Below are 57671 nucleotides of genomic sequence, written 5' to 3' on the forward strand. Positions count from 1 at the left end.
GACTGGGTCGTCACAAACCTGTCCGGTATTAAGGACTGGTTGTGACTGCCTTCGAGTTTCTCATCTTAACTGACAACATCAATGTCAGTTTTTAAAATATCGTTAAAAAGTCACAAAAAGCGAAAAATTCTCAGAAAAAGGATCTCCAGCCTGATTGTTTTCTGTCAGAATCCTCACATTGCCTGCTGATTTGATGCGGTCTTGCAAGAAAAGACCGCTTTTTTAATTTTCCTGCAATTCTGGCTGTTACAATGATCAAGTATGCATAAGGAAAATCACAGTATACCTGCTTTTTTAGCCCAATCGTCTCTGGATTCTGCCTCTTCTGCTTTTCCAGACCATTCATCTTCTGCTGTTTTTCCATCCAAAAACAAAGCACCCGTTGTCGCTGCGATCAGCGGCGGCCCGGATTCGATGGCCCTGCTTGGCTGGCTGGAAGCGCATGAGATCGACTATGTCATTGCGCATGTCAATTACCACAAGCGCCAGAGCAGTGGTCGGGATGAGCAGATTGTCCGCAACTGGGCCAAACAACATTCCCGTCCTCTCTGGATTTTGCATCCTGTTTACTCCAAAGCCGCAGGCAATTTTCAGGGCTGGGCAAGGGTGGTCCGCTATGCCTTTTTCAAACAGATCGGACATCTTTATGGAACAAGACAGATTTATGTGGGTCATCAGCAGGATGATTCCCTCGAAACCTGGATGATGCAGAAAAAACGCGGCCTGGTTCCTGAACGCTATGGGCTGGAATTTTGCAGTCCATTTGGTTCGTTCGAACTCGTCCGTCCGCTTCTGGATCATTCCAAAGCCAGTCTTCAGGCGTGGTGCGATGAACATGGAATTGCCTATGGCCTGGATGAGAGCAACTTTTCCAATGCTTACCTTCGCAATCAGCTTCGTCATTCACTGATCGAAACTGCCACGTGTGCCAAACGCCAAAAATGGCTGGATGAGATGGATGCGGATAACCGGGAACTTGCCGCCATGCATGCCAAAGCTGAAAAGCTGGCTTTAGACAATGATTTTAAAGCTATGCAGAACAGTGAACTTGGCTGGCTTGCCCTGGAAAAACAGATTGCCCTGGCCACAGGGGTTCACCACTCCAAAGCCTTCATGTCCGACCTGCTCGAAAAGCTTGGCCATGGCTCGATGCAGACGCTTAAGAGTGAGCAGTATTTCGGATCTTCAGATTCTTTCCTGCCAATTTTTGGGCCTTCTGCTTTTTCAAATGGAAAAACTGTTTCATATATGAAAAAGGAAGAAAAAAATGGAGAACTCTCCCCTTGGCCGGCCGGTCTTCAGACCGATCGCAAAGAGGAGAACCAGAAAAAAACATCTGTGTGTGTGCAGACTGATCAAAAAGCGCCAATCCTTTCTTCTTTAGGCCGAGTGTCTTCTTTAGACCGCCTGGCCGGCCGCACCTGCTTTTTGGAAACGTGCTGGCAAAAAGGGCATTTGCAAAGCCTTCATTTCTTCGCTTTGAGCTTGGGACCTTCCTTAGCCATGCGAAGTGGAAGCGACAAGATCAATGTGCAGATCGTTGACAACAAAGTACGCATTGCGCCGGCTGGCTGGATCTGCTTTTATGTCGATTCTAAAGATCAGCTCGAAGCGCTGATTCAGGCCGGCTTTCAATGGGGTCCATGGCGATTTTCGAGCCAGGGGAGCAAAATCGACTCTTTTGTGGTGGATGAATCTGACTTTCCACTTTTCATCCGTTTTTCGAAACCAGATGATTCCATCAGGATGCGTTTTGGAACAAAAAAGCTCAACCGTCTTTGGATTGACCGGAAAATTCCGGCGATTGAGCGGGTGTTTAACCCGTTGATCGAGGGAAGAAAGGGCATTCTTTTTGTTACATTTGCGGGGGCGGACCCATCACACTTTATGGAAAACGCCTCAATGCATATGTTAAAATTGCACACATAACCAAATGGAATAACGAGAGGTAAACACATGTCAAAAATTATCAGTGACGATATCGATCATGTCCTTCTGAGCGAAGAACAGATCGAAACCCGCTGCAAAGAACTTGCTGCAGCAATCGAAAAAGACTATGAAGACCGGCATATTACACCAATTGTTGTCGGAATGCTTAAAGGCTCTGTCCCTTTCATGGCTGAGCTGATTAAATATTTCAGGCATCCAATCGAAATTGACTTCATTTCTGTATCAAGCTATCAGGGAACAGAGTCTGTTGGTGACGTCAAAATTGATAAGGATATGGATTTGTCATCAAAAGGCAAAAATGTCCTGATCGTCGAAGATATCGTCGATACAGGACGCACCCTGCGCGAAGTCAAGAAACTCTTTTATAACAAAGGCGCAGAAGATGTAAAAATTGTCGCTTTACTGGATAAACCGGAGCGTCGGGTCGTTGATATTCAGGCGGATTATATTGGCTTTACCATACCGAACGAGTTCGTTGTCGGCTATGGCCTCGACTACAACCAGCGTTACCGCAACCTGCCTTATATCGGCGTTCTGAAGCCGGAAGTCTACGCTTAAGCTGCCAATTTTTCTGGAAAGGGAATAAAACATGAAAAAATGGCTGAATTATTTGCCAACCCTGTTCATTATCGTCATTCTGATGTCCCTGATTCTGTTTTCGACTCAGGGTTCCGTCAATCGAATGAACTACACACAGTTCCAGAACATTGCGAACACGGCGCAGTTTGACAACTCGTCTTTAAACATCTCTGGAAACATTATCAAGGCCGAGGGTGACTATACACTCAATGGCAAAACTCAGTCTTACAGTGTCATCGTCCCCAACACGGACGCGAACATGGAATGGCTGACCGACACCCTGGAAAAGGGCGGCGGAAGCATTACTGTCACCGACCCATCGAGTGGAAACTTATGGATGAACATCCTGGCTCAGCTGCTGCCACTGCTGCTGATCGGACTGCTCTTCTATTTCATGCTCTCTAAAATGAGCGGTGGAACCGGGGCAAACAAAGCCTTCGAATTTTCCAAATCGCGTGCCCGCATCGAAAGCAATGTCAAAACCCGCTTTAAAGATGTCGCCGGCTGCGAGGAAGAAAAAGAAGAAGTCAAAGAAATTATCGACTACCTCAAAAACCCACAGAAATTCACCCAGATGGGCGCTCATATTCCGAAAGGAATTCTGATGGTCGGCCCTCCTGGAACCGGTAAAACCCTGCTTGCCAAAGCAGTTGCCGGTGAAGCCAACGTTCCATTCTTCTCGATTTCCGGTTCGGACTTCGTTGAAATGTTCGTTGGTACGGGGGCAAGCCGTGTGCGTGACATGTTTAAAAACGCCCAGAAAAACGCACCCTGTATTCTGTTTATCGATGAAATCGACGCCGTCGGCCGTCAGCGTGGTGCTGGTATGGGCGGCGGAAACGATGAACGTGAGCAGACCTTAAACCAGCTGCTCGTTGAAATGGATGGTATGACCGACAATGCCGGTATCGTTGTCATTGCGGCAACCAACCGTCCTGACGTTCTTGACCCTGCTTTACGTCGTTCGGGTCGTTTTGACCGGAACGTTACCGTAAACCTGCCAGATATTCGCGGCCGTGAAGAAATCCTGAAAGTTCATGCGGCCAACAAGCCTCTGGCGCCAACCATCTCGCTCAAAAACCTTGCCCAGCGTACCCCAGGCTTTTCTGGGGCGGATCTGGCTAACGTTTTAAACGAAGGCGCAATTCTGGCTGTCCGGAACCACGAACCAAAAATCACCCAGGAAGACCTGGATGAAGCCATCGACCGCGTTATGATGGGTCCGGCTAAGAAATCGAAGAAATACACTGAAAAAGACAAGTGGCTTGTTTCCTACCACGAAGCCGGCCATGCCGTCATCGGCCTGAAACTTGAAGATGCAGATATCGTCCAGAAAGTCACCATTATCCCGCGTGGAGAAGCTGGCGGCTATAACCTGATGACTCCGCGTGAAGAGAAATACTTCCACCGCAAATCCGAAATGGTCGCTCAGATTACCGGCCTTTTAGGCGGCCGTACAGCCGAAGAAATCGTCTTTGGCGAAATCTCGGCCGGGGCTGTCAACGATATTGAAAAACTGACCTCCATTGCCAAAAACATGGTCCGTGTTTATGGAATGTCCTCTTTAGGTCCAATCCAGTACGCTGATCCTGAAGGCAATGTCTTCTTAGGCCGCGACTACACCAAAGGATCTGACTATTCTGCCGGTGTTGCCTCTGAAATTGATAAGGAAGTCCGCTCCATCGTGGACTCCTGTCATGAAGACTGCAAACGCATCCTCACTGAAAACCGCGATCTGCTCGATCTGATCGCGCACAACCTGTTTGAACACGAAACACTGACAAACGAAGAAATCAACAACCTGATGCAGTATGGAACCATCACGGATCCAAACACTGCCGTCATTGATACCGAAATCGTCAGTGAATCCAGCAGTGAAGTGCCGCCTGTTCCTCAGGAAGCCAGACAGCCTGAAGAAAAGGAAATCGACAAACAGACCGTTGATGATGCACTGAACGAACTGACCAAAAAGAATTAGCAAGTTCTTTTTCGGTCCGTTTCAGCCTGGATCCTGGATCCAGACCCAAAGATTGAATCCCAAAACTCCGCGTCATGCGGAGTTTTTTCATGTTCGAATCCATTCGAGCGCCAACGAATGCTCAACACTGTCTGCAGACAAGAATGAGTCCATTTGTCCTTCAAAGACCAAACTTTACTCATTTATTGACGGGCAAATTTCACAAATCCGCCCAGACTACTGCCTGTTTGTGACGCATTCTGTTTTTGAGCTTTACCAGATGATTTACACACCATCATTTTATAATGATGGCATGACCACACCTGTCCAAAACAATCAGGCTCTGCCTGAAACGCAGGCGAAACGCGCCAGACAGATTGACCAGCTTTATGACCATCGAGGCCAACACTCGGCTGTCTGGTCTGAAATTTGCGGTCGGATTTGCGAGTCATTCGCAGGCTGTTGTCAGTGAGGCAGCCAACAATCTGGGCGATGCTTTAGGCTCCTTTGTGACAATCATCGGAACCCGACTGTCCCAGAAAAAAAATGGACCAGCGCCATCGTTGCAGCCCTTGTTCTCTATGTCGGCATTGAAACTTTGGCCAGATCCATCCAGAGTCTGCTTCACCCGCAAGAAGTCAACTTGACCAATCTGTCTTTGTGGATGCTGGCGGCTGCTCTGGCTTTGAAACTTTTGAACCTATATTGAAAGGAAGAGACATATGCTCACTCTCGCAAACATTTATACTTCCCTGCCCTGGAACAATTTCTATGGCTGGGGTGGCTTTCTGTGGTACCTGCTTCTGGCACTTGGCCTGTTTCAGGTTTTTTCCAAAGCGGGCGAACAGGGATGGAAAGCCATTATTCCGATTTACAACCTGTATATCTGCTTTAAAATTTCTCGCCGCGAAAGCTATTTCTGGTTATGGGGTGCCTGCACCATTATTGCTGCACTGCTTTCATGGATGAGCGGCTTCTGGCTGTTTTTCTGGGTCCAGATTGTCGCCTGGATTTTCTCGATTGGTTCGGTTTTTCTTCTGGCCGATATGTGGTTCAACCTGTCGGTTGCCTTTGGCCATGGATTCCCCTTTGCACTGGGGCTGACTTTCCTCAACCCAATTTTCATCATGATTCTGGGGTATGGCGGCGATCAGTATCGCTATGGATTCCGTCGCTACTAGATGGCGTTGCTATACTTAAACCTGCATCCCGAATCCTCAAATGCTCTGCCTTTGGAATGATCGAAGGTAGAGTATTTTCCTGTCTGATCCTTGCCAGGACTGGATCTTGGGTTTCATCAGGCGAGACAGACATGATGAAAGCGCCAGGATGCTTATAATGAATTGACTGCACGCAGGCTTTCTTTTCCCTTTTTTCATCTGGATCCATTTTTTGATCCCTCCTTTCTCAATTTTGGAAAGCAATGAGGTTAAACAGTTCATATTTGATTCAGGTACTGGATAGACCTGTGAAAGATCCCTGCTGCAAGATTCGATCATGGAATCGAAAGGAGAATTGTATGAAAGATCAACTTGTTAAAGCGATGGCTCTCGATGGCAGAGTCAGATTTTATATTGACCGGACAACCGACCTGGTTCAGGACGCGATGGACCGGTTTGATCTGCCCAATGGCAGTGCGGATGCGTTAGGCCGTGTCTTATCGATCGCCTCTATCATGGGCAGCATGCTCAAAAGCGAACAGGAAATGCTAACCATCAACATTTTAGGGACCGGACCTCTGGGTTCGATCGTTGTCGATGCTTACTCGAATGGCAATGTCCGCGGATTTGTCGCCAACCCAGAACTCACTCCAGAGGAAGCTCACCTGCCAGTCCGTGACCTGATTGGTCTGCCAGGAACCTTAATTGTCACCAAAGACTTACAGATGGAAGAAAACTGGTCCGGCACTGTCGAACTCCAGAACGGCGAAATCGGTCAGGACTTTGCTTACTATTTCACCTTAAGTGAACAGACCCCAACGGCTGTCAGCGTGGGTGTCAAAATCGATGAAAACGGCGTGGTGGAAGCTGCTGGCGCTCTCGTCCTACAGATGATGCCAGATGCTACGGATGCTGAAATCTCCATCTGTGAAAATGTGCTGTCCGGCCTCAAGCCAATGACAGAACTGATCGCCCACTACGATGACTCTTCTCTCGATCAGCTGGCTCTGGATCTGTTTGAAGATACAGAAGTTCTGGAAACCAACCCCATCGCCTTTAAATGCACCTGCTCCAAAGAAAAAACAGCCGGTCTGCTGCGTACTGTTTCCAAAGAACACCTCAAAGAAATGATTGAAGAAGACCATGGGGCTGATGTCACCTGCAACTTCTGCAACACAACGTATCATTTCGATGAAGAGGAACTGAAAGAAATTCTGGAAGAAAACGAAAAGAACCTGACAGAAAGTGAGGAACTCGAAAGCCATGTCTCTGAAGATCAGGGAGATCTCGCTGCCTAGTCCCGTTGTCATTGCACCGATGGCCGGTGTTTCGACAAGAGCCTTTCGCACGATCGCCCGCCAGTTTGGGGCTGGCCTTGTGTGCAATGAAATGGTTTCTGATAAAGCCCTCTACTATGACTCCACCAGAACCCGGCGGATGCTGAAATCCGACGAAAATGACCACCCCGTTTCCTTCCAGATCTTTGGCCATGATAAAGATACAATTTTAAATGCCGCCCGGATTCTGGATGAAGAAACGGATTGCGATATCATTGACTTCAATATGGGCTGCCCGGTCAATAAAGTCATCAAGGCCAAAGCCGGAAGCTACTTGATGAAGGATATCGACTATGCCTATGATCTAATCAAAGATCTGGTGGCCAGCGTCAAAAAGCCAGTTACCGTCAAAATGCGGCTGGGGTTTGATGCAGACCATATCAACTGCGTGGAAATGGCCAAAGCCATGGAAAAAGCCGGCGTCAGCGCGATTACCCTGCATGCCAGAACCAGAGCCCAGATGTATGAAGGCAAAGCGGACTGGAGCTGGATCAAGAAAGTCAAAGAAGCGGTTTCTATCCCTGTGATTGGCAATGGGGATGTAACCAGCGTGGAAGACATGGTCCGCATGATGGACGAAACCGGATGTGACGGCGTGATGATTGGCCGCGGCATTGTTGGCAATCCCTTTCTGATTCAGGAATGCGTCGACTACTTTACCGGCGAACATCATACATTTGAACTTGAGCAGCGTTTTGCTGCATGCAAACTCCATGCCCGGCTGCTTTGCGAAGATCTCGATGAACGAGTGGCCCTCTCCCAGATGCGCGGCCTGGCCAGCTGGTATTTAAAAGGTCTTCCGAAAAGCCATGAATACAAAGACCGCCTGTCCAAAATCCGGACCTATGAGGAACTGGTTACGATTCTGGATGAATACCAGAAACTGATTGAAGACTATCAGGCCAGCCATCCAGATAAAAAAGAAGATAAAGCCACCCTTCAGGCTGAAACTCGTGAAAAGTCTGTACTGGATGAGGCGAAGGAAGAAATTTCTTGTCTCCAGGACAGACAAGATGGATAAACATCCTGAAAAAGGCAATGAAAACCGGATTTTCGTCCGGTTTTTTTATGATCGATTTACAGTGATGTTTTTTGAATGATGATCGAAGTGTTTAAAATCAATCGTTCTTTGTTTTTGTCCTCGAAACCGTTTCTTCTTGTCTGTACTCCTTTGAAGCATCCATTCGAAACAGGTGTTCGCTCTTTCCTGTACATTTTCCGGTTTCCAGAGTGAACTCTTTGTTTTTTTTACTTTCTTCTTCTGGCCGGCCAAAGAATGAGGACCTTCCATTTTCCATGCCTTCTTCAGACTAAAATCAGACGGAAATCATGGGATGGAAGCGAGCAGAAAGAGGCCGGCCAAAGCATTCTTTCCAGCCTGGTTCAGATTCAGGAAATAAAATGAATCCGCTAAAAGAAGACAGCCGCAGACCGAATGCAAGAGCCTACAGACCGTATTTCGTCCCAATCCGATTCTTTCAGGCGCCCACTGTCCCTCTCAAAAGAGACCATGAGATAATTATTAATCTGCTTCGTTTTGTTCACCAATCCTGATCTCACGAATTGGAAATACAGACGAATGTAAGAACGTACAAAAAATTAAACCTGAACAATAGTCATTTTTTCTCTCTTGATTCTTTCCATCTGTTGCCTTTGATATACAATGATAGATGAATAATAAAAAACCTATCAGTCAGGAGGAAACCCATGAAAAAAATGGATCTTACCCCCTTTTTTCAAGGTCGGGAACTGAATGCTTACGAGTATTTTGGCGCTCACCCTGAAAAAGAAGGGGTCAGCTTTATTGTCTACGCACCCCATGCGCAGGCTATCTCAGTCGTTGGCGACTTTAACGAATGGGACACTACAAAAAACCCGATGGAAAAAGATGCCGAAGGCGTATGGAGTGTCGTTGTTCCCGAAGCAAAATGCGGCCAGGCTTATAAATACAGAATTACCCAGCAGAATGGGAACGTTGTGGACAAAATTGACCCCTATGGCTTCTCTGCCAAAGTTCGTCCCGAGCACGATTCGATCATTACAGATTTAAGTTTTGATGGCTGGACTGACCAGGAATGGATGGAAACTCGTACTAAAGGCTTTGATAAACCGATCTCGATCTACGAAATGAATGTTGGCTCATGGCGCGACCGCAACACCCGTGTTGAAGAAGTCCCCGGTGCCGGTGAACAGCACGAAGACGGCCTGTTCGTCCACTACTCCGATATCGTGGATGAACTGATCGTTCACTGCAAGAAGTACCACTTCTCTCATGTTGAAGTCATGCCGCTTTCTGAATTCCCATTTGATGGCTCCTGGGGCTACCAGGTTTCGGGATTCTTCTCCGTTACCAGCCGCTATGGAACACCACTCGAACTCAAGGAATTTGTAAACCGGCTGCATGATGCCGGCATCGGTGTCATCATGGACTTTGTTCCTGTCCATTTTGTCAAAGACGCTTATGCCCTGGCCTACTTTGACGGTACGCCGCTTTACGAATATCCCAAACACGAAGATGCAGACTCCGAATGGGGCACCAGCAACTTTGACTTATGGAAAGAAAGCGTCCGCTCTTTCTTAATGTCCGCTGCCAACTACTGGCTCAAAGAATACCATGTTGACGGCCTGCGCATGGATGCCATTTCCAATGCGATTTTCTGGAAGGGCAACAAGATGCTGGGCGAAAATAAAGGCGCAACCGACTTTATCAAGCGCATGAACTTCACCCTCAACCAGGAATACAAAGGCAAAATCATGCTGATTGCCGAAGACTCGACCGACTTCCCGAATGTCTGCAAATCAACACTCGATGGCGGTCTCGGTTATGACTACAAGTGGGATCTGGGCTGGATGAACGATACCCTCAAGTATCTCAAACTCGACCCAATCTACCGCAAATGGCACCACAATGACATCACCTTCTCGATGGCTTACTTCTATTCCGAACACTTCATCCTGCCTTTAAGTCATGATGAAGTTGTTCACGGTAAAGCAACAATCGTTGATAAGATGTGGGGAAGCTATGATGACAAGTTTGCCCAGGCCCGTGCTCTGTATACCTATATGTTCGGCCACCCAGGCAAGAAGTTAAACTTCATGGGCAACGAGCTGGGCATGCTTCGTGAATGGGACGAAATGAAAGGCTGCGACTGGTTCTTACGCAAGTATCCAATGCATGCTTCTTTCGAAAAATTCTTCGAAGATATGACTGGAATCTGCACGGAAAATGATGCCTTCTTCTATGGCTATGATCCAACCAACTTCCAGTGGATCAATGCGGATGATGCCGATCACAATACGTTCTCCTTCATGCGTAAAGGAAGCAAATACACCTACGTATTTATCCTGAACTTCTCAACCAACCCTTATCAGCTCCAGTTTGGTGTTCCTTACAGAGGCACCTATACCGAGCTGCTCAACACGCAGTGGGAAAAATACGGTGGACGGATTTCCAATGATGACATCCAGAATGTCCGTGCCTTCCACCTGCCACAGAACAACCAACCATGGCGCATCAATGTCAAAGTGCCAGCCTTAGGCGCGATGATCTTCCGTGTTGAAAACGGTAAAGAAGAAACAAAATAGTCCGGCCGGTACAATTGCTGGAGCATAGCCAGCTGGATCCCGATCTGAATCCCTCCTTTGAAATTCTCAGCTTTGAGTCTCAGGGCATTCAGGTTTTCATCCGCCGGTTCTGGATTCACAATATCAACAGAAACAACAAAGACAGGGATTTCCCTGTCTTTTTTCGAGGTAACTATGTCTCATTATTATCAAGCAGATCCCAATCTGGATACCACTGAATTTCCCATTTCCTTTGATGTCAACGGCCGCTCATTTACGGTCAGTTCTTCAGCGGGCGTTTTTTCTAAAGAAGGTTTGGATACTGGTTCCCGCATTCTTTGCGAAACGATTTTAAAAGAAGTAAAACCCGTCACTGAATTTCTCGATCTTGGCTGCGGAATCGGCGTGATCGGCGTGATTCTTGCCAGTTTCTGGAACAGCAGACTGGTCGCCATCGATCCCAACAGCCAGGCCTGCCATTTAGCCGAAGAGAACTATGCCAGATACAATATTGAAGCCACTGTTCTCAATCAGGACTCCGTCAATGATCAAAATTATCCGCTGATCGTTTTAAACCCACCCATCCGCACCGGCAAACAGGTCATCTATTCGTTATTTGAACAGTCTGCCGCTCATCTGCTTCCTGGGGGCAGTCTTTGGATTGTGATCCGCAAACAGCATGGGGCGCAAAGTGCGATGGATAAACTCAATGAACTGGGACTGACAACCCGTCGCGTCACCCGCGATAAAGGCTTCTGGGTCATCGAAGCGCGCAAGCCCGAGTAGAAAACGGTTTTCGGTTTTCGGTTTTCGGCTGCAAACCTTCATCCTTTCCAGGTTCTCGTTTTCCGATTTTCTTTTGCCCTTTTTGCAGGCAGCCCATAAAAACGTGCTGCCTGTTTTTGTCTGCTCAATCTTTCATTTGAGAAGATTGGTGGTACTTTCGATTGAATTTGGCTATCTTGAAATGAGTAAACAAAGATCCAGAAAAGCCCAACAAAAGTTCAGTCTTTTGATGCCCTGTTTTCTGGATCGATGCTCTGTTTTCTCTTTCTGAAAGGCCTGGTGATCCTCATGTCCGCTCCTGTCTATAAACCCGAAGAGTATTTCTTAACTGAAGAAGAACCCATTCGATATAAATATCTGACCTATCTCAAAGATCTGTTCGCCCAGAACTGGCTTTTATTGGCTGCATGGCTTGGCAGTGCTTTGTTGATGGCCATTCTTTGCTGGATCTATGCCGAGCCCGTTGAACTGGCCTTGTTGTATCTGGCCATTACTGCCTTTTTCATGTTCGTCTATCTTGGCTTCTATCTGCGAAGACTTCATACCATTAAGCATCTGTTAGCCGGGGATGTCTTTGATCCGGAAAAATATCCACGCTCGCTGCAGTCCTGTGCTGAAAAGATGGAAGAACTCAATCAGAAAATGATCTCGACTTCGTCAAGCGCCAAAAAGGAGCAGACCGATCTGGAAAATTACTTTTCCTTGTGGGCACACCAGATCAAACTGCCCTTAGCAGCCATGGAATTACAGCTGCAGCTGGAAAACCCAGACCGGGAAGAACTTATCCGCTGTGAAAAACGCATTGCCCGCGATGTCAGCCAGGCCATGATTTATGTGCGCCTGGATGGTTCGGACTACCGGATTCAAAACGTCAATCTGGAATCTGTCATCCGGCCGCTGATCCGCGAAAATGCTTCTTCGTTTATCCATCGCCACATCACAATCGACTGTGATTTCGATCAAGGCGTTGTCTGCACAGATCGCAAATGGATTGGCTATGTGATTGAGCAGCTGCTTTCTAACGCGCTCAAATACACCCCAGACTTCTCCACCCTTACCATCAAAACCACGGCGACCACGTTTTCGATTCTGGATGAGGGCTGTGGAATTGCCAAAGAAGACTTGCCCCGAATCTATGAAAAAGGGTTTACCGGCAAAAACGGCCATAACAACCTTACAGCGTCCAGCGGCTTTGGCCTGTATTTATCGGATGAAATCTGCCATCGGCTTGGCTGCACGCTCAAAATAGAAAACCGAAAGGATTTACCCGAAGGCAAAACAGGTGTCATTGCATCGATCGAATTTCCCCCGGCTCTGTATTTTAAAGACTGAAAACAAAACCGACTGTATGTTTCTTGCAAGACCATAAATCGCCAAAACAACCTATTAAGATTTATAAATCAGTCAAATCAGAAGTATGAATTCATGGATGGCGTTTTACCCTGGACATTCTGCTTTTTTAGAAGCTCTTAGAAATGCTGCTGAATCAAAATTAATTGATATATTTTTAATATAAAAAGATATAAATCTGAGTTGCTGCCAGATTGGATAAGAATTTGTTAAAATTAAAGCAGGAACCCTGGAACCAAACCTGATCTCAATAAAACTTTGGAGTTTGCTGTATTAGAATGTATAAAGAGTAATTTTATATAATGGACTGTAACAACTTCTAAAGGGGCTCAATTGAACTGCAAATCCAAAGGAGAATACCGGCCCAATAAAAACTCACTTTCCGAACCTGCAAAATATCTGGCTTTTCCAAAACCATGGATTGATAGATGGATTAAGCTGATTCTTCAATTCAAATTATTTCCGGCTTTTATCGCAAAGTTTGCCAATCCAGAAGAATGCGGAAGTCTTTCCATCGAAGAAATCATTCGCTCAATCAGTGATCCTTCTCGTCCATTCCTGTTCGATTCCGATGTTCTTCATCAGAAAATGGCCCATACTTCTGTTGAAGATACCGACAGTTCTGGAACAGTCCGATTTGATTACCTTAGTCATCTGCACAATGACCGCAAGGAAATCATGCTTTTGAATATTGAAATTCAGAATCATATTTCCATTCAAAAAATCGTGGATCGTACGATTTATTATGTGAGCCGTCTTTTCTCATCACAAAAGAACAGCGACGATGCAGGATTTGAAAACGATAATTATGAGCAAATGACGCCGGTTCGTTCCATCTGGATTTTCCCGTTTGCGGGAAAGAAGAGCCATTCCCTTCGAATCCGTCTTCATAGCGATGAATTTATGTTAAAAATCGATGGGCAGGATGCAAAAATGGTTCTTCTCGATGAACTTTCAGAAGATATGCTTCCGTACTCGATCGCTTTCCAACACGAATTGGAAATCACCATTGAGTTTTGAACTCATATTTGTTTACTCCCCCTGCCAAAGCTGGCGGCGGAACGATCTTCGGATTGTGCCAAAGCCTCAAGGCTGGTCCTGCGTCGGTAAGGGGGATGCGGGATGCCAGTACTGCGATACTGGGCTGTATCCCATAAAATTTGGATTTGGATTCCCTTCGGGGAGTTTTGGTCCTCAAAGCGGGGCTTAGATAAGGATCTTGTATCTTAACCCTTCTCCCGCCGGCTAATGCCGAACACTGTTCGCAGACAGGAATGCAACCGTTTTATCCTATCAGGGATAAAACAACCTCATTTAACGAAGGGCCTGAATGATGGCGATATTCAAGAAATCCTTAATTCCCAACATTTGGAAGAAAAAAGTGATTTGACCATTCCGGCAACGGTTGAAAAGCAGGAAATCTAAAGGTTAGACTGAAGTTTCTGACAAAGATTCTGTTTTACACGACTAGCATCAGGATCCAAAAAGAAGTGGTAAACCATTCTCGGTTCTTACGCAAAGTCTGTGGTTTTCTAAGGACATTCTGATCAGTCTATTTTTTAATTCTTCAAGTAAAGGAATGCTTATCAGTAATTCTTAGCGGACCACACAGATTGCGTAAGATCCCCATTCTCTTGGTTTTTTCACTTCTTTTTTCATTAGGAATCTCACTCTTGCGTGCTTGTAAGAGTCAGCGGTGTTTCGTTAGACAAGTCCATGGCTGGAAGGCTGTGGATTTTTTAAACTGGAAGCTGTAACTGGGATTCGTGCAAATCGATCCATCCAGTTGAGGTAAGGAGTGTAAATATGCCTATTCTTGAAGTCTGCAATTTACAGAAAATATACAAATCTCGTTTTTCCGCCGTGCAGGTGGAGGCACTGCACGATGTGTCCTTTTCGGTTGAGCCTGGCGAATTTGTCGCCATCATGGGCGAAAGCGGATCCGGAAAATCGACATTGCTGAACCTGCTGGCAGCCCTCGATAAACCAACAGACGGCAAAATCTATATCAATGACCAGGATTCCTCCACTATTCCTTCCAAAGCCATCAGTGATTTTCGCCGCAACCATTTAGGCTTCGTCTTCCAGGATTATTCCCTGCTGGACACCTTCAATCTGGCCGACAACATTCTGCTTCCTCTGGTCCTGAATAAAATGCGTTATCCAGAAATGAAAAAGCGCCTGGATCCACTGGCCAAACAGCTTGGTCTTACGCATCTGCTCAAAAAATATCCCTATGAAGTTTCCGGCGGCCAGAAACAACGCGCTGCCGTTGCCCGTTCGCTGATCACCAATCCCGAGCTCCTGCTGGCCGATGAACCAACCGGGGCCCTCGACTCCAAAAGTTCACAGGAGCTGCTTGAACTGTTTGACAAACTGAACAAAGAAGGCCAGACCATTGTGATGGTTACCCACTCCATCAGTGCTGCCAGCTATGCCACCCGCGTATTGTTTATCGCTGATGGCCAGATCTTCCATCAGCTGTACCGCAAAGACCAGAGCCGCGAACATTTCTATGAGCAGATTTCCAGAACCCTGACCTTAATGGCCAATCAGGAGCGCATCTGATGCAGCACGCCATTTATCTCAAGCTTGCTCTCCAGTCTTTGAAGAAAAACTATCGAATCTCCATCCCTTTTATCGGCGGTTCGATCATCATGACAGCCATGTTGTATGCGATTGTCTCCCTGGCTTACAATCCAGGCCTGGGCCAGTCGTTTGGGGGCGGCTACATTCAGATGATGATGGGGTTTGGCTATCGGATCATTCTTCTGTTTGTGTTGATCTTCATGTTTTATCTCAACAGTGTCTGGATCAAAAACCGGACTCAGGAAAATGGTCTGTTCGCGGTTCTTGGCTTGAACAAATCCCATCTGATCCGTATTCAGTTCTATCAGCTGGTCGTGATTTTCTTTTGTTCTTTAGTGGCAGGAATTCCGCTTGGAATCTGCCTGGATAAGCTGATTTATCTGCTGGTTTTAAAAATTGCTCACCTCGATCCGGTCTTTGGCTTCTATTTTTCCTGGTATGGCTTCCGGATTACCACACTCTGGATGGGCCTTTGTTTTGCAGCCTTATTTTTCTGGTCGATCTATGCCACCATCCGGACCAATCCCCTTGAAAAACTCCAGCAGGGAAAATCCGGCGAACGGGCCATTAAAAACCGCTGGATTCTGGCTCTTCTCGGCCTTGTCAGCCTGGTGATTGGCTACGGCATGGCCATCACCATCACCAATCCAATGGAAGCTTTACTGTTGTTTTTTGTGGCTGTGTTCTTCGTTGTTGTGGGAACTTACCTGTTATTCATGTATGGCACCACCGTTCTGGTCTCCCTGCTTCAGAAAAACAGGCGTCTTTATTACCCACCGGCTCACTTCATCTCGATTTCGACCCTGAAGTATCGCCTGAAACAAAATGCGGCTGCCCTGGCCAACATTGCGATTCTGTCGACCATGGTTCTGGTTTCCCTTTCGACAACCCTGGCGCTGGTGTTAACGCTTGATGAAACCAACAATCAGATTTATCCCCGCCAGTATGCAATGGAAGCAGTAATTGGCCTCACACCTGAAGACACCAGCAGTAAACAGTCGGTGATTAACGAAGTTCAGGCTGCCGTCAACAATGCCGGCACGACCATGACCAACCCGCTTTCCTATCTTCTTTCCACCTACAGCTACCAGTATGGAAACAGCGACCGTCCGCTCTATGTCGTAGATGTGGAATCCATCAATGAAATTGCCGGCACCAGTCTCAACCCTGGTCCTGGCCAGGTCATTGTGATTGGAAAAGCCACAGAACCCGAAACTTTAACGCTCACCGACAATACCGGCACAATTGAAATTGTAGATTCCATCGACAAACTGCCTGAAGAACTTCGTTTTCTCCAGCAATACCCAGCCGCCGGAACATTAGCTGCCGGTCATCTCGATACGCTGCCGCCAATGGCCCAGAACGTTCATCTGATGTTTGATACGCCAGATTCAGTCGATCATCAGGAAGTCATTCATAATGATCTGATGAACAATGGCTCCAATACGTCGATTCTTACCTTTGGAAATACAGAAAGCCTGAAGCAGGATGTCTTTGGCATGTATTCCGGTATGTTGTTTATCGGTGTCTATCTGTCCGCTCTCTTTATTCTGACGGTCATTCTGATCCTCTATTACAAGCAGATTTCCGAAGGAATTGAAGATAAAGGACGGTTTACGATCATGAAAAAAATCGGACTGGATTCCGGCCAGATCAAGAAAGTGATCAACGATCAGGTCATGCTCATGTTCTTCTTACCGCTTGGGGTCTCTTTGCTGCATATTCTGTTTGCATTCCCTATGCTCACACGCATTCTGTCCGGCATGAACATGGCCAATCAGAATCTGTTTCTGATCGTCATGCTGGCCTGCTTTGTGATCTTTGCGCTGATCTATCTGATTATTTACAAGATGACCTCCCGCACCTACTACAAGCTGGTCGCGTTTGCCCCTTCCTCAGGACGCAAATAAACTTGATCGGTTCTATCTTTCCCCCAGATTTCTGGGGGATTTTTTGTTTTAACTCCTCAGTTCCTATTTCTTTTCTGCTTTCCAGGTTTTTATCTTTCGCCCTCAGGCTTTTGGAATCTGGCTTTGAAGATCAAAAAGAAGTTGGGCGCAATTTTAAATCCACTTATCAACCAAATTGCCCTTTTGTTTCTGAAAGCGATTCCATAACCCGTATTTTGAATGCTATACTTCGATCATGACAACAAATACCTCTGCCCAAAAAAAGCGCCGGCGCATCTGGAAACGAAAACTTCGCATCGCCATGATCACTGTTTGTTTCGCATTGATCCTATCCAGTCTTGGCCTGATGGGCTTTGCGCTCTATAAAATCATTCGTCCTGCTCCCAAACAAGATCCAACGACTGCCGACAGCCCTTTGCATGAAGGAGCCATTGACCAGAATACAGCCTCCTTTACCTTTACCGGCGTTGGGGATAATCTGCTTCATGATACAATTTTTGTTTACTATGAACAGGATCACGGAAATCGAGACTTTTCTCCGATTTATGAAATCACAAAACCGTATACTTCTGGTTCCGACCTGAACTACATCAACTTTGAGACTGTCTGCGCCGGAGATGAATACGGGCTTTCCGGCTATCCGGCTTTCAACGGACCTTTAGAAATGATCGATACGATTGCCGCTGCCGGCTTTAACTGGATTTCTGTTGCCAGCAACCATTCTTTAGACGCCGGCAGTGAGGGCCTGATTACGGAACTGAACTACCTTCAGGACCATCATCCGCAAATCAGTGCAACCGGAGCCCACACCACCCCAGAACATGCCGACAATCCGCAAGTCAAAGAGATCAATGGGATTAAAGTCGGCCTTTGCACCTTCACCTATGGTCTGAATGGCTTATCTGAACCTTTTGGATCGGATTGGCTGGTCAATGATTATCGCAATAAAGACAACAGTGTGAATTATGAAATGATGAAAGCCAAGCTGGATGCGCTCAAAGAGGTGAGTGACGTCCAGATTGTCTCCATGCACTGGGGTGAAGAGTATAAAACGGCCATCCAGCCTGAGCAGAAGGCCATTGCCGAGTTTTTACATGACCAGGGCGTTGAAGTCATCATCGGCACCCATCCCCATGTCATTCAGCCCGTTGAATTTCTCGTCTCTGAGGATCAGAACACACTGGTCTATTATTCGTTAGGCAACTTTGTTTCTGCCCAGAACAGTGATGAAAGCATGGTTGGGGGCATGGCGCAGTTCCAGCTCGATTATGATTTTGAAACGAAAAAAGCTACCTTTGAAAACGTCAAATTTACTCCAACCGTCACCTATATCACACCTGATTTGCGGACCTATCGGACCACGACGATTCATGAATATAATGACGAAATGATCGCGAATCATTACATGACCTACTATGGTCTGGATCTGTCCAAAGAATGGATCCGCCAGTATGTCGATTCGGTTGTCGGCAACCCCTCCAACATTCAAATCGATTATGGCGTATAAATCCTGTACTTTTGACCATCGAAAAAACAGCCTGGAATTCTCCAAAGGGAAAATGGAGAATTCCAGGCTGTTTCTGTTTTCAGGACAAAATTCAGAATCTATCCTATTGATTCAAGGGATTGAAGCTGTCTTCTGACTTTCCTAGGCCAGGGCAACATCCAACACCATCATCAAGGTAAACCCAAGCGCAAAAGCCACAGTGGCCAGGTTGGAATGGTCCCCCTGCGAAGCTTCCGGAATCAGTTCTTCCACGACAACATAGATCATCGCCCCCGCTGCAAAACTGAGCAGGTAGGGCAAAAACGGCAGGAGCTGATTAGCCAGCAATAAAGTCACAACAGCAGCAATCGGCTCAACTACTCCCGATAAAAAGCCGTATCCAAAGGCTTTTGACTTTTTCAGTCCCTGGGTGCGCAAAGGCATGGAAATAATCGCTCCTTCCGGGAAGTTCTGAATGGCAATTCCGATGGCTAGAGCCATCGCCCCCGACAAGGTAATCATCGTCTGCCCGCTCAGCCAGCCCGCAATGACAATGCCTACCGTCATTCCTTCCGGAATATTATGGAGAGTCACAGCCAGCACCAGCAGAATACTGTCTTTTAAATCTGTATGGATGCCTTCTGGCTGATCACTGTTCTGATGCAGGTGCGGCACGACCATATCCAGGATCAGCAAAAAGAAGATCCCGCCTAAAAATCCAACTGCAGCTGGCACACAGGCAAACGGGCCCAGATCAGCTGCTTCGTCAATGGCCGGAATCAACAAAGACCAGACCGAAGCCGCAACCATGACTCCTCCCGCAAAACCAGTCAGTGCCTTTTGAAGTTTTATATTGAGATGACTGCCCATCAAAAATACACAGCCTGCTCCCAGTGTAGTCCCTAAAAAGGGAATCAGAATCATATAAAAAGCTGAAACGTTCATTTTTCCCTCCGCTTCCAGAACGTAGAACACATTAACTCATTGGTTAAGTCTTCTTTATTCTGCCAGAGCCAAAAAAAGTTTCTGCCGACAATGCCCTCTTTTGGGCGCAAGAAGACGTCTGGAAAAGCAAAGCATCTCATTCAAAGCCGGACTTATCCAAACAAGCATTCCATAATAATTTGTAATTCTTAAGGCAAAGCAATCAAAAACAAATAAGTTCTACGCCAACAAACATGCGACACATTTGTGGAAAGAGTACCAATTTTCATCGAGTCACTCGACAAAAATTTCGTCGAGTCGGCCTGTTTTGTCGAGTCAGGAACTTAAAAAGGCTGGAATTCATCCAGAATTCCAGCCAGGAAAGGGAACGAACCAAGTCGACAAGATTGAAAAAGGAGAAGGTTTTGATACTCGATCAGGTTCGTCAATCAGTAAGTTTAAACTTATGCTGCGGCTGCTACAGTTTCCTCTTCATCAGCTGCTGGGGCAGTTTTTGCTGCAATTTTCTTCTTGGAGAATCCAAGAATCAAAGCACCTGCGATTGTTCCGGCAATTAAAGCAACGATATACATCAGTGGGTTGCCAATGGTCAGGACAACGAAGATACCACCATGAGGAGCCATGAGGGTGCAGCCAAACAGTTCAGAAAGAGCACCAGCAAGGGCAGAACCAACGACGCACGCAGGTAAAACATGGAGTGGATCGCTGGCCGCAAACGGGATGGCGCCTTCGGTAATGAAGGCCAGACCCATGATGACGTTGGTTGGGCCAGTTTTTCTTTCATCTTCGGTAAATCTGTCTTTGAATAAATAAGTGGCTAAAGCAATAGCAAGAGGTGGAACCATACCGCCAATCATTACGGAAGCCATGATGGAGTAGTTTCCGGCAGCAAGAGAAGCCGTACCAAATACATAAGCAGCTTTGTTGAACGGACCGCCCATATCTAAAGCCATCATGCCGGCAAGCAGAGCGCCCAGCAGAACACCGGAAGAACCATTCAGAGATTCGAGCCAGAAGTTAAGCTGGGTATTGAGCCATCCTACTGGAGGTTCAACCAGGTAAACCATAATTGCACCGATTAAAGCAATACCAAGTAATGGATAAATCAGCATTGGTTTAATGCCTTCCAGGCTGGCTGGCAGTTTGGAGCACATTTTCTTGCACAGGTTTACTAAATAACCGGCTAAGAAACCAGCAAGCAAAGCACCTAAGAAGCCAGATTTTCCGTTGGCTGCAATCAGGCCGCCAATAAAGCCTGGCGCAAGACCCGGACGATCCGCAATGGCTTCAGAAATATAACCGGCAAGAACGGGGAGCATTAAGCCAAAAGCAAGGCCGCCGACATTTTTAAAGAAAGCAGCTGCCGGGTTGATCGTACCGAATAAAGCACGTTCTGCTTCTTCGAGACTGTTCATATCCACAAAGAAACCATCAATCAAGAAGGAAATCGCGATCATCAGACCACCGCCGATCACAAATGGCAGCATATGGCTGACACCATTCATCAGCGATGTATAGACAGCACGCCAGCCGGATTCTTTTTCGCCGCCGGCACTATCGGCTCCAGCCGCCCCATTGCCTTTAAATAACGGAGTACTGGGATCCAGTGATCTTGCGATCAGCTCTTCTGGCTTGTGAATCCCATCGGATACAGGAGCCTGAATCAGGCGTTTGCCATCAAAACGGTCAATTGGAACTTTTGCGTCGGCTGCAACAACGATACCGTCCGCTTCTGCAATTTCAGCAGCCGTCAAAACGTTTTTCGCACCGCCAGAACCACGGGTTTCAACTTTGACGCGATAGCCAAGTTCTTTGGCTTTCTTTTCAATGTTTTCAGCAGCCATATAAGTATGGGCAATTCCATTTGGGCAGCTGGTGACGGCCAGGATGAATGGTGCATTGGTGTTGACTGGAGCTTCTTCTTCAGCCGGTCCTTCCAGCGCTGTTTCCGCATCGGTCAGAATCTGTAAAAATTCATCTGCAGTTTTGGCGTTCTGCAAATTGGCATTGAGAGTTTCATCCATGAGCATGCGGCTCAGTTTAGCCAGGACTTCCAGGTGCACGCTGCCGCCTTCTGGTGCAGCAATCAAAAATAACAGATGAACGGGCTGGCCATCCAGGGAAGCATATTCAACGCCATCTGGAATGACCATGGCAGCCAGGCCGGCTTTGGTTACGGCAGCATCGCGGCCATGAGGAATGGCGATTCCCATGCCGACGCCAGTTGTGCTTTCTTCTTCACGCTCAAATACTTTTTTGGCATACGCCTCGCGGTTATTGATCTTGCCGGATTTTACCATCAGATCAATGGCTTTGTTAATGATTTCTTCCTTTGTGGAAGCTGATGCCTGAACATCAATCGCTTCATAAGCGAGCAGATCCTTAATCTTCATACGTACCTCGTTTTTTGTCAGATTTGTCAGTTTTTATTTTTCGAATCGTTGAAGCTTATGGTGCAGGACTCAATTCGAAGACATGATCCCCATCTGTCTTCAAAGTCCCAACTTGCCTGGCAGGATCCCCATCCCAATCAGGCAGGTCTTAGTTTGCTTGTTTTTGAGCTTTGTTTTTTGAAACAGACTGCGGATACAGTGGCTCTTATGCAAATAGCGTGTTTAGTCATTGTGACTATTATAAACGATAGTTATTACTACTAATGACAATAACCCAAAACGTGATAGCTAAACTCATCTCAGATTAGGTAATGTTATTTAATCAACAGCATGAATGATTCCAGCTTATTCATTCACCAGGATTATCAGTGTTAAAAACTACATTTGCGTAAGAGCCGATACAGTCCGTATCGGTTTCCAAAATTTCCTTTTTATTTTCTGATCCCATTTTGGATTTCTGATCTTATGCTTTGGATTTCCAGCGGATCCTGTTTTTAGATCGTGTTTTCATTTTCTGAATGAGTCATGCCCTGAATCCTTCCTGATCCGTTTTTTTCAATCGAACCAGAATGTTGATCAAAGCGTCCATTCAGAAAGGAGGCGCTTTACCTAAGCGGTGCGGCAAACTGTAATTGGCGAGGACGCTTTTAAGGCGTCGATATCTTCTTTCTGGGCAAGATCAGCGCAGAAGGCCGTTGCGCTTCCGCAATAGATTCCCTGAACGAACGCTTCTTCCAGGCTATGCGTGTCGATCCATCCAGCCACAAACCCTGCAACCATCGAATCACCACTTCCAACGGAGTTGACGAGTTTTCCCTGTGGGCATCCTGCTTCATAGATGGCGCCATCTTCACCAATTAACATGGCTCCTTTGGCTCCTCTTGAAATCAGAACGTTGGAGGCACCAGCCTCTTGCAGCTTGCGGCCGGCGGCAATCAGTTCGTCATCATCGTGAATCTTGATGCCAAGCAGTTCTTCAATTTCGGCCTGGTTTGGTTTGACCAGGAATGGATGACATGGCAGCGATTTAGCCAGCAGTTCACCACTGGCGTCAACGATAAACAAAACATCCTTGTCTTTCTGGCTGTCCAGAATGCGGGCATAGAAGTCTTTGTCTAAGCAGCCGGGAATGCTTCCGGAAAGAATCAGAACGTCACCATCCGCGATTGCTTTGTAGTGATCGAACAACTCTTCCACCTGGGCATCATCGATTTCAATACCCGTCCCATTGATTTCGGTTTCTTCCTGGGCTTTGAGTTTTACATTGATTCTGGTGCGCCCGGAGCATGGAATGAAGTCTTTTTTAAAACTTCTTGCTTCTAACAGCCGTTCGAGTTCAGCGCCAGAAAAACCGGCTGTGAATCCGGAAGCAATGCTGTCATAGCCTAAAGCAGACAATACGCTGGAAACATTGAAGCCTTTGCCGCCCGCAAAGATTTCTGTTTCGTACGCTCTGTTGGTTTCGCCAATCTCAAGATTTTTTACCCGGACAATGTAGTCCAGGGAGGGATTGGCGGTCAGTGTGTAGATCATCTTTTTTCCCTTTCTGGCTGGTTCTGAAGAATCAGCGCATTTTCAAGATCTGGGTTTTCATTGCAGATCAGGACCGCATGCTGGAGATCTCCAAAGCGGATTTTGGAAGTTTTGTCGAGCTTGGAAGAATCGGCGAGGACATAAACGCGCTGGCTTTGACGCATCGCTTTCTTTTTCACGGCTGCCTCATGCAAGTCAGGCGTGAGCAGATCTCCATCGGGGCTGATTGCATTGGTTCCAAAGAAGCCGGCATCAAAGATGTACTTATCCAGAAAGTCGAGTGCCTCTTCACCGACAATCGCATCCGTAATGGATTTGAACCGTCCGCCAATCAGTGTTACCTCATAGCCTTTGTTGGCGGCCAGGGCTGCATGGTTGATAGAGTTGGTCACAATGCCCACGCCAGGAATATCGAGCTGTAAAAGCATAGCTTCGGTGGTTGTTCCAGCATCGATATAGATCAGATCTCCTTCTTCGACCTGATCGATCGCCCGTCGTCCAATTTCCTTCTTTTCCAGATGGAATTCCGTCCGCCGCAGATTCATGCTCTGGTCTTCAGCCTGCACAGGGGCGATTGCGCTGACTCCGCCATGGACCCGTTCACATTTGCCCTGTTTTTCCAATGACAGCAGATCCCGGCGCAGGGTACTGTCAGATACATCCAGCAGATCCATCAGTTCATTGACAGAGGCGTTTTTACGCTCGGCCAGATATTCGAGAATTCGCTGTTGTCGTTCGTTTGCAATCATTTCAGTTCACCTCTTACCAATATCATTCATCATCCTTCCTTTTTCTTCAACTTGTCTCTTCCTTAATGACACTTGAATCATACTGGATAGCGAGGAGGATTGCAAGCGTTTTCTGTCAAATTCATTCAAATTTATTCTCAAATTCCTTCATTCCATATTTCCCAAATTTCGCCAATCTTCTTTGGATGATTCAGCATTCGTCTTTTTACTTCACTTTGATGTCTACAGTCTATTAAGGACGATACGAATCGTATTTATATCGATTTCAATTATTATAATTCTTAATTTGGTTTTCTTTTCTATATCAATTCTCCAGCATCATTCATAGCTTATTATATTTCCTTCAGTTTTCTTCAAGAGTCTTCACTTCATTTTTCATCATCAAATATGACGGATTATGATCTTTATTTACGATTCGACTTTTCCAAAATTCGTCATCTCCTCCATGTCTTTTACCTGTTCTATCCGTTTCCTTTATCTATTCTGGTCATTTTGATCATTTTCATTCACCTCCATTCATTTGGATTGAAATCTCAAATGGACCAAAGGCCTTTTCTCCCTCTTCTTGTTTTTCTGCCCCTTCGAAAAAAGGACAGTCTCTTCGGATCAATCATTCATTCTCCGTCAGTTTCTGCGGCTTCTTTTCGTTCCACAAACACTCATCCGATCACACATTTTCCTTTTCACCAATGATCTCCTTCAAAACAGCCCATTTTTCGAAAGCGCTTTCTCTTCTTTGGCTGTTTCTGGTTATGATAAAGACAAGAGCTTTCATCACATTGCCCGTTCTTTCATCACAAAAAAGAAAAGAGGAAAATTATGAACCAACACGAAATCTTCAGACCTGTCTTTACCCACCACGAGGATGGAACTCTAGGTGAAGTTGGCTTTGCCCGCCATCCCCACTGGAACTACGATCGTTCCCGCATCAAAGTCTCCCGTCTGCGAATGAAAGAATGGGACTACTATCTGGTCAATACTGGTCAGATTGCCGTCGCCTTTACGCTTTCAGATCTTGGCTATATCCGCATGGCCAGTGTTTCCTTTCTGGATCTGGTCAAAGGAGTGGATGCCACCCAGACCGAACTGCTGCCACCCGCCAAAGACTTCTTCATGCCCCAAACTTCAAGTCAGGGGGCTGCTCATTTTGAAAACAAAAATATAATTCTTGACTACGACCTCACGCCCCAATCGCGCAAGGTACATTGCGAAGTGAAGAATCTGGCCGGTCATGGCCCTTTCAAAGCCGACCTTTGCTTTTCCGATTTCCCCAAAGAATCCATGAACATCCTCACCCCCTGGAAGGATCGCAAGCACTTTTACCTCAATGAAAAATGCAACTGCATGCCAGTTGAAGGAAAAGTTGTCTTCAACTACAAAATCTATCGCTTCCGCAAAGACGAAAACTGCGGTGTTCTCGACTGGGGCCGCGGGTATTGGCCGTATAAGACCCACTGGTACTGGGGGACCGCTTCGGCAATGGTCGATGGTGAATTATTCGGTTTCAATCTTGGCTATGGCTTTGGCGACCTGCGTGCAGCCAGTGAAAACGTCCTGTTCTACCGCGGCAAAATCCATAAGCTCGACCAGATCCGTTTCTATATTCCCCAAGATCCCATGCTGCCCTGGGTACTGACCTCCAATGACCGCCGGTTTGAAGCCGTCTTCACCCCGATTCTCGATCGAGCAGCGGATATTGATATGAAAGTCATTCGCTCCAACCAGCACCAATACTTTGGATCCGTCAATGGCACAGCCGTTCTGGATGATGGATCGCATATCCTGATGCGCAATCTGCCTGCCGCTTTTGAAGATATCCACAACCAGTATTGATTGAACGTATTCATCGACACGCATTGATTGGACGTATTCATCGACACGCATTGATTGGACGTATTCGTCGACACGCATTGAACCATTCAACAAACAAAAAAGACCATCGATCGTTCTTCTTCAGAACGTTCCGATGGTCTTTTCTTTCTGTTCATTTTTTCTGTTTGTTTTCTTCTGGCTGAATCACATACGGAGAATGGACAATCTGGATCAGCATGTCTGCCATCTGCTCTGGCCCAGGTTGAAAACCATTGAGGATCCACTCATCAAGCAAACCATAAAGTCCATAGGCATAATACTTTTCGCGAAAGCGATGCAGCAGAGCCACCTCTTTTTCAAAACTGAGCAGAATCTGACAAAATGCATCATAAAGAACCTGCTGCAATCCCGCGCTATACAGCACCTGAAGCACATTTTGGATTTCAAGATTAAACGCAAAAAAGGCCCTGGCATTCTCCAGATCAAAACGGTCGTGAATTTCCAAATCATGCTTCCTGGCATATTCATTCCACAGACGGACAATCTTGAAGGTGAGAACTTCCTGCTTGGAATGAAAGGCACGAAAATAAGTGACGCGGCCAACGCCGGCTTTTTCAGCCAGTTCATCGATGGTAATCTTTTCCATCGGCTTGCTCACAATCAGTTGAAGCAGCGCATCAGCCAGGCATTCTTTTAGATCTTCACTGACCACTTTTCTGAACGACTTCGTTTTTGAATCCATTTCTCTTCCCTCTCTAGACTCTGTCTTTCCACTTTGGCTTTCCTTTCTTAATTTCCCTGCCTGAATCAAGCGCCACTTGGGAATACGGATACGAATCCGGTTCTTTGTATCCCCAACCGGCATCCGCATTGACGACTGGAATCAGATCTTTTAGGATACGATCGTATCACGATCGGCTGTAAAAACGATGTCTTTGGAATCAACCTCAGGATCCTGCCTGTCTTTTCCAGAATTCTTCATCGGCGCGTATCTGTTCATTCCCCTGACAATGACCAGCCGATCCGTTCATTAATCGGAGATCTCTATGAAAAAACTTCTCAAAATCATTTTGATTTTTATAATTGTAATGGCGATTATTCTTGTCGGCTTATGGATCTACCTCAAAAATAAGCCTGCCATCCCAAATCATTACCAATCTGAAGTCCAGACAGGCGGCAAAATCGAAGCTCGATATCTTGCCGACGGATCGTATGAAACGGCGTGGCTTGAGCAGCCCGCTTTGCAGGAATTCAAGAAATACGAAATCGCCTATCCGGTTAATCTGGAAACCACCGATCGTCAATATCCAGTGATCGTTCTTTGTAACGGAAGTGGAACGCCTCTCTCCAAGTACTCGCGTCTGGCCCGCCATTATGCCTCATGGGGATTTATTGTCATTGGAACAGAAGAAATGTATGCCTGGAATGGCTTTGGTGCCGACATGTGTGTATCTCATCTGCGCCGACTGAATGAAAATAAACAGATTGAAGAAAATAAAGAAAACATCTTCTATCAGAAAGTTGATCTTTCCAGCGTGGGGATTGTCGGTCACTCCCAAGGTGGTGTTGGAGTGTTCAACGCCATCACAGAAGGCAAAAACAAAGAGGTCTATAAAGCAGCCGCCGCCCTGTCGCCAACCAATATGGAACTGGCACACAATCTGGAATGGAACTATGACGCAGCCAAGATTCAGACTCCTATTCTGCTGGCTTCTGGCGAAGGCGGCGGGGATGACTGGGTCGTCACTGGCGATCAATTGACGGCTATCGCCAACGAAATTTCAGCTCCCAAAGTCCAGTTTCGTCGTAAGAAGACCGCTCATGACCAGATGCTGTATGCAGCCGATGGCTATGTGACCGCCTGGTTTTTATGGCTGCTTCAAGACGATCCGCAGGCGGCCAAAGCTTTCGTTACACCCCAGGGCGAACTGCTTTCCAATCCTCTCTATACCAACCAGGAGGCCAACCTGAACAGCCTGGCTTTCCACTCATAAACCAAGAAGCAAAAAAAGGCCGCCTGCGCGTAAGAATCAGTCAAAGATCTTGCGGCAGACGGCCTTTCTCCATTCAAAAGGACGAATGAAAAACATGAGAGAATGGATGAGAGTTGATCGTTTTTAAACCGTTTAAATCAAGCCAAGCAGCTGCGGGATCCACAGCGAAATACCCGGAATGAAAGTCACCATTAACAGGGCGATGACCAGGACTACAAAGTAAGGAACCAGTTTTGGAGTGACCTGCTCGATGGTGACATGGCCAATTCCACAACCGACAAAGAGAACCGACCCAACGGGCGGGGTGATATTGCCAAGGCACATGTTGAAAATTAACATGACGCCAAACTGGATATCGCTCATTCCAAACTTCATCGCAATCGGCAAAAAGATCGGAGTGAAGATCAGGATCGCTGGTGTGATATCCATAAACATCCCGACCACAAGCAGAATTACGTTCATCAGCAGTAAGATGATGTACTTGTTATCGGTCAAAGACAGCAGACCATTCGAGATGGCTTCTGGAATTCCGGCATACGCCATGACAAAGGACATGGCCGAAGAAGCCGAAATCAGAAACAGGATGATTCCAGAAGTCTTTGCGGAGTTGAGCAGAATTTCCATGAAGCTTTTGAAGGTAATGCTCTTGTAAACAATCGACAGAATCAGGCAATACAGCACAGCGACACCGGCGCCTTCGGTGGCAGTAAAGGCACCACCGACAATTCCACCAATCACAATGACAATCAAAAGCAGCGAAGGAATCGCATCCCAGACCACTTTCCAGATACTGCCATCCAGTTTGATTGGCGTAGGTTTCATACCCATGCGTTTGGCCATGATGAAAGCCACTAACATGCAGGCACCGCCCATTAAAAAACCAGGCAGGTAACCCGCCATAAATAAAGTCGAAATCGAAACACCGCCGGCTACTGTGGAGTAGACGATGAAAGCCGATGTTGGCGGAATCAGAAGACCCGTCGGAGCAGAGGCAATGTTTGCGGCTGCCGAGTAAGCAGGATCATATCCGTTTTCTTCTTCGATTGGGGCAATGCACCCACCCATAGCCGAAGCAGCGGCTACCGAAGAGCCAGATAAAGCGCCAAATAACATGTTGCCCAGGATATTGGCCTGGGCCATGGATCCTGGAACCTTGCCAACCAGCAGCTGGGCCAGGTTGACCAGACGGCGGGCAATTCCACCATTGTTCATGATGTTGCCGGCCAGGATGAACAGGGGCACAGCCAACAGCGAGAAAGATTCAACGCCCGTACACATTTTCTGCACGGTAATAAAAGTGACCTGATCCCAGGAGAGGGACGATAAGGCAGTTACGATCGAAGAAGCCAGAATACTAACTGAAATCGGTACGCCTGCAAACAGCAGGACGCCAAAAACCGCAAACAGAAGGATTGTAACGAAAGTCAGACTCATGCTTCTACCTCCTTGGCAGCCGCTTTTTTGGATTTTGGTGCCCAGTTGACCGTTTTGCCGGTCAAATCTTCATATAGATTGATGATCTGCGCGAGGATAATGCAGACGCCAGAAACCGGAGCAATGCCATACACAAGGCTTCTTGGAACGCCTAACAAAGCAGAGAATTCCATCCGGGCCGACATCGCCAGCTTGAATCCGCCAATCGTGATCACAAAGATCGCGATCAATAAGATCAGGGCGTCAATAAACACCATCAATGCTTTTTTCGGCTCGCCAGTCAGTTTATCTTTGACCAGACCTAAAGCCATATGTTCACGCGTGGAGAAGGCATACGCCGCTCCAATAAATCCGGTCCAGATCAGGGAGTAACGGACCAGTTCTTCCGTAAATGCTGCCGGACTGTTGAATACATAGCGGGAAATCACCTGAATCAAGACCAGAATGGTCATGAAAGACAACAGAATCGCGCAGAAGATCGCAAGAAACTTGTCCATGCCATATTTAATTTTGCCTAAAATTTCCTGCATGATTATTTTTCCTTTCTGGCCTGCTCGATCACTTCAAGCAGCTTGGCCACGCCTGGGTATTGGGCGGAGTACTCTTCCACCATGGGGGTAGTCGCCTGACGGAAAGCTTCTTTATCGACGTCATAAACGAAGGTTACGCCCATCGTTTCTTCCGCTTCTTTGACCGCCTCTTCAATCGCCTGATCCCACATGATTTTGTGCGAATCCGTGGATTCATGCGCCGCTTCTAAAATCAGCTGCTGGTCTTCAGGCGTGATCTGCGACCAGACTTTGTCAGACATGATCAGAACATCAGGAATCATGGCGTGCTGGTCAACGGAGTAGTATTTGCAGATCTCACCGTGTTTACCGGTGGTTAAAGCCGTTTCGTTATTTTCCGTTCCATCGATGATCCCAGTCTGTAAGGAAGTGAACACTTCTCCATAGGACATCGCAACTGGCGTACCGCCGAGGTATTTCATCATGTCCGTCTGGCTTTTCATGTTCTGGACACGAATTTTCAGACCTTTGAGATCTTCTGGCGTACGGATTGGTTTGTCCTTGGTGTAAAAGGAACGAGCACCGGAGGTGTAGTAGGTCAGCGTGACATATCCATCGTCTCCAGTGGATAAGAAGAAGTCGCGCATGCCCTGGGAGTCCATCACTTCATAGAAGTCTTCGGTGGATTCAAAGATATAGGGCAGACCAAAGACGTTGTATTCTTCGGTAAAGGTGGCAAGACCTGGAGCAGAGACTTTGGTCATCGCAATGACCCCCGCCTGCAGCTGCTCCATATTTTCATCTTCGGATCCTAACTGACCATTCGGGAAGATTTTGATGCGGATGCGTCCGCCGGTTTTGTTTTCTACTTCTTTGGCAAATTCCGTCATCGCAATATGAACGGTATGCGTTTCTGAAAGACCATGGGCAAGGTCGAGAATCATCGGATTTTCTGGAGTTGCATTCGCACTGGACGTTGGGGATCCAGCCGAGCAGCCGCAGAGTATGGAAGCGCCGACAAATCCAGAAACACACAGGGAAAGGCCCTTATGGACCATTGAACGTAATCCTTGCATAGAATTCTGTTTCCTTTTCTAGCTCTAGCGTTTGGCTAATTTTCTTTCTCGTTATCAATTTCGATTGATTTCGATTGATTTCCATTTTCGAAAGCCGGAGCCTGCCGCTTCGAAAATGGAATCGCAAATCACAAAACCTTCCATTGTGCCAGGGCTTGAAAAGACGAGGCTTTAAGTCTCATACAGAAATACGGTTTGTCCTGGTTTTATGGGGTTGGATCTACGATTTTTACATTCCGATCAGGTCGAACTGTTCAAAAGAGACAAGCACTTCGTAATCGGTTTTTGGGTTTGGATACTTGATCAGAACCGATTTCAGGCGCTGGGAGTAATACCAGCCTGTTGTCGCTTCTTCAAATTTGCGGCGGTGCAGGAAGTGAGGAATTTCGTCGCCATCCACCGTCACAAAGAAAGGAGCCTTCTTGGGATGAATGATGTCGAGGGCTACGTTTTCAACTGCCGTCTGATAATTTCCTTCATGGGTAAAGCGGATATACGTTCTTTCTGCAGCTTTGACTGAAATTGTGGTTTTCAGATAGTCGCCATTGCGGTAGTCGTTGGTATTTCCGTCATCTTCATAGAGGACAAATTCACTATCCACATCTGGAGCCATCAGGATTTCCAGATCGGTTGTTTTCTGGGTCATCAAATTGCTCAGGCGGTTGCCAGACATTGGCAGGATGGCGCCAGAACGAACAAACATGGGAATCGAAGACAGGTCGACATCCAGTTTGATTTCACTTCCTGGTTCGTATTCTTCACGCGTCCAGAAGTCATAGAATTTTTCGTTGGGATCTACCGTTTCGGGCAAGTACACTTCACGGACTTTCTGGCCTTTTTCCACAACGTTGGCCACCAGCAGATGGTCGCCAAACATGAAGTCAACCCCTTCGTTGTAAGTCTTCGGATCGTTCTGGAACGTCATGAACAGCGGCTGCCAAATGGGCAGGCCGGTTTTGTGAGCCTTGAACATCAGCGAGTACAGCGTTGGCGAGAGTTTATAGCGCAGATCAATGGCAGCGCGGATCCGCTCTTTCTGATCGGAATACATCCAGGGTTCAGTGACTGTGTTGTCCGTATTGGTCGAATGAATCGAGAAACGCGGCTGGAAAACCCCGTTCTGAACCCAGCGCACAAACAGTTCAGATTCAGGCGCGACACCATAGAATCCACCAATGTCGCAGCCCTGGTTGGCAACCCCTGAAAGTCCCATGCCTAAGATGGTGGCAATGTTGTATTTCAGGCTGTCCCAGCAAGTCAGGTTATCCCCGGCCCAGACCTGAGCATAACGCTGAATGCCAGCATGACCAGAACGGCAGACGCTGAATGGACGACAGTCTGGATCATATTCTTCGATGGCTTCGTTGGATAACTGGCACATCAGATTGGACATGACCGGTTTGATGTCTCCAATCCGCGCCCCTTTGCCTTCAAAACTTGCCTTGGCATCTTTATCGACTAAAGAATCATATTCGCAATTGTCATTCCAGATTGAACGGCAGCCATACGCAAGCAGGGCATCTTTGATGTACTGTTTCCAGATTTTGCGGTTCTTTTCCTGGGTGAAGTCCACGAACAGACCTGGACCGCCCCACCATGTACCCACCGCATAGCCATCGACCCCTTCGTTATCATCGGAACTTTTTAAGAAGAGATCCTGTTCTTTCATCTGCTCTAAAAGCGGATGCACCAGAAGCATGCCCGGCTTGATGTTCGGTGAAACCACAACGCCATGGTCATACATCTGGGTAAACCATTGCTTGGGATCTTTGAAACGCTTGTTGTTCCAGGTAAAGGAGCAGCGTTTGATCCCTTCCGGGGTATCGATTGCGCAATAGCCAGAGGATAACTGGAAACCATCTACCGGAATCTTTTCTTCGTGGGTTGTTTCGATGAAATCTAAGATCGCATCATCACAGTCTTGTGGAAGTTCCGGGTAGTACATCGAGCTTCCAAGATAGCCAAGAGCCGCTTTGGGAAGCATGACAGATTTTCCCGTCAGATCGGTATAGCGTTCAATGACCTCATCAATGCCAGGACCTGCAATGAAAAACAGGTCGATATCCCCGGCATCGGTGCGGTAAGTGGAATAACGGTGCCAGTAGTTGCGTTTCTCTTTCCCCATATTGAAGTCACATTCGGCCGTATTGTGGTAGAAGTAGCCGACCGCATGCTTCGTACTCTGGTTCAGACGAATATAAAACGGGATGTGCTTGTATAAAGAATCCGTTTCCTTGGGGTCGTAGCCCATGGCATCGCCAGGAGCCATGTTCATGAATTTCTGGGCTTTGTTGATGTCGCCGGATTTTTCGCCAAAACCATAGAAGAAATCATCAGCTTCAATCTGGCTGGTATGCATGCGGCGGTTGTTGCCATCCATGCGATAGGCCAGATCCGGAATATCGGCATGGAGCAGTTCACCATTGGCATCAAAAATTGAAATGGTGAAGGGGGATTTGCGAAGGACAACTTTTAAACGGCGTCCCTGAATGATGGCTTCATTTTCGCCATCGACCAGGGTGGCAGGGGCTGTTTCAATGCGTTTGCGGACATCGGCAAACAATTCATCCGTGCGGCTTGGCCAAGCGGTCGTCACCAGTGAATAGGACGCTTCATCCCAGTCCTGATCAAAACCGGCGCGAATGCGCACAATATCATCCGTTAAAAACCAGATCCGGATTTCAACGGCATTGGTCTGTACGGAAAAATAGTTTTCCTGCGCGCTGATTGTTTTAAGCGTGGTGCAGACTTTCATATTTCTTTCTTCCTTGTCTAGAACCGGCCGACTTGCGGCCGGCATTTTTTATGGTTCATGCTGATCATGTATCAAGCGCAAATCGATTACGGTTATAATCGCGCTCGAAGTATAACTCGTTTCTGCTGGCCGGGCAGAGATTCGTACGATCATTCCAGGCAGATATACTGCGTGGGGTGATATATGCATGTTAACAGAGCTGAGCCAGAATTTACTTCTGAATTTGTGCCCTGTTTCTCGCAAATTGTGATATGTTTGAAGGTGAATTTTTAGGATCGCCACAGAAACATTCCTTACCCTGAACATGTGAAAATTTTAATTTAAATAGATTTTTACTTTATCTATCATCGATTATTTTATTAAAATCTGAACAGAGTATGCCGTTTCTGAACAAGGACAATGTTTCAGTCATCTTTTGATTTTTGCCTTTGTTTTTGCGATCTGAGAGGCGTCTGGGTGCAATCCCTTTCAGAGTCTGCCCACAGGCAGCTGTCACATTTTCTGCTCTCCTGCCTGATCTGGTTGTGCATCTGGGCTTCGATTTCAAAAAGAACGGCCTACAATACAAAAGTTGTTCTTTACCTTTCTTGGATTCTGGCTTGCCATTTCTGGTTCAATTCGTAAAATAAATCCGGATATCGCTCACCATTCGACAAAGGCATATCCAGGATCTGTCCATAGAAAAACAAAGGAAAAAGCAATTCGGAATGAAGCAGTCCACTCCTGATCACTGCTTTTGCATCCTTCGAAAAAAGGCCTGCTCTTTTCTACTTGAAAAGAGCAGGCCTGGGCTTGTTCAATTTTTTTGCTTTTTAACCCCTATTTTGGGCTTAAACGAATCGAGAACCTCACTTTTTCAGACAACTAATCCGAATCGTTATATATTTTTTTAGAGTCAAACCGAAATACACTACAACCTGTTTCAGAAAGGAGCCGCGGTATGAAGAAAAGTGCGCCGACTTCCAAGATTGAAATCATTCAGGACTCTTTACTGACGCCTGAAGAAGCCAGTCATCCACTCACTGCCACCAAAGTGCGTATTAATAAATACGTGAACAGATCCAGCCTTCAGTCTGTCGTTCACAACCATCCTTACTATGAAATTATTGCCCCGCTTTCCGGCAGTTCCGTGCGCTACAGTGCCAACGGCCGATTATATAACCTGCAAGTCGGAGAGGTCATGATCGTCCCTGCCGGTCTGTATCATTCTGCTAAATTCAATGTCTCCATGGACTATTCCGAACGTCTGATCGTCCAGATCGAAAAAGACTTCTGGCTGGATGCATTGAAAGCATGCGGGCTTGGAAATCCAAAATGGAACCAGGAGATGCTGATTCTCAATGCGCAAGCCGTTCTCGCCTGGGATCTGACCGGTCTTTTCCGTCGTATGATTCATGCGGCTACCCTGCCTGAATCGATTCAGGAACGCGTCTGGACCTGCCAGCTGGTCGAACTGGCCCTGCTCTTTGAACAATCCGTCAATCAGAAAGATATTATTGCGCCATCCGGAACCAGCTTACTGGTGGCCAAAGCTGCCGATTATCTGCAAAACCACTACGAAGACCCGCATCTCAATGCAACCACGTTAGCCGAATACTGCTTTGTCAGCCGTGAGCACTTAGCACGATCTTTTAAGTCCTATACCATGGAAAGTGTCCACAGCTATCTGACTAACCTGCGCATGCTGGCCTTCAAGCGGGCCATGCTGGAAGGAAAATCCATTCTGGATGCCTCGATTGCCAGCGGCTTTTCCGACTACACAAGCTTTTTAAAGACCTTTAAGAAGCTGTACGGTACAACGCCATCCGAATACCGGGCAAAACTTCTTTTACAGGAGCATGAAGATGAAGAGTATCCGCTTTAATTCCCCGATTGGAACCATCCAGGCGTCCTGCAATGATCAAAAAACGCTGTTAACCAACATTACTGTTCTGAAAACACCACAGGAACCACTTCATTCAGATATCGCGATTTTAAATCTGGCTAAAGAGCAGATCCTGGAATACTTTGCGAAAACGCGAACCATCATCGATCTGCCTTTAGACCAGACTGGAACTGACTTTCAAAAGCAGGTCTGGAAAGCTGTCCAGTCCATCCCCTACGGCCAGACCCGCTCGTATGGGGAAGTTGCGGCCATGGTCGGCAGGCCGGGAGCTGCCAGAGGAGTCGGAAGTGCGATGCGGGCAAACCGCTTCTTGCTGGCCATTCCCTGCCATCGCGTCATTGGCGCAAATGGAAAACTGGGCAATTATTCAGGCGGTCAGGGTGTGTTGACAAAAATGGCTCTGATCAACCTGGAAAAAGAAGAAGCAAAGCAGTAAGTCCTGGTCTGGGCATGGAAAAAGAGATCAAAAAAAGAGATCGTTCAAATTTCCATGAACATCATTCTCTGCGCGGGTGAAGCCCTGAACTGCATCGATCAGCCTTTGCAGAAAGCTGTTCAATCTGAATTTGAAGCGGCATTTGATCTTTTTGAGCAAGCCAGAAAAGCCAGTCTCGTTGACCATCCATCCCAGATCCATATCTTTCAGACTGAAACGGCTGAAACAGAAACTTCCAGCAAACAGATGGAGTATCCTTTGCTGTTTATCCCCGCCTTATCCACGCCCAGGATATGCTGATGCACCTGCAAAGCGAAATCAGTATGGCCAGCCACATGATTGAACTGGCCCAGGCTATCGTAAATGCCAAAGCCAATGACTAAAGCTGGCTCATAAAACAAACACAGCCAAAACAAATAGAACCAAAGCCATTAAAAACTCCCGGTTGTTCGGGAGTTTTTCCATATTATTCATTCTCTGACTATTCGTTCTCTGCAAGTTTTTACTTTCTACTAGAACTTTCCCAGTCAGTTGAGCTATACGATTACCACGATATTGAGCCTAAAAGCCACCGATCAGGATTGCTTTTGGGCTCTTTGTTTCTAAAGATGGATATTTTGAAGTCCCAGATTTCCTGTCAAGGCTGTGATGAGACATTTTAAGGTCCAAGTTTTACGCGATTTCTCTTGCTGTATAGCTCAATAATCGGTGTGTTATGGGCAATTGAGCGATACATAAAGAGGTTAAAATATGACAATTCCTTCAGAAATTCTGGCTGTTAACAGGCCTGAAGAAAAGAGGTCGTCCTAAAAAAAGTGTTAGGATAACCTCTCGTATAGCTCTACTGACTGGGAAAGTTCTATTCTACTTGGTCGGCAGAAGTAAAATCCGTCTCAGCCGCACATTCAATAACCAGATCATTCTGAATATGGACAACCTCCTGTACTCTTTGAGCGTACTTTTCAAGTCCATCAAAATGAAACATCACTGATTTTCTTCAATATCAATCAGTGATACATTAAAAGCAGCACCGTATTTTCTGTCGCGTTCAAATCAAGTGAAGGAGTGGTCGAATTGGAATTTTTCCAGAGCAACAAAAAGAAAATTATAATCATCCTCACAATCACCGTTCTTGTCACTTGTGGAGTTTTTGCCTATGATTATGGCCAAAAGCCGAAAAAGAATCCAGGAACCATTTACTTATATGGAGAACAGCACAGTTCTAAACACATTCTGGATGAGGAGTTTTCGCTATGGTCAGATCACTATCACAATCAAGGGATGCGTCATCTCTTTATTGAAAGCGGATATCCAACGGCCTAATTTTTGAATTTGTGGATGAAAGCTGACAACGACGAAATCTGGGACATGCTTTATCAGAATACAGAAGGAACAGCCGCTCATTCTCCTGAAGTGGCCGCTTTCTATAAGCAGATTAAAAACGAATGCCCAGAAACGATTTTTCACGGAACGGATGTCGAGCATCAGTATGCCTCCACTGGTCAACAATATCTCAAGTATCTGAAATCGACTGGTCAGCAAAACAGCAGCTCATATCGGATCGCAAAAGAAAACCTAGAGCAGGGAAAAGCTTATTCTGCTTCTTCTGACGATGTCTATCGGGAAAACAAAATGTTCGAGAACTTTATCCGTGAATTCAATTCTTTAAAGGATAAAGACGTGATGGGAATTTATGGCAGTGCTCATACGCATCCAGAAGCCTTGGATTACATCACCCAGACCGTCCCCTGTATGGCTGGCCAGCTTTATCAGATCTATGGTGATGCAGTTCAAAGCCAGGACTTAACCCTCAATGAAGGATTATCTGAGAATACGACTCCCCTTCGTATGGATACCATCAAAGTCGAAGAGAAAGAGTATTCTGCAAGCTATTTCGGCAAGGAGAAGATCTCTGTCCATGGTTGTCAGTCGCGTGAGTTCTGGCGGCTGGAGGATGCCTATGAAGATTTTAAAGAGAATCCAGTCACCGGAAATGTTCTTCCCTATAACAACTATCCGATGAAAATCGATACAGGGCAGATTTTTGTCATCGATTATACGATGACTGACGGCTCTGTGGAAAGAACGTATTTTCGATCCTCCGGAGCGAAATGGTATGGAGCATTCACAACCGAAGAAATTCTGCTTGGTCAAAATCCGTTACAAACTGAAAAAGGCCGCTAAGTGGAGTCTGACAAATCCCCTATAGCAAGTGGATTCCTATTTCTGCTTCAGACCCCCATCTTTTCCCTTTTACCTTGCGGTATTCATCTAAGTCGATTTTGCCTTTCGTCCAATATTCTCCCTTCGAATTATAGTTAGTCCATAAATATAGGCTCTTGGCAGGGAGAGTGTTTCTGGTTTTATCTTCAATCCTATCTACCAAAAAACTCCCTGATTTTCGGGAGTTTTTTCTTTTTCTTCCTGTTTTTTAACGTTTGGCAGTCAGATTCGTCATTCGCAGTTGGGGAAATTCCAAATTTCGTATCGGCCCTTCAGCATTTTTCCTGGATTGGATGGCTTCAAACGGATCTTTAAACTGCGTCTGTGCCTGGCGGACCGTAAACAGATTCGATTTCTGAAGCGTTTTAAAGGCCTGCTCAACCGTTTCAGGAATATCCATATGTGCAATATAGTTTTTACCTTTCGGGCCATAACCATTCTCGTCATCTTTCAGACGGCTGATCTCTCCACAGAGCAGTTCGAAATAACGATCCACCGTCCACATCCCTTCCGGATGTTCATTCAAAGCAAAACCACCCTGGCCATCGGGATGGACATGGACCTGATACGTGGCAAAGTTATAGATTTTCATCTCTGGAGCTTCTTTTTTAAGAGTAGCCTGCATGCGATGCTGCATCGTTCCATCCTGACAAAGAACGATCGACTTGCAGGGGATGTTCTTTTCTTTGAGCAGATCGAGCAGGAAAGTAATGTTGTTGCCACAGTTACTCGAACGTGTTTCCAGAAAATCGACCTGCAGACCATAACGCTTGCCCAAAGCCTTCTGGAAGATTTCCGCTTCACTTAAACCTTTCAAGGTTTCAAAGGTAAAAGCAGGATCGTCTTCAAATAAGCTGGCGAAGGTTTTGCGCAGAGTATTGGTGGTATGGCCCGCGCCGCCAACGATCACTGTGGTTCTGGCAACCTGATTTTCAATCGCTTTGGCCAGGACATTCAAACCTTCGACAATTGTTCCCCCAAACAAAACAAGAACATCGACCTGATTCTGATCGGTTTTAGCCTGGATTTCTTCCTGCGTTAAGGTTTCAAAATCGCGCTGTGCACAGAAATCAGCGAGAGTATTGATGCTTTGAGCGATTGAATTTGGATCTAAAGAATTTGTCATGGTTGTCTTCCCTCTTTTGTACCTTCATTTTTGCACCTTCAACATCCCTTACGGATTTGAGCCCTATACCAAGCTGGACCAAATTCCTCCAAAAATCATCCCTCCCTGAAAAAAGCATCTTTTCTCTCTCCATCAGATCTGATCGACTACAATAGAAATCAACAGCTTCCAACACGATCGAATCAAAAAGAACGAATTGCCAGAGATATCTGTTCTCTTTACTCTCTTGATCTCTCTGAATTTCTCTGGATATTTAGAAAGGCAGATAAATATATGAATTTTCTTCAGAAACGCATTGAACAGGATGGCCGGATCCTTTCTTCTCGGATTTTAAAGGTCAATACCTTCCTCAACCATACAGTAGATCCCCAGCTCATGGCCAGAATTGGCCAGGCTTTTGCGGACCATTTCAAAGAGATTCATCCAACCAAAGTCATGACCATTGAAGCCGGTGGAATCGCTCCTGCTTTAATGACCGCACTGGATCTGGATATCCCGCTTGTCTATTGCAAGAAAGCAAAACCATCAACCATGGATGATCCTTTATTTACCGAAGTTTTCTCCTTTACGAAGCAGACTTCCTATACCTTATGCATGGAGCGGGCGTCTTTAGATCCAGAGGACCGGGTATTATTTATCGATGACTTTCTGGCCAATGGCCAGGCATTTATTGGTATTGAAAATCTGGTCAGCCAGGCTGGAGCAAAACTTGTGGGCTGCGGCTTCTGCATTGAAAAAGCTTTCCAGTCCGGCCGCAGCCATATCCTGGAAAAAGGCTATCCACTTTACTCGTTAGCGCCGATCGCCCGCTTTGAAGAAGACCGGGTGATCTGGCTGGAAGAAGAATAAGTCCTTCCCGCTGGTAATTCTTCCTTTTGGGCAGAATCACTGTCCAGTCGAGTTTTTTAGATTTTCCTGGATTTCTTTCAATTTTCTGCTGAATACATGGTGCCCATTGGCACCTTTTTTCGTTTCTGAAACAGAGTCTGAGCAGACCATGTTCTAGCCCACAGCCCCTTCACTTCTTCATATTGGCTGATTTCTAAGTCGTAAATGTGCGTGCAGAAACCGCCATTCAATCTCTAGCCTGTCACATACAAGCAAGACGCATCTTACAATCCCCAAAACCATAAAAATGCATATGTTAGCCCTTTCAAAAAGGTCTATACTGGAGATAGGTATTCCTATGAAGAGCAAGAGGTGATAATTCTATGCCGAAACCTGGCAAAAACTATCTTCTGAATACGGAAGAAAAACAAGAATGGATGCGCGATTATTTCTTCGCACCACGGGGACTGGGCTTTCTGGAGCCTGGGATCGTTGGTCCTGATGATGCGCGCGTTGCTGCCTTTAACGTCGCAAAAAGCTTCTACCAGACAAGACCCGACGTTTTCAATCTGGCTCTGGTGGCTGAAAAGACAGGACTGAGTGCGGATGAAATCAAAGCAAGACTGCAGCGCATGTATGATGAACGCCTGTATATGCTGGTGAAGAATTCTTCTGTCGGTGTGTATGGATTTGGCTTGTGGTACTGGGTGGTCAAGATGAAAGATGGCTGCCCACCTGAAGAAAAGCAGAAACTGACCGACTGGATCCAGAACAACAATGAAATCTGCACTGGCTATGCCTGTGATGGCGGTGACTTTGATTTCTATTGCGGCAACCATATGCGTGTTTTAGACAATCTGCTGGAAGCCATCATCGATCCAATCAAGCAAAACCCTTATGTTGAATACGTTCACCTGTGCCCGGTTCGCCGTGACTTAAGAGAAAGCAGCGTTAACCAGGCCGATACCCCCTTCCGTTTCCGGGAATTCAGATTCTCCGATGAAGCGAAAAAGAAACTGTTTGAATACACCGATAAAATCGACGAAAAGGATCTCGAAATTCTGGAAGTCCTCAATAATACTGAATTCTCCGCAGACTTATTTAACTACGATGTTTTACAGGAACTCTCTGGTCTGGATGGAGCCAAGATGCGGGAAGACTTCTCGCATGTCATGGATGAAAGCCGCTTTTTGATCAATATGTTGTATCTCAACTTCATGAAGCTGGGCCTCAACAATCACTGCTACCTCATCCGGATGTTCCAGAACACCCCAAGCTATCGCAAGAGCCAGATTATTGATGAACTGGCAGCGAATCCGGACTTTAATAACGTCTTTGAATTCACCGATTCCTATCACGATGCCATCTTCATGGCTTATGAAGAACTGACCGATTCCCAAAAACTTCGGGAAACCATGGAAGCGTATCCGGAAATCGAAGAAATTCTGGAAGCCAATTCCCCGCGCCAGTTCCGCCGCTGGACAGCCCGACTTGATGATGACACCGACAACTGGGAAATGTGTGTCTTTACCGATGATCTGCTCCAGAACCGGATGGCCCGCAAAAATGCCTGCAGCCTTTGTGCAGACAAGGAGGAAAACGAGTCATGTTAATTGAAGAAGCACGTGATTACGTAGTTGAAAAACTTCCGTATGCGCTCAATCCAAAAAGCATCGCGGTTGTTGGCAGCAGCCGCTTAGATGGCAAAGTTGGCTATAAAGTGATCGAAGGCCTGGAAAAATGGGGCTATGATGGCAAGATTTATCCAGTGAACCCACGTGCCAAAGAAGTCCAGGGCTTACAAGCGTATGCAACCGTGAAGGATATCCCTGACGAAGTCGATCTGGCTTTCGTTGCGGTTCCCGCTCACGTCGTCAAATCCGTCCTGGAAGACTGTGTGGTCAAAGGCGTCAAGATTGCGGTCATCTCCACTTCCGCCTTCAAGGAAATCGGTCGTGAAGAGTTGCAAAATGAACTGACGCAATTCTGCCGCGACAATGAACTTCCCTTAATCGGACCAAATCTGGTCGGAATGGGTTCCCCATATTTCCATTTCAACTGTGGATTTATCCCTTACTTACCAGTACCAGGACCTGTTGCCATGATTTCCCAGTCCGGGGCCAATCTGCTCGCTGCATTAGGCACCAGCCAGGAAGACCATTTAGGCATGTCCTTTTTCGTTGGCCTTGGCAACAAAGCCGATGTCGACTTTTCGGAATTTATTGAATATGCAAACAAAGATCCAAACACTGGATCGATCGCTGTTTATATTGAAGGTCTGGATTGTCCAGAAGCATTCGTCAAAGCAGCCCATAAGTCTTCCAAGCCAATTGTTGTCATCAAAGTTGGCGGCTCGAAGATCGGTCACAAAGCTGCCTTTGCCCACACTGCTTCAGAAAACCCGGAATCCGATGAATACTACCAGAGCGTCTTTGACAAAGCAGGTGTCATTCGGGCCGTCACATGGCAGGAATTCCTCGACGATGCCCTTGCTTTAGGTTTGATGCCCCCTCTTCGCGGGGACAATATCGTCATGATTACCAACGGCGGCGGCAGCGGCCTGCTTTCCTGCGACCACTTCGAACGCCGCGGACTGCCCTTAAAAGAGCTGAAAGAAATCTCGCCGCTGTTATTCGGTAAAATTCGCAACTACATGCCAATGTTCGGATCGCCGCTCAACCCAGTCGATATTTCCGGCACCGCAACTCCAATCCAGTATCGTGGGGCCGTTTCGCAGGCGCTGCGTGATCCCAATGTAGACTGCGTTTATGTTTCCATCTGCCCAACGGCGGTAACAGACGTGAACGAAGTTGCAGACCAGGTCATTGAAGTCTGGAATAAGAACAAAGGCTCCAACAAACCAGTCGTTATGGAATGCCAGGGCGGTAAAGAATGCCATGACATTATCCTGAAACTGCGTGATGCCGGCATCCCTGCCTACCCAACTGCAGAACAGGCTGTCAATGCGATCGTCGCTTTACGTGAGTATGGCAAAATCCTGGATGAAAAGGAAAAAGCGGAATAGTGACTGACACTTCCTTCTAAAAGCAATCAAAGCTCCCGAATTCGCAATAAGAATTCGGGAGCTTTTGAGTCTGCTAGCGAAGAATCATATCCATCAGCAAAGCCACAATGACAACCAACGCACCGGCTGCAGCTGCCAGCAACGCTTTCTGATACGGACGTTTTCCAGATTCACGCGCTTTTTCAATTTCATCCAGACTCTGGCCATTGGAAAAAGCAACGATTTCCTTGTAGGTCTGAATGTCATATTTCTTCTTATATCGTTCAATCCGCCCGGCGACATACAGCGTAATTCCAAACAACACCACATAGACTGCCAATCCGCCCCATCGCCATGCTCTGACTAAGGGAACTGGAGCAATCAACAGAAGCAGAAACAAAACCGTCAGAATCGCACTGTCTCTTCGAAACTGGGCGTACTCCTGCGCATCAATTTCGATTTTCATTTTTTCAACATCTCCTTTGATCAGCTGATCCATAGAGACATGAAAAACTTCACTGAGCAAAACGAGACTTTTGATATCCGGATAGTTTCTGTCGTTTTCCCAGTTTGAAATAGTCTGCCTGGAAACGAAAATCAAATCCGCCAGCTGTTCCTGGGAAAGTCTGGCCTCTGTTCGGTATTTTCGAATCTGTCTGCCAAGTTCCATCTTTCAGGCCTCCTTTTCCCCTAATTGTAAAAATTTTTATGCTGACGGCGATCAAACCTTTTTGACCTTGGCCAAAAAAGCCTGTCAAAACCTTTTGACATGGAAAGATAAAGCTATTTTTGCTCAAGCACTTCATAAAATCCACCTGATACAAGTCAAAAATTCCAATTGTCCGCCGATCTGTGAGTTTGTCTTTTCTGTCTTTGGCCTGCCCTTTCATTGTGCAGCCTGTACAGGTCTTTATCCTGAAAAACACAAGGGCTTCAGAAAGCGCTTAACAAACCGGCAGACAGAATCAACAAAAATGATCTTAAACAGTTCATATTTGATCAAAACAAATGATCAAACAAGGACAGGCCGAAGGCAGAATTAAAGAACATATACCATCGGGCGACGCCATGCTGCGGCATTGGAAAGAGGGAAAGAGACAGCCTTCTGGCTGGGCCAGTCCAGCCTTCTCTCTCCACTTTTTCTGGTGACGCATGTTTCGATCTTTAACTATGATCTTGTCCCCCATTTATTATTGACAAATAGCCATGCCGTCACGCCATACTGATCCTATAGAAACAGATAGAAAAGAAAAGTTCATATCTGGAATGGAACCATCTGGATAACTCAAAGAAAAAGGCGAGCAGATTCAATTCCATCAAAAAGAGCTGGTAGAATACAAAAACGCATTTGATGCTTTTTAGAAAAAGTGAAAATTCTGAAACCGAAGAATTGTTCAGTCCTGGCCATGTTCATCCTTTATGGAGGCATGCTCCAGCCGGAAAGAAAGGACCGTTTATGAACCAAACGTATTACAACTCACCGGAAGAAGCCCTGAAAGCACATCATTTCTACTGTATCAAAGAACAAGTCCTCAAAGGAAACTGTCCTGTGTATGAAAATTGGCATGGATATGCAGGATGCACAATGGAAGATTTTCTGGAAAAGTTGAAATGGCTCTATGAGGATCCGCTTCAGTACCCATCCGCAGATCTGACATCAAAAATGCCCCCAAAGAAGAGTCGGGCGCTGCTTTGCCTGTGGGACGGAAACATTCTCAGACTGGATATTTCCTATCGCAAGAATGGAAATTTTGATGGATTTTTCTATCACGATAATGAACTGACGTGGAAACCTGATAAAAACAATCCTGAACTGACAACTTCTTCCAGCCAGATAAAAGGTTTTCGAATGACTCAGGCTGGAAAACGAATTGAAGTGGATACGAAGATCATCAGTGATGCAGAAAATCCCACCTGTGATGCAGCTTTGCTTTGGAGAACGCTTCTGCCTGATGGAAACTTCCGGCTGAGAAATTGGATTCTTTAACAGAAAATTCGTAAAAAACGATCTGGGCAGCCTCTGTTGCTTCTCTGGTCTACGCAAAAAACCGGATCCGGCCATTAAAAGGGGCAGATCCGGTTTTTATATCTACTGAATCTTTCAAAAACAAACACCAGCTTCGACATAACTTCAAATACCTGATGCAATTAGGCAGCATATTTCGATGAATTGAAGCCATTAGCAGTTCCAATTCAGCTCTATCCGGAATATCCTGCAAGGTATTTTTACCCACTCAGCTGATTTCGCTCTATGGCCAACTTGTACCTGTTTCGGTGGCCATCTTTCAACAGGGGGTGTGAACAATCACCCATCAGGAATATCAGCTTCCAGATCCAAGACCTATTGTCCTTGTAAGACCTATTGTCCTTGTCTGCTATGGAAACAAGCCCTATCCAATACGAGGCAGACCTGGTCAGATATAATGAAGCCATGAAAAACGGATTACTGATTTGTCCCTCAAATGTGGACTCATATAAAGAAGCAGAATTAAAAGAATTGATGGACAGTGGCCTGGTTCCCTGCACCACGCAAATATTTTACAATCCTAACCAGATCCGGACGAAATCTTTGTTAGGAACAGGAAAAATACAGGAAGTCAGGATGCTTCTGGAAGAAAATCCAGACATCGATACCATCGTCATTGGCTATCCTTTAAGTCCTTTACAGGCAAGAGAACTGGAAGCAGCTTTTGATAAGCCAGTTCTGGATCCTACCGATCTGATCCTGAATATCTTTTCGCTGCGGGCGCAGACCAAAGAAGCTAAACTGCAAGTTGAATCCGCCCTGTTAAAAAGAAAACTGAACCGGCTTTCAGGATTCTATACCGACCTGGACCGACAGGGCGGAGCCGGTCAAAACCGTGGCGCCGGTGAAAAGAAAATCAATCTGGATAAGCGGCAGATCCAGCTGTACATTACCCAGAACAAAAAGGAACTGCAAAAAATCGAAAACCAGAAAAAGACCCAGGCAAAGTCGCGCAACAACAGCAATCTGCCAATTGTCGCCCTGGCTGGCTATACCAATGCTGGCAAATCGACCATCATGAACAAGCTGCTTGAACTGTCCACCTCTGATTCAGAAAATCAGAAGCAGGTCTATGCGCAAGACCAGCTTTTTGCAACTCTGGATTCTTTTGTACGGCTGATTGATACTGATCCAGCAGCACCGTTTCTGTTAGTGGATACAGTTGGTTTTATTCAGGATTTGCCGCACGATCTCATTGAAGGGTTCAAATCTACGCTTTCGAATTTAAAGGATGCAGATCTGATTCTGGAAATCGTTGATGCCGCCAATGAAAATCATGCCGGCCATATTGAGACCGTAGCCAGAACCTTTGAGTCAATCGGCGTCAGCCAGATTCCGGTTGTACAAGTTTTCAATAAGTGTGATCAAACCAGTTTTGCGCATCCTGAAGCTGACAATGATCGTATCTTCATTTCTGCCAGACAAAAAAGCGATATCCAGTTTTTGCAGAATGAAATTGTAAATCGTCTCTATGGAAAAGAAGTAACCACCACTCTAGAACTTCCTTTTGAGAAGATGAACCAACTCTACCTGATTCAAAAGCATGCACGGATTCTGGAAGAAAAACCAACTGATGAAGGCGTAAAACTGACCATCCGCTATCGGGAAAAGAATTTTCCAAAACTTGCTGGAATTTTCCAGCAGTCCTGATCCGCAATCTTGGCTGTAAGCCATTATTTCTTCCAGTAGACTTTTTGCCAAGATCTATCCAGGTATCCCTTACCTCTCGTTCCGGCAGTTTAAAAGGGCAGTGTCGGCTGCCCTTTTTATACAGCTTATTTTTAAACAAAAAATTCAATGGAATTCTTCAATCCATAATACTGCCTTCTGTCGTTTCATCACCACGGGCATAAAACTGTTACCTTACCTTAGCGAATCAAGATATTAATATTCCTATATTACTATTTTATGATTTAACTGATTGTAGATTTTTATGGCACCTTTCATCTATAGCTATATTTATTCATTTTTAGTAGATAATTATTATATATCAAACGAATTAAATAGATAATAATTTTCTATTCAATAAATCTGATAGAAAACTTTTTCCTATCTATACTATCAAACAAAAAATTATTTTTTATTACTAACATTTGATAGAATAGGATCCAGTAATAGGTATAGACAGGTAGAAGCCCTTTTCAGCTCACTCTGCCTATCCTTTGCGTACTTTGCCTCTGAACACGGCGACTGAAGATAAGGAATCGACTATGGAACGTGAAAATCGGACTCTCGAATATAAAGCAGATCTTACAAAAACGTATTTAAAGACAGTCAGTGCCTATGCAAATTATGGAACTGGAAAAATCAAGTTTGGAATCACCGATGACGGAAAATGCATTGGGGTGGACAACCCTGTCGAAACAGTTCTGGCCCTTGAAAACCAGATTAATGACAATATCATTCCCAATCCATCTTTTCAGTTTTCAATTGGAATGGATAATGTCATTACTCTGGAAGTTCAGCGCGGCCACAACACTCCCTATTGTTACCACAACAAGGCTTATAAGCGAAACGACTCCTCGACGACTGAAGTGGATTCAATCGAATTCAAAAATCTTGTTCTTCGTGGGACCAATCAGACCTTTACCGAAATCCCATGGACAAATCCAAATCCTGATCAGGATCTGACTTTTCAAAGCTTCGAAAAGCATTTTCGCGATCGCTTTGGAATTGATCCTGAATATCCGCAGACTATGATCACTCTGGAAGTCTATTCCAAAGAGGAAGGATATACAAACTGCGGAGCAATGCTGTCTGACCAATGCCCTTTTCCAGGAATTGATATCGTAATTTATAATGATTCTCATCGGCTCATTAAAAATCGGATTCGTTTAGAAAAAATGTCCGTTCTTGAAATGATCGATCGAACTATGGATCTGTTTCCACAACAATATTTTTATGAAGCAGTCCGGGGGATACAGCGCGAGACGGTTGAACTGATTCCCCTTCTGGCTTTTCGGGAAGTATTAATCAATGCAATTGTCTATCGTGAATGGCAGATCAATAGCTCAATTCGCATCGAGATGGATCCCCATTCCGTTACTGTTCTTTCTCCTGGAGGATTACCCGATGGCATTACTGAGGCTGATTATCTTTCCAATCAGCATCTTTCTATTTTGCGAAATAAAACTTTGGCATTAGTCTTTCTCAAGCTTGGATATATTGAAAACCTCGGCTCTGGGATTCCCTTTGTTCTCGATCAGTACCGCCAATCCGTAAAGAAACCAGAATTCATTGTGAAAGAAAATTCAATTGGAATCACTCTGCCTGCGCTTCAGCAACAGCCGGATTTAAGCGGTGATGAAATGAAACTTTATCAGTTGATCAAGATGTATCAGCCAGTTTCCTCAACTGAATTATTAAACGTATCCGGACTCAGCCGAAGCAAACAACTGGCTCTTCTCAATACTTTGACTGAAAAGAAACACATTGAAAAAACTGGCAATGGAAGATCGACCAAATATCATATTCCATCTTAATCTTCCACCACTGCCGCTATTGCTCTGCCTTCCAAGAGTCCAAACAACCGCAAAAAATCCCTGAAGAATATCGGATTTATCCTTTATTCTTCAGGGATTTACTTTCGTCTGGCGACTTCCTATTTTTGCTTTTACACTATCGTCGGCGTTCAATGGCTTAACGGCCGTGTTCGAGATGGGAACGGGTGTGATCCATTGGCTATCGTCACCATACTTGATTTGAGTTTCTGCCTTACCAGGACAGCTTTGCTTCCTGTTTTTTGCATTCGCTCATTGACATTGATCTTTCAAAAACAAACACCAGCTTCGACATAACCTTGGTTACAGTTATGTTCTGATCATTTCTGATCGTTTACTTCTTATTACCGCCTGTCTGTGATTTTGAATGATTCTGGAATCATTGTCTTTAACTTGCGTCTTTGACCCTGTTTCCATATCCTTCATTCTTCATCACTCCAACAGGCACTCTCGTTATCTTAGATTAAGCTTTCGACCGATTAGTACTGGCCAACTTCATTACTCACGTAACTTCCATACCCAGCCTATTTCCTTGTAGTCTTCAAGGGGTCTTATCTACCGCAGATCTTATCTTGGGGCTGGCTTCGCACTTAGATGCTTTCAGCGCTTATCCATTCCCTGCTTGGCTGCCCGGCTGTGCCACTGGCGTGACAACCGATGCACCATTGGCAGGTCCATCCCGGTCCTCTCGTACTGAGGACAGCTCCCCTCAGATCTCCTGCGCCCACAACAGATAGGGACCGAACTGTCTCACGACGTTCTGAACCCAGCTCGCGTACCGCTTTAATGGGCGGACAGCCCAACCCTTGGAACCGAATCCAGCTCCAGGATGCGATGAGCCGACATCGAGGTGCCAAACCCCGCCGTCGATGTGAACTCTTGGGCGGGATCAGCCTGTTATCCCCAGGGTAGCTTTTATCCGTTGAGCGACGGCCCTTCCATTCGGCACCGCCGGATCACTAATCCCGACTTTCGTCCCTACTCCACTTGTTGGTGTCGCAGTCAGGCGCGCTTTTGCATTTACACTCTCTGTCTGGTTTCCATCCAGACTGAACGCACCTTTGGGCGCCTCCGTTACTCTTTAGGAGGCGACCGCCCCAGTCAAACTGCCCGCCTGGCACTGTCTGTAAGATTCTCTCTTCACGTTAGGGCTTCAAATCATCAGGGGCGGTATCCCAACGGCGGCTCCAAAGAAACTGGCGTTCCTTCTTCATAGCCTCCCGCCTATCCTGTACATGACCATCCAAAACCCAATACCAGGCTGCAGTAAAGCTCCATGGGGTCTTTCCGTCTAGTTGCGGGTAACCTGCATTTTCACAGGTACTAAGATTTCACCGAGTCTGCTGCCGAGACAGCGCCCAAATCGTTTCACCTTTCGTGCGGGTCAGAACTTACCTGACAAGGAATTTCGCTACCTTAGGACCGTTATAGTTACGGCCGCCGTTCACTGGGGCTTCGGACCACTGCTTCTCCCTGCGGATAACAGATCCCCTTAACCTTCCAGCACCGGGCAGGTGTCACCCCATATACTTCGCCTTGCGGCTTTGCATAGAGCTGTGTTTTAGTTAAACAGTCGCTTGGGCCTTTTCACTGCGGCTCTCTCGAGCGCCCCTTCTTGCGAACGTACGGGGCAATTTTGCCGAGTTCCTTGGCAACAGTTCTCTCGCTCACCTTCGCTTGCTCAGCGCGCCCACCTGTGTCGGTTTTGGTACGGGCCGCAATAAAGTTTTGCTAGAAGCTTTTCTTGAAAGCCGCTCCATGTGCTTGGCTACTTTCTTTCGATTTCACTTACCCTTCACGCTCTGTACGCATTGATCCGGATTTGCCTGGATCCGTACTGCCGCGCTTAGCCCTCAATCCATTAAGAGGGTCACACTTCCCGTCTTTGTCACTCCATCGCCTTTATTGCGGGTGCAGGAATCTTCGCCTGCTTTCCATCTGCTTCGCCTGTCGGCTTATCATTAGGTCCCGACTGACCCAGGGCGGACGAACCTTCCCCTGGAATCCTTGGGCTTTCGGTGTGCAGGATTCTCACCTGCATCTCGCTACTCACACCGGCATTCTCACTTCCATGTCCTCCACAGACTCTCACGATTCTGCTTCCATGAACATGCAACGCTCCCCTACCATAAAAATCTTTCAATCCTTATCCGCGGCTTCGGCAGATGACTTAGCCCCGGTACATTTTCGGCGCAGGGCCACTCGACTAGTGAGCTGTTACGCACTCTTTAAAGGATGGCTGCTTCTGAGCCAACCTCCTAGTTGTCCGTGCGTCCCCACATCCTTTTCCACTGAGTCATCATTTTGGGGCCTTAGCCGGCGGTCTGGGCTGTTTCCCTCTTGAGCATGGACCTTATCACCCACACTCTGACTGCCAACTACTCTCCTTGCGGCATTCGAAGTTTGATTCCATTCAGTACCCCGGGATGGGGCCATCATGAATTCAGTGCTCTACCTCCGCTGGCTTGCGTTAACGCTAGCCCTAAAGCTATTTCGGGGAGAACCAGCTATCTCCGGGTTCGATTGGAATTTCTCCGCCAGCCACAGGTCATCCGCCAGCTTTTCAACGATGGTCGGTTCGGTCCTCCACAAAGTTTCACCTCTGCTTCAACCTGCCCATGGCTAGATCACCCGGTTTCGGGTCTGCTCCTGGCTACTTCATTCGCCCTGTTAAGACTCGCTTTCGCTTCGGCTTCGCATTTTCCTGCTTAACCTTGCATCCAAAAGCAGCTCGCCGGTTCATTCTACAAAAGGCACGCCATCACCCTTTGACGGGCTCTGACTTCTTGCAGGCATACGGTTTCAGGTTCTCTTTCACTCCGCTTGCGCGGTTCTTTTCACCTTTCCCTCACGGTACTTCTTCACTGTCGCTCACTCTTACTTATTCAGCCTTGGCGGATGGTCCCGCCTGCTTCCGACAGGATTTCACGTGTCCCGTCGTACTCAGGATCTCGCTGACTACTTGGCTTGCTTTCCAGTACAGGGATTTCACCTTCTGTGTCCGTGCTTTCCATCACGTTCCTGTTCACTCGCGTTTCATCTGTTGCGCTCCTACAACCCCATATCGCTATGGTTTGGGCTAATTCCCTTTCGCTCGCCGCTACTCGGGAAATCACTGTTGTTTTCTTTTCCTCCGGCTACTTAGATGTTTCAGTTCACCGGGTTGCTCTCCATATCAAAGATATGGATGACTGGATATGACTCCAGCCGGGTTCCCCCATTCGGATACCTGCGGATCGTCGCTTTCCTGACAGCTCCCCGCAGCTTTTCGCAGTCTGATGCGTCCTTCATCATTCAAGAGTGGCAAGGCATCCTCCGTACGCCCTTCCTTGCTTGATCTAGTTTCAAATATGCTTGTTTTTAACTATGCTTTTTCGAGATTTTTCTAATAAGAACTGTTAACTGTTTTCTGACTTGGTAAATCTTGTGACTTCAAAGATCGAATTTCTTCTTTCTTTTCAGTCGGTTACTTTCGTAACGTTGTTACTTACAACTTACGTCAGACCTTCTGTTATGTCTTATACTGATGTTCGTTTTTCAAAGATCCATGTTTTAGACTGTTTCTTCTGTACTTCTCTTTTGAACTTTGTTCTTCGAGAAGAAGATGAATTTCAGCCTGGAAGATCGCTCTTCCAAAACTCTGTTACAGACTCCAACTTAGTTACTTAATGCTTCCTTGTACTTTCTCCTTAGAAAGGAGGTGATCCATCCCCACGTTCCCGTAGGGATACCTTGTTACGACTTAACCCCAGTCATCGGCCCCGCCTTCGACGACTCACTCCCTTAAGGGTTATGCCATCGGCTTCGGGCGTTGCCGGCTTCCATGGTTTGACGGGCGGTGTGTACAAGGCCCGGGAACGTATTCACCGCGGCATGCTGATCCGCGATTACTAGCGATTCCAACTTCATGAAGTCGGGTTGCAGACTTCAATCCGAACTGGGACGCCTTTTCTCGGGTTCGCTCCACTTCACAGCTTCGCTTCCGTCTGTAGGCGCCATTGTAGTACGTGTGTAGCCCAGGCCATAAGGGGCATGATGATTTGACGTCATCCCCGCCTTCCTCCGGTTTGTCACCGGCAGTCTGATCTGAGTCCTCATCTTACTGGTAGTAACAGATCACGAGGGTTGCGCTCGTTGCCAGACTTAACTGAACATCTCACGACACGAGCTGACGACAACCATGCACCACCTGTGTGGATGGTAACCTCCAACTTATCTCTAAGTCTTCGCATCCCATGTCAAGGCCTGGTAAGGTTCTTCGCGTTGCTTCGAATTAAACCACATACTCCACCGCTTGTGCGGGCCCCCGTCAATTCCTTTGAGTTTCACACTTGCGTGCATACTCCCCAGGCGGAGGAGTCATTGCGTTAGCTTCGGCACCGGGGCATTACCCCCGACACCTGCTCCTCATCGTTTAGGGCGTGGACTACTAGGGTATCTAATCCTATTTGCTCCCCACGCTTTCGTGCCTGAGCGTCAGTAACAGTCCAGGCGGCCGCCTTCGCCACTGGTGTTCTTCCATATATCTACGCATTTTACCGCTACACATGGAGTTCCACCGCCCTCTCCTGTCCTCGAGCGTGGCAGTTTCCAAAGCCTGTACAGGTTGAGCCCGTACCTTTCACTTCAGACTTGCCACGCCGCCTGCGCACCCTTTACGCCCAATCATTCCGGATAACGCTTGCCACCTACGTATTACCGCGGCTGCTGGCACGTAGTTAGCCGTGACTTTCTGGCAGGTTACTATCAAAAGAAAAGCATTTCCTCTTTTCTTCTTTTCTGACCTGCAACAGAGCTTTACGATCCGAAGACCTTCCTCACTCACGCGGCATTGCTCGTTCAGGCTTGCGCCCATTGACGAAAATTCCCTACTGCTGCCTCCCGCAGGAGTCTGGGCCGTGTCTCAGTCCCAGTGTGGCCGATCGCCCTCTCAGGCCGGCTATGCATCATCGTCTTGGTAGGCTTTTACCCTGCCAACTAACTAATGCACCGCAGATCCATTCATCTCCCAGGCTTAAAGGCCTGTTTCAAAAACAGAAGATGCCTTCTGTTTTCCTATGGGGTTTTAGACTTCGTTTCCAAAGCGTATCCCCCGGATATGGGCAGGTTATCTACGTGTTACTCACCCGTTCGCCACTGAACACAAAAGTGTTCCGTTCGACTTGCATGTATTAGGCATGCCGCCAGCGTTCATCCTGAGCCAGGATCAAACTCTCCATTTGATATTGACTCAACGCTATTGCGTTTATATTTCGTGAATTGATTATTGAAGTATTAAGTGTTGTTTCAAGAATCGACGTGTTAATTTCGAATATTGAATTGTCTGTAATCAGAGTTTTCAAAGAGCCATCTGTTTGTGAGTGAATCAATTTCCCTCACAAGGCTTGTTTATCTTATCATCTGCCATATCGGAAGTCAACATCTTTTGTGAAATATTTTTAAGAATTTCACAATCAACGATTTCTTCGATATCTAAAGATGATTTGCGTCAGATCAGCGGCTTTGTTGCCGCGTTTTCTTAACGCTCAATTACTATAACACCAGGCAGTATCCCGGGTCAAGTACTTTTGTGAAATATTTTTGTTATCTCACATACCAGCAATCTCTGGACTGCCTGATATTTTCTTAAAACCTACCCAAGCAGATAGCCCCTTTTCAAAAACGGCTTCTTGTAAATGAGCAGGGGCTGCCGACCAATCTCTACTCGCATTTCAAAATTTTCGACAGTTTTACTACAATACTTCATTCCGTATCCTTTTGTCAAATTTTTACTTCATGTTTAAGCCTAAAAGTTTGAATCACACTGATTGAAGCCTCATAAAGACTTAAGAATAGTTAGAAGAAGATCAATATCGGTTGAGTATAAAGGGCGATATCCATTTGAGTAGTCATCTAAGTACTTTTGGCATTCTGTAATGATCCGCTTTTCGTTTTGATTGACTACAGACTGAACAATGGTAGCAAACTCATCATTTTCTGTACGATACCGAACAATATACTTTTTGGCCATTGGCATCATTTTTATATAGTGTAGTCCATGATGATTTCCGGAACGAGTCCCTGAACGAGGAGGCAAAGCAAAATATTGATCTTTAGGAGTTACAGCCGAAATATTTGACCGTAACGGAACAGCAAACGGCAAAACATCTCCTTTATATTTCAAGCGAACAACAAGCAAACAAGGACGGCCTTCTTTTTTAAGGACCTCTGGGTCCTGCTGAAAATTCTTAAGTAATCTTCGACTAATTGTGACAATTTTCATATTTCACCTTCTCGGCATAAAAAAAGCCTGTCCGAAGACAAGCCTTTTCATACACGTCAACGATATTCTACTGCCAAAAGCGCCCCGTCGTTGCCGGAGGCTAAACATACACATCAACGATATTCTACTGCCAAAAGCGCCCCGTCGTTGTCGGAGGCTAAACATACACATCAACGATATTCTACTGCCAAAAGCGCCCCGTCGTTGTCGGAGGCTAAACATATGCGGTCATGATATCTAGACCATCATGATCGACGAGTTTTTATCCTCATTCATAATATACCATACCAGATTAAAACAGTGATGAGATCCTTCCTGATTTAACTATTTCCAGCCTTCCAGGAGGCATAAAGAGTCATTCTGTATCTCTACCTTCATTCCCGATACTTCAAGGCATTTGAAAGCATCTGCAAGCTGGAAAGATCAGGGATTTCCATCTGCTGGTTTCTATTCTGGACTTTTAAAGAAGGTCTCTTTAGCTGGCTTCTTTCGGCTGCTCTTTAGCAATTTTAACCAATCGGCTGGTTCCTAGGCGTTCCGCACCGAGTTCAACGAACTTTTCGGCATCTTCCATGGATCGAATACCGCCGGAAGCTTTTACTTTGACTTCTGGGCTGGAATATTTACGAAGCAGTTCCACATCTTCAAAGGTAGCGCCGCCTTTGGAAAAGCCGGTAGAGGTTTTGATGTATTCAGCACCAGACTGGTTGACGACTTCGCACATCCGGATTTTTTCATCATCAGTCAGGTCGCAGCATTCAATAATCACCTTTAACAAGGCATCAGGAATAGCCTGGCGAACCTGGCGGATTTCATCCAGAACCAGGTCATCGCGGTTTTCTTTGACCCAGCCTAAATTGATGACCATATCCACTTCTTTGGCGCCGTTTTCAACCGCATCTTTTGCGGCCGCGACTTTGACAGCCGTTGTGTCATAGCCATTCGGAAAGCCAATAACGGTGCATACCGGGATTTTTCCTTCGGCATAGTCACTTGCCTGTTTGACAAAGCTTGCCGGGATACATACCGAAGCACAGTCAAATGCGATGCCATCATCCACAATCTGGCGGATGTCATCCCAAGTGGCAGTGGTGGACAGTAAAGTATGGTCGACTTTTTTCAGAATCTCTTTTTCATTCATTGTATTCACCTGGACTCACAATCCGGCAGGCAGTGTCTGCTCTTTCTGGAATTATTTCCAAAGAGAAGGCACTGCTTTTGCCGATTGTCAGTTTCTTAATTTCAGAATTTGGTTTTGTTTTTCGCTGAATTGTTATTCAACTGGATCCAGACGTGATGGATTCAGGAAAATTGCAGACTCATTGTTCAGTCTGTCAGCTCATCCAGAATCGATTCTCCGATCAGATGGTCAGATCTTGGTACATCGAAGTTGTCCGAAATTGTTGCGCCAATCACCGCAAAGGTATCTTTTTCTTCCAGCGGTCCGCCTTCTTTCATCGAAGGAGACCAGGCCAAAAATGGAACGCGTTCACGAGTATGGTCGGTTCCTTTGAACGTAGGATCGTTGCCATGGTCGGCGGTGATAATCAACAGATCATCATCATTTAAGACTTTCATCAGTTCACCAAGTTTTTCATCGAAACGTTCAACTTCTTCGCCATAGCCGATAGGATTGCGGCGATGGCCCCATTTGGCATCGAAGTCAACGAGATTGACAAAGCATAAGCCATAGAATTCACGTTTCGCGATATCGATCGTCTGCTCCATGCCATGCACAGAAGACTGGGATTTATTGGATTCCGTCAGGCCCTGGCCATCGAAAATGTCATAAATCTTGCCGACGGAAATCACTTCAAGGCCGCCCTGTTTCAGAGCATCCAGATCCGTCTTATCAAACGGCTGCAAGGCATAGTCATGACGGTTGGCGGTACGCATAAAGTGGCCTTTGGTCTTGCCGACATATGGACGGGCAATGACACGGCCGACTTTCCATTCTGGCTTCATCGTGATTTCACGGGCAATTTCGCAATACTTATATAAAGTATCCAGCCCCATCGTTTCCTCGTTGCCACAGATCTGTAAAACTGAATCGGCAGAGGTATATACGATCAGATGACCAGTGGCGATTTCTTCTTCGCCCAGTTCATCCAGGATTTCAGTTCCACTGGCCGCTTTGTTGCCAATGACTTTCCGACCGGTTTTCTCTTCCAGTTCAGCAATCAGTTCAGGAGGAAAGCCATGATCGGTAAAGGTGATAAACGGTTCTTTTGTTTCGAGTCCCATCATTTCCCAATGGCCAGTCATGGTGTCCTTGCCATTGGATTTTTCACGCAGAGTTGTATATTTAGCCATCGGCTTTTCAACAGGATCTACGCCCTGCAAAGGATGAAGATTGGCCAGACCCAGTTTCTGGAGATTTGGAATTTTCCAGTGATCCATATGTTGGGCAATATGGCCCATGGTATCGGATCCGACATCTCCAAACTTGGCAGCATCTGGTTCTTCACCAGCTCCAAAGGAGTCGATGACAATGGTAAAAATTCGATTGTACT

General features: G+C 46.3%; 44 protein-coding genes and 3 rRNA genes (2 of these 47 only partly in view). 28 read left to right on the forward strand and 19 right to left on the reverse strand.

What is annotated here, in order from left to right:
- The 15 genes from U4956_RS06375 to U4956_RS06440 all read left to right on the forward strand — a co-directional run.
- Positions 1 to 32, forward strand: the final stretch of a protein-coding gene (locus U4956_RS06375) for a rod shape-determining protein (protein ID WP_323089715.1). It extends 892 nt beyond the left edge of the window; 32 of the gene's 924 nt are visible here — the last part of the coding sequence; its start codon lies off the left edge, out of view; its stop codon occupies positions 30 to 32.
- A gap of 229 nt (positions 33 to 261) precedes the next feature.
- On the forward strand, positions 262 to 1929 hold the full coding sequence (tilS, locus tag U4956_RS06380; protein ID WP_323089716.1) for a tRNA lysidine(34) synthetase TilS: 1668 nt from the start codon (positions 262 to 264) through the stop codon (positions 1927 to 1929).
- 27 nt (positions 1930 to 1956) lie between these two features.
- Positions 1957 to 2508 (forward strand): hypoxanthine phosphoribosyltransferase, encoded by a 552-nt coding sequence (gene hpt, locus U4956_RS06385; protein ID WP_323089717.1) that lies wholly within the window; start codon positions 1957 to 1959, stop codon positions 2506 to 2508.
- A gap of 31 nt (positions 2509 to 2539) precedes the next feature.
- The gene (gene ftsH, locus U4956_RS06390; RefSeq protein ID WP_323089718.1) at positions 2540 to 4507 is read left to right on the forward strand and encodes an ATP-dependent zinc metalloprotease FtsH; all 1968 of its coding nucleotides are present in this window, start codon (positions 2540 to 2542) and stop codon (positions 4505 to 4507) included.
- A gap of 368 nt (positions 4508 to 4875) precedes the next feature.
- Entirely contained in the window at positions 4876 to 5133 is a 258-nt protein-coding gene (locus tag U4956_RS14405) for a cation transporter (protein ID WP_416347409.1), read from the forward strand.
- A 75-nt stretch (positions 5134 to 5208) separates the two neighbouring features.
- Positions 5209 to 5667 carry a DUF5684 domain-containing protein gene (locus U4956_RS06395; RefSeq protein ID WP_323089719.1) on the forward strand — a complete coding sequence of 153 codons (459 nt, stop codon included), beginning with the start codon at positions 5209 to 5211 and terminating at the stop codon, positions 5665 to 5667.
- 338 nt (positions 5668 to 6005) lie between these two features.
- On the forward strand, positions 6006 to 6944 hold the full coding sequence (gene hslO, locus U4956_RS06400) for an Hsp33 family molecular chaperone HslO (protein ID WP_323089720.1): 939 nt from the start codon (positions 6006 to 6008) through the stop codon (positions 6942 to 6944).
- Positions 6910 to 8004: a tRNA dihydrouridine synthase DusB gene (gene dusB / locus U4956_RS06405; protein ID WP_323089721.1), complete on the forward strand. Its 1095-nt coding sequence runs from the start codon at positions 6910 to 6912 to the stop codon at positions 8002 to 8004. The genes hslO and dusB overlap by 35 nt, the downstream gene beginning before the upstream one ends.
- 686 nt (positions 8005 to 8690) lie before the next feature.
- Positions 8691 to 10568, forward strand: coding sequence for a 1,4-alpha-glucan branching protein GlgB (gene glgB, locus U4956_RS06410; RefSeq protein ID WP_323089722.1), 1878 nt, complete (start codon positions 8691 to 8693; stop codon positions 10566 to 10568).
- A gap of 174 nt (positions 10569 to 10742) precedes the next feature.
- Positions 10743 to 11333, forward strand: coding sequence for a class I SAM-dependent methyltransferase (locus tag U4956_RS06415; protein ID WP_323089723.1), 591 nt, complete (start codon positions 10743 to 10745; stop codon positions 11331 to 11333).
- Positions 11334 to 11621: 288 nt separating this feature from the next.
- Positions 11622 to 12665, forward strand: coding sequence for a sensor histidine kinase (locus U4956_RS06420; RefSeq protein ID WP_323089724.1), 1044 nt, complete (start codon positions 11622 to 11624; stop codon positions 12663 to 12665).
- Positions 12666 to 13016: 351 nt separating this feature from the next.
- Positions 13017 to 13703 (forward strand): hypothetical protein, encoded by a 687-nt coding sequence (locus tag U4956_RS06425; protein ID WP_323089725.1) that lies wholly within the window; start codon positions 13017 to 13019, stop codon positions 13701 to 13703.
- 786 nt (positions 13704 to 14489) lie between these two features.
- The gene (locus U4956_RS06430) at positions 14490 to 15251 is read left to right on the forward strand and encodes an ABC transporter ATP-binding protein (RefSeq protein WP_323089726.1); all 762 of its coding nucleotides are present in this window, start codon (positions 14490 to 14492) and stop codon (positions 15249 to 15251) included.
- The gene (locus tag U4956_RS06435; RefSeq protein ID WP_323089727.1) at positions 15251 to 17182 is read left to right on the forward strand and encodes an FtsX-like permease family protein; all 1932 of its coding nucleotides are present in this window, start codon (positions 15251 to 15253) and stop codon (positions 17180 to 17182) included. The genes U4956_RS06430 and U4956_RS06435 overlap by 1 nt, the downstream gene beginning before the upstream one ends.
- 235 nt (positions 17183 to 17417) lie before the next feature.
- The gene (locus tag U4956_RS06440; RefSeq protein WP_323089728.1) at positions 17418 to 18689 is read left to right on the forward strand and encodes a CapA family protein; all 1272 of its coding nucleotides are present in this window, start codon (positions 17418 to 17420) and stop codon (positions 18687 to 18689) included.
- 141 nt (positions 18690 to 18830) lie between these two features.
- Here U4956_RS06440 and U4956_RS06445 read toward each other — a convergent pair whose 3' ends face one another.
- The 4 genes from U4956_RS06445 to U4956_RS06460 form a co-directional block, all read right to left on the reverse strand.
- A complete protein-coding gene (locus tag U4956_RS06445; protein WP_323089729.1) occupies positions 18831 to 19613 on the reverse strand; it encodes a ZIP family metal transporter in 783 nt (260 codons plus the stop codon).
- Between the two features lie 443 nt (positions 19614 to 20056).
- Positions 20057 to 22006 (reverse strand): fructose-specific PTS transporter subunit EIIC, encoded by a 1950-nt coding sequence (locus U4956_RS06450; RefSeq protein ID WP_323089730.1) that lies wholly within the window; start codon positions 22004 to 22006, stop codon positions 20057 to 20059.
- Between the two features lie 609 nt (positions 22007 to 22615).
- Complete coding sequence (gene pfkB, locus U4956_RS06455) at positions 22616 to 23539, reverse strand: 1-phosphofructokinase (RefSeq protein ID WP_323089731.1); 924 nt, start codon at positions 23537 to 23539, stop codon at positions 22616 to 22618.
- A complete protein-coding gene (locus U4956_RS06460) occupies positions 23536 to 24288 on the reverse strand; it encodes a DeoR/GlpR family DNA-binding transcription regulator (protein ID WP_323089732.1) in 753 nt (250 codons plus the stop codon). Before U4956_RS06460 ends, pfkB begins: the two co-directional genes overlap by 4 nt.
- Before the next feature lie 819 nt (positions 24289 to 25107).
- On the opposite strand from U4956_RS06460, the gene U4956_RS06465 reads away from it, so the two are divergent.
- Positions 25108 to 26121, forward strand: a complete 1014-nt coding sequence (locus tag U4956_RS06465; protein ID WP_323089733.1) for a DUF2804 domain-containing protein — start codon at positions 25108 to 25110, stop codon at positions 26119 to 26121.
- Positions 26122 to 26272: 151 nt separating this feature from the next.
- Here the strand turns inward: U4956_RS06465 and U4956_RS06470 are convergent, their stop codons facing one another.
- Positions 26273 to 26842, reverse strand: a complete 570-nt coding sequence (locus U4956_RS06470) for a TetR/AcrR family transcriptional regulator (protein ID WP_323089734.1) — start codon at positions 26840 to 26842, stop codon at positions 26273 to 26275.
- Positions 26843 to 27146: 304 nt separating this feature from the next.
- Here U4956_RS06470 and U4956_RS06475 point away from each other — a divergent pair, with 304 nt between their 5' ends.
- A complete protein-coding gene (locus U4956_RS06475; RefSeq protein ID WP_323089736.1) occupies positions 27147 to 28094 on the forward strand; it encodes an alpha/beta hydrolase family protein in 948 nt (315 codons plus the stop codon).
- A gap of 132 nt (positions 28095 to 28226) precedes the next feature.
- Here U4956_RS06475 and U4956_RS06480 read toward each other — a convergent pair whose 3' ends face one another.
- The 4 genes from U4956_RS06480 to U4956_RS06495 form a co-directional block, all read right to left on the reverse strand.
- Entirely contained in the window at positions 28227 to 29528 is a 1302-nt protein-coding gene (locus tag U4956_RS06480) for a TRAP transporter large permease (protein ID WP_323089737.1), read from the reverse strand.
- Positions 29525 to 30058, reverse strand: coding sequence for a TRAP transporter small permease (locus U4956_RS06485; RefSeq protein WP_323089738.1), 534 nt, complete (start codon positions 30056 to 30058; stop codon positions 29525 to 29527). Before U4956_RS06485 ends, U4956_RS06480 begins: the two co-directional genes overlap by 4 nt.
- A gap of 2 nt (positions 30059 to 30060) precedes the next feature.
- The gene (locus U4956_RS06490) at positions 30061 to 31113 is read right to left on the reverse strand and encodes a TRAP transporter substrate-binding protein (protein WP_323089739.1); all 1053 of its coding nucleotides are present in this window, start codon (positions 31111 to 31113) and stop codon (positions 30061 to 30063) included.
- Between the two features lie 229 nt (positions 31114 to 31342).
- Entirely contained in the window at positions 31343 to 33868 is a 2526-nt protein-coding gene (locus U4956_RS06495) for a TIM-barrel domain-containing protein (RefSeq protein WP_323089740.1), read from the reverse strand.
- A gap of 940 nt (positions 33869 to 34808) precedes the next feature.
- Between U4956_RS06495 and U4956_RS06500 the strand changes: the two genes are divergently transcribed.
- From U4956_RS06500 to U4956_RS06510, 3 genes are read left to right on the forward strand one after another with little or no spacing between them, the layout of a single operon-like run.
- Positions 34809 to 35732: an AraC family transcriptional regulator gene (locus U4956_RS06500; RefSeq protein WP_323089741.1), complete on the forward strand. Its 924-nt coding sequence runs from the start codon at positions 34809 to 34811 to the stop codon at positions 35730 to 35732.
- A complete protein-coding gene (locus U4956_RS06505) occupies positions 35707 to 36189 on the forward strand; it encodes a methylated-DNA--[protein]-cysteine S-methyltransferase (RefSeq protein ID WP_323089742.1) in 483 nt (160 codons plus the stop codon). The genes U4956_RS06500 and U4956_RS06505 overlap by 26 nt, the downstream gene beginning before the upstream one ends.
- A 54-nt stretch (positions 36190 to 36243) precedes the next feature.
- A complete protein-coding gene (locus tag U4956_RS06510; protein ID WP_323089743.1) occupies positions 36244 to 36489 on the forward strand; it encodes a PTS lactose/cellobiose transporter subunit IIA in 246 nt (81 codons plus the stop codon).
- Between the two features lie 559 nt (positions 36490 to 37048).
- On the opposite strand, the gene U4956_RS06515 is transcribed toward U4956_RS06510, so the two are convergent.
- A complete protein-coding gene (locus U4956_RS06515) occupies positions 37049 to 37174 on the reverse strand; it encodes a hypothetical protein (protein WP_323089744.1) in 126 nt (41 codons plus the stop codon).
- Between the two features lie 89 nt (positions 37175 to 37263).
- Between U4956_RS06515 and U4956_RS06520 the strand changes: the two genes are divergently transcribed.
- Together U4956_RS06520 and U4956_RS06525 are read left to right on the forward strand one after the other, a co-directional pair.
- Complete coding sequence (locus tag U4956_RS06520; protein WP_323089745.1) at positions 37264 to 37512, forward strand: hypothetical protein; 249 nt, start codon at positions 37264 to 37266, stop codon at positions 37510 to 37512.
- Between the two features lie 15 nt (positions 37513 to 37527).
- Complete coding sequence (locus U4956_RS06525) at positions 37528 to 38373, forward strand: hypothetical protein (protein ID WP_323089746.1); 846 nt, start codon at positions 37528 to 37530, stop codon at positions 38371 to 38373.
- 247 nt (positions 38374 to 38620) lie between these two features.
- Here U4956_RS06525 and U4956_RS06530 read toward each other — a convergent pair whose 3' ends face one another.
- Positions 38621 to 39538: a YdcF family protein gene (locus U4956_RS06530; RefSeq protein ID WP_323089747.1), complete on the reverse strand. Its 918-nt coding sequence runs from the start codon at positions 39536 to 39538 to the stop codon at positions 38621 to 38623.
- 273 nt (positions 39539 to 39811) lie between these two features.
- Between U4956_RS06530 and U4956_RS06535 the strand changes: the two genes are divergently transcribed.
- From U4956_RS06535 to U4956_RS06545, 3 genes are all read left to right on the forward strand, one after another.
- Positions 39812 to 40387 (forward strand): xanthine phosphoribosyltransferase, encoded by a 576-nt coding sequence (locus tag U4956_RS06535; RefSeq protein WP_323089748.1) that lies wholly within the window; start codon positions 39812 to 39814, stop codon positions 40385 to 40387.
- A 362-nt stretch (positions 40388 to 40749) separates the two neighbouring features.
- Positions 40750 to 41979, forward strand: coding sequence for an AsnC family transcriptional regulator (locus U4956_RS06540; RefSeq protein WP_323089749.1), 1230 nt, complete (start codon positions 40750 to 40752; stop codon positions 41977 to 41979).
- Positions 41973 to 43391 carry an acetate--CoA ligase family protein gene (locus tag U4956_RS06545; protein WP_323089750.1) on the forward strand — a complete coding sequence of 473 codons (1419 nt, stop codon included), beginning with the start codon at positions 41973 to 41975 and terminating at the stop codon, positions 43389 to 43391. The genes U4956_RS06540 and U4956_RS06545 overlap by 7 nt, the downstream gene beginning before the upstream one ends.
- 73 nt (positions 43392 to 43464) lie before the next feature.
- Here U4956_RS06545 and U4956_RS06550 read toward each other — a convergent pair whose 3' ends face one another.
- Positions 43465 to 43980: a helix-turn-helix transcriptional regulator gene (locus U4956_RS06550; RefSeq protein ID WP_323091468.1), complete on the reverse strand. Its 516-nt coding sequence runs from the start codon at positions 43978 to 43980 to the stop codon at positions 43465 to 43467.
- Positions 43886 to 44260 carry a hypothetical protein gene (locus U4956_RS06555; protein WP_323091516.1) on the reverse strand — a complete coding sequence of 125 codons (375 nt, stop codon included), beginning with the start codon at positions 44258 to 44260 and terminating at the stop codon, positions 43886 to 43888. The genes U4956_RS06550 and U4956_RS06555 overlap by 95 nt, the downstream gene beginning before the upstream one ends.
- A gap of 566 nt (positions 44261 to 44826) precedes the next feature.
- Between U4956_RS06555 and U4956_RS06560 the strand changes: the two genes are divergently transcribed.
- From U4956_RS06560 to U4956_RS06570, 3 genes are all read left to right on the forward strand, one after another.
- Complete coding sequence (locus U4956_RS06560; protein WP_323089751.1) at positions 44827 to 45357, forward strand: hypothetical protein; 531 nt, start codon at positions 44827 to 44829, stop codon at positions 45355 to 45357.
- A gap of 444 nt (positions 45358 to 45801) precedes the next feature.
- Positions 45802 to 47046: a GTPase HflX gene (hflX, locus tag U4956_RS06565; RefSeq protein ID WP_323089752.1), complete on the forward strand. Its 1245-nt coding sequence runs from the start codon at positions 45802 to 45804 to the stop codon at positions 47044 to 47046.
- A gap of 560 nt (positions 47047 to 47606) precedes the next feature.
- Entirely contained in the window at positions 47607 to 48878 is a 1272-nt protein-coding gene (locus U4956_RS06570; RefSeq protein ID WP_323089753.1) for an RNA-binding domain-containing protein, read from the forward strand.
- Positions 48879 to 48984: 106 nt separating this feature from the next.
- On the opposite strand, the gene rrf is transcribed toward U4956_RS06570, so the two are convergent.
- From rrf to U4956_RS06600, 6 genes are all read right to left on the reverse strand, one after another.
- A 5S ribosomal RNA gene (gene rrf / locus U4956_RS06575) occupies positions 48985 to 49091 on the reverse strand.
- Positions 49092 to 49355: 264 nt separating this feature from the next.
- A 23S ribosomal RNA gene (locus U4956_RS06580) occupies positions 49356 to 52235 on the reverse strand.
- A 354-nt stretch (positions 52236 to 52589) separates the two neighbouring features.
- Positions 52590 to 54118, reverse strand: a 16S ribosomal RNA gene (locus U4956_RS06585).
- The 16S, 23S and 5S rRNA genes sit together here, the layout of an rRNA operon.
- 593 nt (positions 54119 to 54711) lie before the next feature.
- Complete coding sequence (locus tag U4956_RS06590; protein WP_323089754.1) at positions 54712 to 55158, reverse strand: hypothetical protein; 447 nt, start codon at positions 55156 to 55158, stop codon at positions 54712 to 54714.
- 475 nt (positions 55159 to 55633) lie between these two features.
- Positions 55634 to 56299, reverse strand: a complete 666-nt coding sequence (gene deoC, locus U4956_RS06595; RefSeq protein ID WP_323089755.1) for a deoxyribose-phosphate aldolase — start codon at positions 56297 to 56299, stop codon at positions 55634 to 55636.
- A gap of 185 nt (positions 56300 to 56484) precedes the next feature.
- A protein-coding gene (locus U4956_RS06600; RefSeq protein WP_323089756.1) for a phosphopentomutase crosses the window boundary here: on the reverse strand, positions 56485 to 57671 show its 3' portion. It continues 7 nt past the right edge of the window; 1187 of the gene's 1194 nt are visible here — the last part of the coding sequence; its start codon lies off the right edge, out of view — the gene reads right to left on this strand; the stop codon is at positions 56485 to 56487.

This window comes from Allobaculum sp. JKK-2023, from assembly GCF_034745455.1.
GTDB lineage: Bacteria > Bacillota_I > Bacilli_A > Erysipelotrichales > Erysipelotrichaceae > Allobaculum.

Excerpts from the sequence above, each read along its gene's own strand:
- tilS (WP_323089716.1), top strand. The coding sequence starts at position 262 with ATGCATAAGGAAAATCACAGTATACCTGCTTTTTTAGCCCAATCGTCT.
- hpt (WP_323089717.1), top strand. The coding sequence starts at position 1,957 with ATGTCAAAAATTATCAGTGACGATATCGATCATGTCCTTCTGAGCGAA.
- ftsH (WP_323089718.1), top strand. The coding sequence starts at position 2,540 with ATGAAAAAATGGCTGAATTATTTGCCAACCCTGTTCATTATCGTCATT.
- U4956_RS14405 (WP_416347409.1), top strand. The coding sequence starts at position 4,876 with ATGACCATCGAGGCCAACACTCGGCTGTCTGGTCTGAAATTTGCGGTC.
- U4956_RS06395 (WP_323089719.1), top strand. The coding sequence starts at position 5,209 with ATGCTCACTCTCGCAAACATTTATACTTCCCTGCCCTGGAACAATTTC.
- hslO (WP_323089720.1), top strand. The coding sequence starts at position 6,006 with ATGAAAGATCAACTTGTTAAAGCGATGGCTCTCGATGGCAGAGTCAGA.
- dusB (WP_323089721.1), top strand. The coding sequence starts at position 6,910 with ATGTCTCTGAAGATCAGGGAGATCTCGCTGCCTAGTCCCGTTGTCATT.
- glgB (WP_323089722.1), top strand. The coding sequence starts at position 8,691 with ATGAAAAAAATGGATCTTACCCCCTTTTTTCAAGGTCGGGAACTGAAT.
- U4956_RS06415 (WP_323089723.1), top strand. The coding sequence starts at position 10,743 with ATGTCTCATTATTATCAAGCAGATCCCAATCTGGATACCACTGAATTT.
- U4956_RS06420 (WP_323089724.1), top strand. The coding sequence starts at position 11,622 with ATGTCCGCTCCTGTCTATAAACCCGAAGAGTATTTCTTAACTGAAGAA.
- U4956_RS06430 (WP_323089726.1), top strand. The coding sequence starts at position 14,490 with ATGCCTATTCTTGAAGTCTGCAATTTACAGAAAATATACAAATCTCGT.
- U4956_RS06435 (WP_323089727.1), top strand. The coding sequence starts at position 15,251 with ATGCAGCACGCCATTTATCTCAAGCTTGCTCTCCAGTCTTTGAAGAAA.
- U4956_RS06440 (WP_323089728.1), top strand. The coding sequence starts at position 17,418 with ATGACAACAAATACCTCTGCCCAAAAAAAGCGCCGGCGCATCTGGAAA.
- U4956_RS06445 (WP_323089729.1), bottom strand. The coding sequence starts at position 19,613 with ATGAACGTTTCAGCTTTTTATATGATTCTGATTCCCTTTTTAGGGACT.
- U4956_RS06450 (WP_323089730.1), bottom strand. The coding sequence starts at position 22,006 with ATGAAGATTAAGGATCTGCTCGCTTATGAAGCGATTGATGTTCAGGCA.
- pfkB (WP_323089731.1), bottom strand. The coding sequence starts at position 23,539 with ATGATCTACACACTGACCGCCAATCCCTCCCTGGACTACATTGTCCGG.
- U4956_RS06460 (WP_323089732.1), bottom strand. The coding sequence starts at position 24,288 with ATGATTGCAAACGAACGACAACAGCGAATTCTCGAATATCTGGCCGAG.
- U4956_RS06465 (WP_323089733.1), top strand. The coding sequence starts at position 25,108 with ATGAACCAACACGAAATCTTCAGACCTGTCTTTACCCACCACGAGGAT.
- U4956_RS06470 (WP_323089734.1), bottom strand. The coding sequence starts at position 26,842 with ATGGATTCAAAAACGAAGTCGTTCAGAAAAGTGGTCAGTGAAGATCTA.
- U4956_RS06475 (WP_323089736.1), top strand. The coding sequence starts at position 27,147 with ATGAAAAAACTTCTCAAAATCATTTTGATTTTTATAATTGTAATGGCG.
- U4956_RS06480 (WP_323089737.1), bottom strand. The coding sequence starts at position 29,528 with ATGAGTCTGACTTTCGTTACAATCCTTCTGTTTGCGGTTTTTGGCGTC.
- U4956_RS06485 (WP_323089738.1), bottom strand. The coding sequence starts at position 30,058 with ATGCAGGAAATTTTAGGCAAAATTAAATATGGCATGGACAAGTTTCTT.
- U4956_RS06490 (WP_323089739.1), bottom strand. The coding sequence starts at position 31,113 with ATGCAAGGATTACGTTCAATGGTCCATAAGGGCCTTTCCCTGTGTGTT.
- U4956_RS06495 (WP_323089740.1), bottom strand. The coding sequence starts at position 33,868 with ATGAAAGTCTGCACCACGCTTAAAACAATCAGCGCGCAGGAAAACTAT.
- U4956_RS06500 (WP_323089741.1), top strand. The coding sequence starts at position 34,809 with ATGAAGAAAAGTGCGCCGACTTCCAAGATTGAAATCATTCAGGACTCT.
- U4956_RS06505 (WP_323089742.1), top strand. The coding sequence starts at position 35,707 with ATGAAGATGAAGAGTATCCGCTTTAATTCCCCGATTGGAACCATCCAG.
- U4956_RS06510 (WP_323089743.1), top strand. The coding sequence starts at position 36,244 with ATGAACATCATTCTCTGCGCGGGTGAAGCCCTGAACTGCATCGATCAG.
- U4956_RS06515 (WP_323089744.1), bottom strand. The coding sequence starts at position 37,174 with ATGTTTCATTTTGATGGACTTGAAAAGTACGCTCAAAGAGTACAGGAG.
- U4956_RS06525 (WP_323089746.1), top strand. The coding sequence starts at position 37,528 with ATGAAAGCTGACAACGACGAAATCTGGGACATGCTTTATCAGAATACA.
- U4956_RS06530 (WP_323089747.1), bottom strand. The coding sequence starts at position 39,538 with ATGACAAATTCTTTAGATCCAAATTCAATCGCTCAAAGCATCAATACT.
- U4956_RS06535 (WP_323089748.1), top strand. The coding sequence starts at position 39,812 with ATGAATTTTCTTCAGAAACGCATTGAACAGGATGGCCGGATCCTTTCT.
- U4956_RS06540 (WP_323089749.1), top strand. The coding sequence starts at position 40,750 with ATGCCGAAACCTGGCAAAAACTATCTTCTGAATACGGAAGAAAAACAA.
- U4956_RS06545 (WP_323089750.1), top strand. The coding sequence starts at position 41,973 with ATGTTAATTGAAGAAGCACGTGATTACGTAGTTGAAAAACTTCCGTAT.
- U4956_RS06555 (WP_323091516.1), bottom strand. The coding sequence starts at position 44,260 with ATGAAAGGGCAGGCCAAAGACAGAAAAGACAAACTCACAGATCGGCGG.
- U4956_RS06560 (WP_323089751.1), top strand. The coding sequence starts at position 44,827 with ATGAACCAAACGTATTACAACTCACCGGAAGAAGCCCTGAAAGCACAT.
- hflX (WP_323089752.1), top strand. The coding sequence starts at position 45,802 with ATGAAAAACGGATTACTGATTTGTCCCTCAAATGTGGACTCATATAAA.
- U4956_RS06570 (WP_323089753.1), top strand. The coding sequence starts at position 47,607 with ATGGAACGTGAAAATCGGACTCTCGAATATAAAGCAGATCTTACAAAA.
- U4956_RS06590 (WP_323089754.1), bottom strand. The coding sequence starts at position 55,158 with ATGAAAATTGTCACAATTAGTCGAAGATTACTTAAGAATTTTCAGCAG.
- deoC (WP_323089755.1), bottom strand. The coding sequence starts at position 56,299 with ATGAATGAAAAAGAGATTCTGAAAAAAGTCGACCATACTTTACTGTCC.